The 57,671-nt window shown below is 71.6% G+C and carries 40 protein-coding genes and 7 pseudogenes (1 of these 47 running past the window's edge); 30 read left to right on the forward strand and 17 right to left on the reverse strand.

Annotated elements, in window-relative coordinates:
* The 11 genes and pseudogenes from ACFW22_RS06260 to ACFW22_RS06310 form a co-directional block, all read left to right on the forward strand.
* Positions 1 to 14,684: the 3' portion of a hypothetical protein gene (locus ACFW22_RS06260; protein WP_386399685.1), read on the forward strand. It extends 2,695 nt beyond the left edge of the window; 14,684 of the gene's 17,379 nt are visible here — the last part of the coding sequence; the start codon falls outside the window, past its left edge; its stop codon occupies positions 14,682 to 14,684.
* Between the two features lie 116 nt (positions 14,685 to 14,800).
* A complete protein-coding gene (locus tag ACFW22_RS06265) occupies positions 14,801 to 15,235 on the forward strand; it encodes a hypothetical protein (protein ID WP_386399688.1) in 435 nt (144 codons plus the stop codon).
* A 79-nt stretch (positions 15,236 to 15,314) separates the two neighbouring features.
* Entirely contained in the window at positions 15,315 to 16,685 is a 1,371-nt protein-coding gene (locus ACFW22_RS06270) for a hypothetical protein (RefSeq protein WP_386399691.1), read from the forward strand.
* A gap of 36 nt (positions 16,686 to 16,721) precedes the next feature.
* Positions 16,722 to 20,153 (forward strand): right-handed parallel beta-helix repeat-containing protein, encoded by a 3,432-nt coding sequence (locus ACFW22_RS06275; RefSeq protein WP_386399695.1) that lies wholly within the window; start codon positions 16,722 to 16,724, stop codon positions 20,151 to 20,153.
* Between the two features lie 11 nt (positions 20,154 to 20,164).
* Positions 20,165 to 21,439, forward strand: coding sequence for a S8 family serine peptidase (locus ACFW22_RS06280; RefSeq protein ID WP_386399698.1), 1,275 nt, complete (start codon positions 20,165 to 20,167; stop codon positions 21,437 to 21,439).
* 329 nt (positions 21,440 to 21,768) lie between these two features.
* Entirely contained in the window at positions 21,769 to 22,386 is a 618-nt protein-coding gene (locus ACFW22_RS06285; RefSeq protein ID WP_386399701.1) for a sigma-70 family RNA polymerase sigma factor, read from the forward strand.
* A 54-nt stretch (positions 22,387 to 22,440) separates the two neighbouring features.
* Complete coding sequence (locus ACFW22_RS06290; protein WP_386399704.1) at positions 22,441 to 23,664, forward strand: MinD/ParA family protein; 1,224 nt, start codon at positions 22,441 to 22,443, stop codon at positions 23,662 to 23,664.
* A 60-nt stretch (positions 23,665 to 23,724) separates the two neighbouring features.
* Positions 23,725 to 24,273, forward strand: a complete 549-nt coding sequence (locus tag ACFW22_RS06295; protein WP_386399707.1) for a hypothetical protein — start codon at positions 23,725 to 23,727, stop codon at positions 24,271 to 24,273.
* A gap of 179 nt (positions 24,274 to 24,452) precedes the next feature.
* Positions 24,453 to 24,845, forward strand: a pseudogene (locus ACFW22_RS06300) (PLP-dependent transferase).
* The gene (locus ACFW22_RS06305) at positions 24,842 to 26,164 is read left to right on the forward strand and encodes a benzoate/H(+) symporter BenE family transporter (protein ID WP_386399710.1); all 1,323 of its coding nucleotides are present in this window, start codon (positions 24,842 to 24,844) and stop codon (positions 26,162 to 26,164) included. The pseudogene ACFW22_RS06300 and the gene ACFW22_RS06305 overlap by 4 nt, the downstream one beginning before the upstream one ends.
* Positions 26,165 to 26,253: 89 nt before the next feature.
* Positions 26,254 to 26,487, forward strand: a pseudogene (locus ACFW22_RS06310) (NAD(P)-dependent oxidoreductase); the annotation flags it as partial.
* Between the two features lie 750 nt (positions 26,488 to 27,237).
* Here ACFW22_RS06310 and ACFW22_RS06315 read toward each other — a convergent pair.
* Together ACFW22_RS06315 and ACFW22_RS06320 are read right to left on the reverse strand one after the other, a co-directional pair.
* Positions 27,238 to 27,655, reverse strand: a pseudogene (locus ACFW22_RS06315) (hypothetical protein); the annotation flags it as partial.
* Between the two features lie 8 nt (positions 27,656 to 27,663).
* A pseudogene (locus ACFW22_RS06320) lies at positions 27,664 to 27,822 on the reverse strand (integrase core domain-containing protein); the annotation flags it as partial.
* A 3-nt stretch (positions 27,823 to 27,825) separates the two neighbouring features.
* On the opposite strand from ACFW22_RS06320, the pseudogene ACFW22_RS06325 reads away from it, so the two are divergent.
* Positions 27,826 to 28,014, forward strand: a pseudogene (locus ACFW22_RS06325) (short-chain dehydrogenase); the annotation flags it as partial.
* Between the two features lie 5 nt (positions 28,015 to 28,019).
* Here the strand turns inward: ACFW22_RS06325 and ACFW22_RS06330 are convergent.
* Both ACFW22_RS06330 and ACFW22_RS06335 read right to left on the reverse strand, forming a co-directional pair.
* Positions 28,020 to 28,631 (reverse strand): TetR/AcrR family transcriptional regulator, encoded by a 612-nt coding sequence (locus ACFW22_RS06330; RefSeq protein ID WP_386399713.1) that lies wholly within the window; start codon positions 28,629 to 28,631, stop codon positions 28,020 to 28,022.
* Positions 28,632 to 28,674: 43 nt separating this feature from the next.
* Positions 28,675 to 29,355, reverse strand: coding sequence for an SAM-dependent methyltransferase (locus tag ACFW22_RS06335; RefSeq protein WP_386399715.1), 681 nt, complete (start codon positions 29,353 to 29,355; stop codon positions 28,675 to 28,677).
* A gap of 96 nt (positions 29,356 to 29,451) precedes the next feature.
* On the opposite strand from ACFW22_RS06335, the gene ACFW22_RS06340 reads away from it, so the two are divergent.
* The gene (locus tag ACFW22_RS06340) at positions 29,452 to 30,375 is read left to right on the forward strand and encodes an NAD(P)/FAD-dependent oxidoreductase (RefSeq protein ID WP_386399718.1); all 924 of its coding nucleotides are present in this window, start codon (positions 29,452 to 29,454) and stop codon (positions 30,373 to 30,375) included.
* A gap of 205 nt (positions 30,376 to 30,580) precedes the next feature.
* Here ACFW22_RS06340 and icmF read toward each other — a convergent pair whose 3' ends face one another.
* The 3 genes from icmF to ACFW22_RS06355 all read right to left on the reverse strand — a co-directional run bounded on the left by icmF (position 30,581) and on the right by ACFW22_RS06355 (position 35,119).
* Entirely contained in the window at positions 30,581 to 33,811 is a 3,231-nt protein-coding gene (icmF, locus tag ACFW22_RS06345; RefSeq protein ID WP_386399720.1) for a fused isobutyryl-CoA mutase/GTPase IcmF, read from the reverse strand.
* Positions 33,812 to 34,193: 382 nt separating this feature from the next.
* The gene (locus ACFW22_RS06350; RefSeq protein ID WP_386399723.1) at positions 34,194 to 34,760 is read right to left on the reverse strand and encodes a TetR/AcrR family transcriptional regulator; all 567 of its coding nucleotides are present in this window, start codon (positions 34,758 to 34,760) and stop codon (positions 34,194 to 34,196) included.
* Positions 34,757 to 35,119, reverse strand: coding sequence for a DUF1304 domain-containing protein (locus ACFW22_RS06355; protein WP_386399728.1), 363 nt, complete (start codon positions 35,117 to 35,119; stop codon positions 34,757 to 34,759). Before ACFW22_RS06355 ends, ACFW22_RS06350 begins: the two co-directional genes overlap by 4 nt.
* A 289-nt stretch (positions 35,120 to 35,408) precedes the next feature.
* On the opposite strand from ACFW22_RS06355, the gene ACFW22_RS06360 reads away from it, so the two are divergent.
* From ACFW22_RS06360 to ACFW22_RS06380, 5 genes are all read left to right on the forward strand, one after another.
* The gene (locus ACFW22_RS06360; protein ID WP_386399731.1) at positions 35,409 to 36,383 is read left to right on the forward strand and encodes a GlxA family transcriptional regulator; all 975 of its coding nucleotides are present in this window, start codon (positions 35,409 to 35,411) and stop codon (positions 36,381 to 36,383) included.
* A 99-nt stretch (positions 36,384 to 36,482) separates the two neighbouring features.
* On the forward strand, positions 36,483 to 37,229 hold the full coding sequence (locus ACFW22_RS06365) for an MBL fold metallo-hydrolase (protein ID WP_386399735.1): 747 nt from the start codon (positions 36,483 to 36,485) through the stop codon (positions 37,227 to 37,229).
* A 458-nt stretch (positions 37,230 to 37,687) separates the two neighbouring features.
* On the forward strand, positions 37,688 to 39,187 hold the full coding sequence (locus ACFW22_RS06370; RefSeq protein WP_386399971.1) for an amino acid adenylation domain-containing protein: 1,500 nt from the start codon (positions 37,688 to 37,690) through the stop codon (positions 39,185 to 39,187).
* The gene (locus ACFW22_RS06375; RefSeq protein ID WP_386399738.1) at positions 39,184 to 40,512 is read left to right on the forward strand and encodes a hypothetical protein; all 1,329 of its coding nucleotides are present in this window, start codon (positions 39,184 to 39,186) and stop codon (positions 40,510 to 40,512) included. Before ACFW22_RS06370 ends, ACFW22_RS06375 begins: the two co-directional genes overlap by 4 nt.
* A gap of 22 nt (positions 40,513 to 40,534) precedes the next feature.
* Positions 40,535 to 41,317, forward strand: coding sequence for an enoyl-CoA hydratase-related protein (locus tag ACFW22_RS06380; protein ID WP_386399740.1), 783 nt, complete (start codon positions 40,535 to 40,537; stop codon positions 41,315 to 41,317).
* Between the two features lie 164 nt (positions 41,318 to 41,481).
* On the opposite strand, the gene ACFW22_RS06385 is transcribed toward ACFW22_RS06380, so the two are convergent.
* Positions 41,482 to 41,631 (reverse strand): hypothetical protein, encoded by a 150-nt coding sequence (locus tag ACFW22_RS06385; protein ID WP_386399743.1) that lies wholly within the window; start codon positions 41,629 to 41,631, stop codon positions 41,482 to 41,484.
* A complete protein-coding gene (locus tag ACFW22_RS06390; RefSeq protein WP_386399746.1) occupies positions 41,624 to 41,764 on the reverse strand; it encodes a hypothetical protein in 141 nt (46 codons plus the stop codon). Before ACFW22_RS06390 ends, ACFW22_RS06385 begins: the two co-directional genes overlap by 8 nt.
* Positions 41,765 to 42,562: 798 nt before the next feature.
* Here ACFW22_RS06390 and ACFW22_RS06395 point away from each other — a divergent pair.
* Positions 42,563 to 43,252 carry a hypothetical protein gene (locus tag ACFW22_RS06395; protein ID WP_386399748.1) on the forward strand — a complete coding sequence of 230 codons (690 nt, stop codon included), beginning with the start codon at positions 42,563 to 42,565 and terminating at the stop codon, positions 43,250 to 43,252.
* Between the two features lie 615 nt (positions 43,253 to 43,867).
* Here ACFW22_RS06395 and ACFW22_RS06400 read toward each other — a convergent pair.
* The 3 genes from ACFW22_RS06400 to ACFW22_RS06410 form a co-directional block, all read right to left on the reverse strand.
* Positions 43,868 to 44,065 carry an antitoxin gene (locus ACFW22_RS06400; protein WP_386399750.1) on the reverse strand — a complete coding sequence of 66 codons (198 nt, stop codon included), beginning with the start codon at positions 44,063 to 44,065 and terminating at the stop codon, positions 43,868 to 43,870.
* 781 nt (positions 44,066 to 44,846) lie between these two features.
* Positions 44,847 to 45,014 carry a hypothetical protein gene (locus ACFW22_RS06405; RefSeq protein ID WP_386399753.1) on the reverse strand — a complete coding sequence of 56 codons (168 nt, stop codon included), beginning with the start codon at positions 45,012 to 45,014 and terminating at the stop codon, positions 44,847 to 44,849.
* Positions 45,015 to 45,803: 789 nt separating this feature from the next.
* Positions 45,804 to 46,706, reverse strand: coding sequence for an SDR family NAD(P)-dependent oxidoreductase (locus ACFW22_RS06410; protein ID WP_386399756.1), 903 nt, complete (start codon positions 46,704 to 46,706; stop codon positions 45,804 to 45,806).
* 119 nt (positions 46,707 to 46,825) lie between these two features.
* On the opposite strand from ACFW22_RS06410, the gene ACFW22_RS06415 reads away from it, so the two are divergent.
* Positions 46,826 to 47,440, forward strand: a complete 615-nt coding sequence (locus ACFW22_RS06415; RefSeq protein WP_386399759.1) for a TetR/AcrR family transcriptional regulator — start codon at positions 46,826 to 46,828, stop codon at positions 47,438 to 47,440.
* Between the two features lie 15 nt (positions 47,441 to 47,455).
* Entirely contained in the window at positions 47,456 to 47,608 is a 153-nt protein-coding gene (locus ACFW22_RS06420; protein WP_386399973.1) for a histone-like nucleoid-structuring protein Lsr2, read from the forward strand.
* Between the two features lie 350 nt (positions 47,609 to 47,958).
* On the opposite strand, the gene ACFW22_RS06425 is transcribed toward ACFW22_RS06420, so the two are convergent.
* Positions 47,959 to 48,288, reverse strand: coding sequence for a branched-chain amino acid transporter permease (locus tag ACFW22_RS06425; protein WP_386399762.1), 330 nt, complete (start codon positions 48,286 to 48,288; stop codon positions 47,959 to 47,961).
* Positions 48,281 to 48,925, reverse strand: coding sequence for an AzlC family ABC transporter permease (locus ACFW22_RS06430; RefSeq protein WP_386399976.1), 645 nt, complete (start codon positions 48,923 to 48,925; stop codon positions 48,281 to 48,283). The genes ACFW22_RS06425 and ACFW22_RS06430 overlap by 8 nt, the downstream gene beginning before the upstream one ends.
* Positions 48,926 to 49,089: 164 nt before the next feature.
* On the opposite strand from ACFW22_RS06430, the gene ACFW22_RS06435 reads away from it, so the two are divergent.
* The 3 genes from ACFW22_RS06435 to ACFW22_RS06445 all read left to right on the forward strand — a co-directional run bounded on the left by ACFW22_RS06435 (position 49,090) and on the right by ACFW22_RS06445 (position 51,226).
* Complete coding sequence (locus tag ACFW22_RS06435) at positions 49,090 to 49,548, forward strand: Lrp/AsnC family transcriptional regulator (protein WP_386399765.1); 459 nt, start codon at positions 49,090 to 49,092, stop codon at positions 49,546 to 49,548.
* Positions 49,549 to 49,768: 220 nt separating this feature from the next.
* Positions 49,769 to 50,563, forward strand: a complete 795-nt coding sequence (locus ACFW22_RS06440) for a hypothetical protein (RefSeq protein WP_386399767.1) — start codon at positions 49,769 to 49,771, stop codon at positions 50,561 to 50,563.
* A 351-nt stretch (positions 50,564 to 50,914) separates the two neighbouring features.
* Entirely contained in the window at positions 50,915 to 51,226 is a 312-nt protein-coding gene (locus ACFW22_RS06445; RefSeq protein WP_386399769.1) for an NIPSNAP family protein, read from the forward strand.
* 297 nt (positions 51,227 to 51,523) lie between these two features.
* Here the strand turns inward: ACFW22_RS06445 and ACFW22_RS06450 are convergent, their stop codons facing one another.
* Both ACFW22_RS06450 and ACFW22_RS06455 read right to left on the reverse strand, forming a co-directional pair.
* A complete protein-coding gene (locus ACFW22_RS06450) occupies positions 51,524 to 52,459 on the reverse strand; it encodes a M56 family metallopeptidase (RefSeq protein ID WP_386399771.1) in 936 nt (311 codons plus the stop codon).
* A gap of 16 nt (positions 52,460 to 52,475) precedes the next feature.
* Positions 52,476 to 52,862 carry a BlaI/MecI/CopY family transcriptional regulator gene (locus tag ACFW22_RS06455; RefSeq protein WP_386399775.1) on the reverse strand — a complete coding sequence of 129 codons (387 nt, stop codon included), beginning with the start codon at positions 52,860 to 52,862 and terminating at the stop codon, positions 52,476 to 52,478.
* Between the two features lie 140 nt (positions 52,863 to 53,002).
* Between ACFW22_RS06455 and ACFW22_RS06460 the strand changes: the two genes are divergently transcribed.
* The 6 genes and pseudogenes from ACFW22_RS06460 to ACFW22_RS06485 all read left to right on the forward strand — a co-directional run bounded on the left by ACFW22_RS06460 (position 53,003) and on the right by ACFW22_RS06485 (position 57,236).
* Positions 53,003 to 53,704 (forward strand): phosphatase PAP2 family protein, encoded by a 702-nt coding sequence (locus ACFW22_RS06460; protein WP_386399778.1) that lies wholly within the window; start codon positions 53,003 to 53,005, stop codon positions 53,702 to 53,704.
* The gene (locus ACFW22_RS06465) at positions 53,701 to 54,537 is read left to right on the forward strand and encodes an undecaprenyl-diphosphate phosphatase (RefSeq protein WP_386399781.1); all 837 of its coding nucleotides are present in this window, start codon (positions 53,701 to 53,703) and stop codon (positions 54,535 to 54,537) included. Before ACFW22_RS06460 ends, ACFW22_RS06465 begins: the two co-directional genes overlap by 4 nt.
* A gap of 56 nt (positions 54,538 to 54,593) precedes the next feature.
* On the forward strand, positions 54,594 to 55,229 hold the full coding sequence (locus ACFW22_RS06470) for a DedA family protein (protein WP_386399785.1): 636 nt from the start codon (positions 54,594 to 54,596) through the stop codon (positions 55,227 to 55,229).
* A 520-nt stretch (positions 55,230 to 55,749) separates the two neighbouring features.
* Positions 55,750 to 55,947 (forward strand): annotated as a pseudogene (locus ACFW22_RS06475) (2OG-Fe dioxygenase family protein); the annotation flags it as partial.
* Between the two features lie 76 nt (positions 55,948 to 56,023).
* Positions 56,024 to 56,353 (forward strand): annotated as a pseudogene (locus ACFW22_RS06480) (2OG-Fe dioxygenase family protein); the annotation flags it as partial.
* Positions 56,346 to 57,236, forward strand: a complete 891-nt coding sequence (locus tag ACFW22_RS06485; RefSeq protein WP_386399786.1) for a RimK family alpha-L-glutamate ligase — start codon at positions 56,346 to 56,348, stop codon at positions 57,234 to 57,236. The pseudogene ACFW22_RS06480 and the gene ACFW22_RS06485, both read left to right, overlap by 8 nt.
* Before the next feature lie 82 nt (positions 57,237 to 57,318).
* On the opposite strand, the gene ACFW22_RS06490 is transcribed toward ACFW22_RS06485, so the two are convergent.
* Entirely contained in the window at positions 57,319 to 57,639 is a 321-nt protein-coding gene (locus ACFW22_RS06490; RefSeq protein WP_386399789.1) for a hypothetical protein, read from the reverse strand.
* Positions 57,640 to 57,671 lie beyond the last annotated feature (32 nt).

The following is a 57,671-nucleotide window of genomic DNA, read 5'->3' on the forward strand; positions in this document are numbered from 1 at the left end:
CCGAGGCCTCCTCCCCCTACGACTGGGACCACCTCGAAATGCCGAGCGCCGACGAGCTCATGTACCTCGACGTCGGCGACGGCGACGGCGCCAAGATCAAGGACACGGACCGCACGGACACCCGCGCCGACGACGGCGACACCCGTACGCCCTCCGACGGCAAGTCCGACAACGGCGACGGCAGCGGCGAGAGCAAGAACGAGAACGTCGCCGAGGACGAGAACACCGTCAAGAACGACGACGGCAACAGCGACAACGACGACCCCCCGTCCGACCCGCCCGTCCGGGACATCCCCTCCGGCATCTCCCTGGGCGTCCTCAGCCCCGCCCAGACCACCGCCCTCCAGGCGATCCCGAAGCGCCCCGGCGTCTTCGTCGTCGGCATGCACACCGACCCGGACGCCCCGAACGACCCGGACGCCGTCCTCACGGCGCTCACCGACGCCCACGACGAGGGCCGCCTCGACGACGTCACCGAGATCCAGTTCACCGCCTGCAACCTCGCCGCGCCCGTGCACGAGAGCACGGTCAGGACCGTGATGAGCGGCCTGTGGAAGCACCGTGCCGCGACCGGCACCACCTCCCCCGACCCGCTCACCGCTCGCGCCGCCGACGCCCCCGTCTGGTACGTGCCCACCACCGGCGGCGACACGGAGGGCGGCGGCCACCTGCTCACCGCCCAGCACATCGGCCTCACCCCCGACGGGAAGATCGCCGTCGTGGACCGGGGCGCCTGGCACGTGTACGGCGACAGCGGCAACCAGGACCACACCCCCGTCCGTACGACCCCCGACCCGGACGCGCTGCCCGACGACGCGGTCGCCTTCCTCTTCCGCACCCCCAAGGTCGACGCGGTGCACCCGGACGCGGTCAAGTTCGGGGACGGCGACGACCGCCCCCCGGTCGACAAGGACAAGGGCAGGGCCGAGGACGAGGACGACAACCCCCCGCTGACCGGCAACGACGAAGGTCCCCGCACCCGTCGGCCCCGGCGCACCGACCATGCCCAGGAGGACCCGCCCGCCTGGGCCCCGGACGTCTCGCTCGACGACATGGACCGCATCTACTACGCGGACGCCTCGGTCCAGTACGAGAAGAAACTCGCCGCCTACCTGGCCCGGCGGGAGGACGTCAAGGACCTCGCCAAGGAGCTGTCCGGCGTCCTCTGGGACAGGCTCCAGCAGGTGGAGGGCATCCACAAGCTGCTGGGCACGGACAGCAAGGAGTCGTCCGGTGCCGTGGGAGCCGACCGGGCGGCCCTGGAGAAGGTCGTGAAGGAAGGGAACCTGCGGGAACGCATGGCCCTGTTCTTCAACGCCATCTCCTCGAAAACCCTCGGCAACGAGATCGGCTCCACCCCGCGCCCGCCGTCCTCCATCACCGATGAGCGCGCGTACCGGAAGGACAACCCCCGGTTCGTCACGTACCGCAAGCTCACCCGTGAGTTGCCCGACCTGTGGAAGAAGGTCTCCGCCATGCCGGAGGGGACCACGACGGAGAAGGAGGCCAAGAAGAAGCAGCAGGAGGGATTCAAGAAGCTCGACCGCTCGTGGAGGCAGCTGGCCGCCGATCTGAAGAGCTTCAAGGAAGCGGACATCGTGCCCCGTCTGAGCGAGCGGGAGAAGCCGCTCGCCCTGAACGCGGAGAAGAAGGTGCGGTGGATCCCCGGCGGAGCCCGCTACCGCCTGACGACGGACTTCCTGTACACGAAGCAGACCCAGGGGCACCTGGCCACGGCCGGCACGTCGGGTTCGGGCTTCATGTTCCACCGGTACCTCCAGCTGATGATCGACCGGGGATGGTTCCGCGATGCCGCCGACCGGCCCAACCCGAAGGTCAACCACAAGACGCTGCGGCTCGCCACCATCGCCGCCTTCCTCAACCAGGGTCACCACTCCCTGCCCGAGGTCATGGCGGGCTCCGCCGCCTTCGCCGAGTCCTACCGGGCTGAGCACCCCGACCAGCAGCTGCCGGACGACATCGCGACCCTTCAGGCACCGTCCTCGCCGCCCGGCCGGGACTACTACCGCAGCATGCGCATCGTGCACGAGGAGGACCTGCGCAGGCACGTCGCGGACGAGGGGAAGTTCCCCGACGAGATCGCCGACGAGAAGATGGCGGAACTGCGGCGGAAGTACGCGGCACAGGAGGAGGCCGAGTCCGCCGAGAGCACCTCCATGAACATGGACGTCGACGAGTCGGTGTCCCCGTCCCAGCCCGGTTCCTCCCGCAGGAAGAGGGACGCGGACGGCGACGTCGTCATGCAGGACCCCACCAAGCGTCCCCGCCGCGGCGGCGACGACAGCGACGACGACGGCCACACGTCCGCGAACGTCCCCGAGAACTCCTCCCACACCCTGCCGGGGCAGGTGCGGCCTGAAGAGGTCTCCCCGGTCGAGCGGCCGGTCACGGTCGACCGGTGGGCGTCGTGGCGTTGGGCACCGGGCCGGGAGGACGTGCCGCCGCCCGCCCGGGTCCGTACCGAACGCTTCGACCCGGCGGCGGACCCGGACGCCACCGACCCCTTCCCGGGCACGGCGGACCGGCGGAACGAGGACGGGACGCTCGCGGGCCGGCGGACGCTGATCCGCGCCGACGTCGAGCGGTTCCTCGTGCCCGAGGGCGGGGACGGCGCGCCGGGCGGGTCCGTCCGGCTGGTGAGGGTGACGCTGCCGGTGGCCGTCGGTGACTCCTTCTCGGCGGCCGACGCCGCCGCACTGCGCGACCGGATGCAGGGGCTGCTGGACGGCCACGTCAACCTGGGCTTCCGGCTGCCCCGCACCGGCGACCAGCTGCACCTGGAGGTGGACCTGGTCCCGACCCCCGAGGGGGGCGCGGACCTGGTGCGGGTGACCCGGGACGGCGGGCCCGACACCCGGTCCGACCAGTTGCACCTGCGGCTGCACGCGGACGACGCGGCTCCGGACGTCCGGAGCCGCGACGACGCCATGCTGCTGCACGAGCTGCTGCACTACGCGGGGCTGCCGGACCGCTACCACGACGCGGAGACGCTGTTCCGGCACACGCCCGACCGGGCCGACGCGTCCGGGGTCATGGCGACGTCCGTCCTGCCCGACGGAACCCTGCCCCGCCGCTACCTGGAGGCCGTCGAGGACGCCACGGAGTCCGGATCCGTCCTCCACGACAACGCGGGTCCGGGCTCCCGGGCCGTGCCGTCGCCCTCCCCCGTACGGGACGTCCCGGCCGGGATCGCCGTCGGCCCGCTCTCCCCCGCCCGGACCGCCGCGCTCCACGCGCTCCCCCCGCGCCCCGGCGTCTTCGTCGTCGGCACCCACACCGACCCGAACACCCCGCACGACCCGGCCGTCCTCCTCAAGGCGCTCACCGACGCCCACGACGAGGGCCGCCTCGACGGCGTCACCGAGATCCGGTTCACCGGCTGCGACCTGGCCTCCCCCGTCCACGGGTCGACCGTGAAGACCGTCATGAGCGGCCTGTGGAAGCACCGCGCCGAGAAGGGCGAGAAGGGCCCGCTCACCGCGCTCGCGGCCGACGCCCCGGTCTGGTACGTGCCCGGCGGCGACGGCCTGTTCACGGCCCGCCGCGTGGGCCTCACCCCCGACGGCCGGATCAGCGTCCTCGGCGGCGGCGCGGACTGGCACCGCTACACCGACACCGGCGCCCCCGACCACACCGCCGAGACCCTCCCCGTCGGGGACGACGGCGCGCCCGCCGACGCGCTGCGCCTCGCGGACGGCGACGAGACCGGCCAGGAACACGAGGACGCGGTGCGGTTCGGCGACACCCCCGGTACTCCCGGTACTCCCGGTACTCCCGGTACTCCCGGTACTCCCGGTACTCCCGGTACTCCCGGTACTCCCGGTACTCCCGGTACTCCCGGTACTCCCGACAACACCAACGACACTGCGCATACCGATAACACCGACGCCACCGGCACCGACGACGAGGGCGTGGCCGGGGACGGAGACACGTACGGGGACGGCGAGGACGAGGCCGTCTCGGTCAGCATGTTGGTGGACGGCCTGCCCGACCTCAAGAAGCGGACCGTCTCCTTCGGTCAGGGGAAGAAGACCCTCGGCCGAGAGGACGAGGCGGAGGTGCGGAACCTCGCGGCGGAGCTCTTCCCCGAGCTGCTCCAGCGCGTCGACGACCCCACCCTGGGCGAGCTGCGCGTCAAGGTCGTCGCAGCGGACGACAACCTGTCGCCGGCCGTCGCGAAGAAGACCGGCTGGCAGCACGCCCAGGCCGTCTCCCTCTTGCTGCGGGAGGAGATCAACCGGCTGGCGAAGGGCCTGGAGGAGGCGGAGGCGATCAGCAGGAGCCGGGCGGGCGCGGCGCCCAGCATGGTGTCCTTCGACCTCCGCTCCCACGGCCTCGTCGGTCTCGACGGGATCGACGCGTCGGACGACGGGTCCCGGGCGGACCGGGGTCGCCGGGCCACTCCTTCTGCGGAGGTCACGTACGAGAGCGCTTACCGTCCCCGGCTCACGCTGTCCGTGGAGACGACCGCCCACGCGGTGGACATGTTCCGACGGATGGCGGACCGGCCCGTGGCCGAGCGCACGGCGGTCCCCCTCGACGAGCTGACCGGTCCGCGGATCTTCTGGAAGTCCTCGTCCCACCTGCCGGACGACCACAACCTGGTCATCCAGGTGCAGACGGCGCGGGGAGGTGGCCAGCGCCACCTGACGGGCACCATGTCGCTCTTCGTCCCCGGCACGCGCGTCCACGTGGTCTCCTTCGAGCGGACGGACTCCGGCCGCTCCCTGGTGACCCTGCTGGAGGACGGCCCGGGCATCAAGTGGCCGCCCAAGGAACCGGAGCGGGTCAAGCCGCCGGTCATCGGCCTGCCCGGTGTCGGCTACCCGGGCCCGAACCGGCCCTTCGACTCCACCCTGAAGTACGTCAAGGAGGACGTGAAGCCGAACGAGGGCGAGGAGAAGGCCGAAGAGAAGGCCCCGGAGACGACGGCCGAGGAGCGGCAGAAGGCCGGTACGGAAGCGGAATCGAGCACGAGCACGCGGCCGCACCCGAACCCGAATCCTGACGCGAACCCGGATGAGGACGCGAACCCGGACCAGGCGCCCGCCCCGGCCCCGCCCCGGACTTCGGGCCGCTACGAGTTCCAACAGGCGTACTACATCCACCGCGGAGAGGTGGATGTGGAGATGGAGGACGGCGAGCCGTACGTCCGCTTCTACACCGCGGTGGTCAGCCGGGACACGGTGCAGGCCCACGAGAAGCCCCACGAGTTCACCGCCGAGCACAAGGACGTCCAGCAGCACAAGGACACCGGCGAGGTCGTCATCGCCACGGGGAAGACGCCGGGCGGAACCCTGTGGGTCGGCATGGGCACCCCCGCGCGGGCCATCGGCTGGGCCATGAAGTACCAGGCGCAGTTCCCGGACAAGCAGCCGCTCGTCCGCTCCTTCCTCGTGCCCCTGCACGTCTATCAGCAGATCACGTCGGCCTCGGTTCCGGAGCACGACGCCGGTTCGCTCGGGCACCCCTACCGGGGCAGCGCGTCCCTCACGCCGCAGGGGCTGCGCGACCCCGAGGGGAACCCGGAGGGCGAGGTCGAGAAGATCTACCGGGACCGGTGGAACAGCCGGGCGCCGGGCTCGGCTCCCGTCCCGATCCCCGACCACAAGGAGGCCGACAAGTCGAAGGGGGACGACGAGGACCCCACGCCCACCGTCGACCGGCCCCTCGCCGGACGGCCCGTCAACACCGACCAGTCCGGCGAGCGCAACCAGTTCGGCGTGCGGGGCGAGAACCTCCTCCTGCTGCGCAGGAGCATCCGGCCGAATTCCCTGATCACGTACTACGGCAACGAGGAGAAGTCCGGCCTGGCCCCCGCCGACGACACGGGGGACTACCGGGACGGCAAGGCGGTCCACGTCGACGAGCTGCGCGACCGCCTCGGCATCCCGCCCGTCGACGCGCCGCAGCTGAAGGAGCGGTACAACCCCTGGGTCCAGGGCGCGGGGCACGTCAACTCCCCCGACGTCCTCAGGGGGATCTCCACCCAGCTCCGGCAGTTCCACGAGACGTGGAAGCAGTCCCGGCAGCAGCCGGTCGACCGCAGGGTGGGGTACCTCCTGGAGCCCGACATGCCTCCGGAGCCCTACGGGAACCGGCCCAACCTGGCCTTCGGCAAGCGGCTCGACGGCCTCAAGAAGTTCTTGGGCGACTACCCGCAGTACCTGACGGACCAGCAGGGCCGGCCGGTCTCGCTCGACTTCCTCAACACGCCCGACCGGGACCTGAAGTCCCCCGCCGACCTCCACGCCCGTGACGTCGTGGAGGGGTTCATGAAGAACACGGTCCTGCCCTGGGCCTCCCACGCCGAGATCGGGCTCGTCCTCTCCCTCCAGAGCCAGGAGGTCAAGGCCGACCTCAACGTCACCGACTCGCCGGTCGTCCACGACTTCGACGACATGCGGCGGCTGCGGCCGGAAGAGGTCCACCTCCAGCGCCAGGTGGGCAAGGAACTCACCGAACTCTGGCAGCGGGGCGTCCCCCCGCACCAGGTGATCGACCGCCTGGTCCGGGACTATCCCGAACTCGGCCTCCTCTACAAGGAGATCTGCGCCACGAGCGAGGGGTACACCTTCTTCCAGCACGCCCAGATGGTCCTGGGCCAGTACCTCAAGCTCGCCCACCGCGACCGGGACGACGCGGACCGGCTGGTGCCCGTGGACGCGGTCGTCAAGGCGATCCTCTTCCACGACGTCGAGAAGGCCAACTCGAAGCTGATGTACGGGGGCGAAGGGAAGTCCAGGGCCAAGAAGGCGGAGCTCCACGACCACGAGGCCGAGCACCGGGGGGCCGTCAAAGTCATGAACCGGTACCGCCACCTGTGGGGCGACATCGGCGAGACCCCGGCCCACAGGTTCGCGTACCGGGCGGCCGTCATGATGGTGGACTCCGACCCCTTCGGCTTCTACTACCGGGACAAGCACCACTTCCTCCGGCCGAAGGGCTCCGACGACGAGGCCAAGGCCGAAGCCGGCAGGCTCAACCGCGACGTGACCTTCCACTGGATCGTGGAGTCGTACATGAGGCTGCGGGGGCGGGACCTGGTGACGTCCGACGGCGACGTGCGCCGCCTGGCCGAGCTGACCACGGAGGACACCGAGGACATCCGCCGACTGTTCCACGAGTTCCACCAGTACTACCAGGCGGACTTCTCCTCTTACACGACCTACAGCACGTACGTCAGCTACAAGGAACCGCAGGCCACCCCGGAGGAGAGGGCACGGGCCGCGGAGAACGCCAGGATCACCCGGAAGCGGGCCGAGGAGAACGCGAGACGCAAGGAGCAGGGGCTCGCCCCCCTGCCGAAGCTCACTCCCGAGCCCTCCTTCAGGCTCTCGGCCGCCGAGCTCGACGTGGTGAAGCCCGGCAAGGAGACCTTCAGCGAGCTCTTCGCCCGCGTGCCGGAGAAGCAGAAGCTGGTGCTGAACCCGGACAACCCCTACGGGACCGGCCCCAAGACGACCGAGACGTCTCCGGTGCGGGGGAAGTCCTTGCTGCGGTTCGTCTTCGCCGACCTGGAGAAGCACTACGGCGTCGCGACCATGTTCGACGAACCGGAGGGCTTCTCCCCCCACAGGGACTACGAGGGCATGTACCACGAGCTCGCAACCATGTTCGAGAGCGAGGAGAAGTTCCGGGAGCACTACCAGCGCGTCGGTGGGGAGCGGATGCGCCAGGAGGCGAAGTACCTCGGCGACGAGAAGAACGCGAAGAAGGGCGACTCCGAGGCACCCGCTCCGAAGAAGGAGAAGAAGGCCACCAACCTGCTGGACCAGGAGGATGCGGGAGACCTCTTCATCGAGTTCGGGAACGACCGGTCCTCCGCCCCCACCACCGTCCGGACGTCCGACGAGCGGGCTTCGGACGAGCGGGCTTCGGACGAGCGGGCTCCCGAGGAGCGGATCGGTGAACTCGTCGAGGCCCTCGTCCGCTCCCATCAGGACAACAACACCCACCACCTCGTGAACCCCGACGCCGGCGACGCCGAGGCGGAACGGATCGGCGGTGTCGTCGGGCGCTTCCCCCGGGACGACCGGTTCTTCACGCTCGCCGGTCACATCACGGGGAACGACGGGGCGCCCGTCTGGCGCGGGCGGCGGGTCACGCCCGGCGAGCTGGCCGTCGTGCTCTCCCGGCTCGCCGACGACGGGGTGTGGGACACCGCGAAGCCGCTGCGGTTCGCCGCCTGCGGGCTGGGCGGGGACGTGGAGCACTCCTACGCCGCCGACACACTGCGGGAGCTGCGGAAGCTGCGGCCCGATCTGCCGCTCACCGCGTACGCCCCCCGGTCCACGCTGTGGTTCGTCCCTTCGGTGACCGGTACCGACCCCTCGGGCACCGGGCACACGGTCGTGGCCCAGAAGGTCGCCTGGGGTGCCGACGGCAAGCCACGGCTGGTCCCCGACCACTGGGTCAAGCTGTCCCTGCCGGCGGACGGGAACGGGGACGGCGCGGTCGAGGCCACCCTCCTCGGCGCCCACATGCCGCCGAACGGCGTCCTGCCCGACGCCGCGCTCCCCCCCGACGACGTGCCGGTGACGACTCCGGCGCCGGAGGGCTACCTCGTCGACGACGGCCCCGTGGGCGAGGACTCCTCCCGCGCCGTGCCGTTCGGCCCGGTCTCGCACGCCGACGACGGTCAGCCGGAGAGCAGCGCCGCGGCCCGACGCCGCGCCGACGCAGAAGCCGAGGCCCGACGCCGCGACGACGCAGAAGCCGAGGCCCGACGCCGCGCCGACGCCCAGCGCCGCGACGAAACCCGGCGCCGCACCGGCACCGACCGTCGTACCGACGCCCAGCGCCGGGCCGACGCAGAAGCCGCGGCCCGACGCCGCGACGAAGCCCGGCGCCGCACCCTCGCCGAACGCGTCGTCGCCGGGCTCCTCGCCGCCCCGCGCCCTACCGCCGACGGCTCCCCCCTCACGCCCGAAAGCACGGCCGAAAGCACGGCCGACGCCCTCGCCACCGCCTCCTCCTCCTCGGAGGGCTCCCCGCCCCCGAAGGCCCCCTGGTACACCGCCCGGCAGGCTCTCGGCGACGGGCGGGTCACGACCGTGACCGGGCAGGCCCCGAACCGGACGGACCTGGAGAACGCCCTGGGGCCGCAGGCGGAGAGCCTGGGCGGGCGGGAGGCGGTCGGCCGGATCGCGCGGAAGCTGGCCCCGCTGCTCGGCGGGAACACGACCGCCGACTGGGACGGGTTCCTGCGCAGGGGTGCGTCCTTCCCCCTCGGCGACAAGGTCGTGGTCGTGACCGCCGGGCCGAGCGGCCTCGTCCACCATGCCGCCCAGTCGAAGGACCATCTGCGCCCGTACGCCTCGCGCAACCAGCCCGTCGCCGGCCACGTCCGGTCCTCCGGCGGCAACCTCGGGTTCTCCGGCGGCCTGGACGCCGTGACGAAGCTGGCGGGCCTGGGAGCCCCGACCGGAGTGACCCCAACCGTCAAGATCCAGGCCGGCGGTACGTACGGCTCGGCCCGCACCGCCACGGCGGAGACCCAGGCCGCCGGACGGACCGTGCTCAAGGAGATGAACGAGTTCACCGGCGGCGTGGCCCTCCGGGTGCACGTCGTCGAGAAGAACGGCGACGCCCGCACGGCGGAGGCGTCCCTCCCGGTGCGGCTGCGGTTCGCCTTCCCAGCGGACGTCACCTCCGACACGCCGAAGGACGATTGGGAGGTCGTCCGGCCCGAGGCGCTGAAGACCGTGCTGTCCACGGTCAACGCGGTCACGCCGGGACCGCTCCTGGTCGACCTCGCCGCCACCCTGCGGAAGGCCGGGTTCGCCCCGGACTCCGTCTCCCGCTTCGTCGCCGACGTCGCCGACGGCTTCTTCAACGAGAAGTCGCTCAAGGACGGCAACCAGTGGTGGAGCACCGGGAGCCTGGCCTCCCGGGCGTTCAGCGGCGGCGGGCTGACGAAGTCACTCGGCGGCCACTTCGTCGTCGGCGCCACGCTGACCGGCCTGCGGCACAAGGGCGACACGGCGGGCGCGCTGCGGGTGCGGGAGGACTTCTCCGGCACGTTCGGCGTGAAGTCGAGCGGCAAGCACGCCGACAAGACGGGCATCACGTTCGGCGCGTCCGTGCCGATGAGCACCTCGAAGCTGGCCTTCGCCCCGAACGGAGAACTGGGCTTCAGCGCGTCCCGCGCGCACAACTTCGACGTCGGCGGCTCCGACAAGAGCAAGGTGAAGATCAAGCACAAGGAGGAGGTCCAGGCCGAGTACCAGGCCACCGCGCGGTTCCACGTGGAGTTCCTCTCGACGTCCAAGCGCCCGCCGCTGACGTTCACCTCGACGGTGGAGCTGGCCGTGGGCGTGCCCGCTTCCCGGTCCGCCGAGTTCGAGGCCCTGCTGCTCGGCCCGGAGACGGAGCGGACCCCGGCGAAGGAGCAGCCGGTCCGGGACACCTCCGAGGTGACCCCGTACCCCTCGCGCTTCCAGGTCGCGGGAGCGGCCGTGCTCGCCGCGCTGCGACTGGCCCACAAGGAGCCGTCCACCCTCCTCGACCACACCACGGCGCCGCCGTTCCCCAAGACGCCGGTGACCGGCCCGGCCGGGCTGCTGAAGGCATCCCGGCGGCACCCGATCGAGATCGCGGCGGCCGAAGGCCGGCTCCCGGCCGGCGCCGCCTGGGCGGAACTGGACGGCAACCCGCGGGTGAAGCCGGTCGGCCGGAACCAGCTCCACACGCCGGTCCCTCCGGGCGCCTCCGGTCCGGCCTTCCGCTACGAGGTGGACGCCCTCGGGCAGATCACCGGTGTGCAGCGGCTGCGCGCCTCCACCTTCGCCGAGGTGTTCGGCGATCTGACGGCGGAGAACCACGCGGACCGGCTCGCCGCACTCCACGCCGCCCACCCCCAGCTCGCCTTCGACGTGCGGACCGCCGCGGACGGCCCGTCGGTCCTCGTCCCGCCCGGCCCCGCCGGCATCCCGCGGCTGCGGGTCCGCCCCGGCCCGGACGGGACGCCGACCGTGCTCGGCACCGTGCACCACCCGATCGAGCACGCGGCCCGCCCCGACGAGACGGCACCGACGCCGCCGGTGCGCCCCCGGGACGTCGAGGCGGTGGTCACCGAGCTGCGCGGCCTCCGCTCCCTCGACCAGCCGGTCGCGGTACGGATCCATCCGGGATACGCGCACGCCGCCGGCCTCGCCGACGCCCTCGGCGCCGATCGCCCGGACGGCCTCGGGCTGACCGTCCTCCAGGACGACGACACCCCCCGGGCCGTCCGGAACGGGCGGCCGAGCGGCTACCTGGTCGAGGTGGCGGCGGACGGCACCGTCACCGGCCCCGTCCGCCGGCGGGACTTCGCCGAGGACCCGCAGGAGCCGGCCGTCCTCGCCTCGCGCACCGGCCTCGGCGCCGGAGTGGCCGCCGAACTCCCCGGCGGGGACAAGGTGCTGCGGGCCGCACGGAACTGGCTCGACAGCCACCTGGAGCAGAACGGCCTGAAGGGCGGGCTGGACGAGGAGCAGTACGCTCAGTTCCACCGGGAGCTGGAGGCGTCCTTCGGCACGCCCGCCCTGCGGGCCCGCTTCGCCGACCTCCTCGGCTCGGGCGTCCCCCTCGTCCTGCGCGTCGGCGGCCGGGAGATCCGGCTGCACCTGCGCAGCGAGCTCCTGGACCTGTGGGGCAAGTCCACCGAGGACGGCCTGTCGACGACCCGCGCGGTGACCCGCAACACCAACCAGGCCGTCGGCGTCGGCGACCAGTACGGCGGCTCGCTCTCCCTCGGCTTCACGCCGCGGTTCGAGCGTGCGGAGACCCACCGGGTCGAGATGCCCTCCGTCAAGATCAGCGGCGGCGTCACGTTCTCCCACATCAAGGAGTCGGTGGCCGCCACCGTCAAGACCTCCCGCGAGCAGGAGACCAGCGGCGGCCACACCGTCTTCTCCTACGAGGTCGTCCACCACCTGACGGCGACGGTCCACGAGGGCGGGGGCAGCATGCTCTCCGGCGCCGCCCTGACCGTCGAGGGCCCCGACGTGTCCGCGAAGGTCCGCGTCGGCGACGACCACCTGGCGGCCCCCGGCGCCTCCCGCTCCCCCGGCTTCGGCACCGTGCGGGACCACGAGGAGGACGGCACCGCTTGGGAGGCCGCGGGGGAGAACGACCCCGAGCGGCAGGTCCTCACGGCCCTCCGGCAAGGCACCGGGACCATCCACCCCGAGTTCCTCGGCACCGCCGACCTCACCCTCGTCACCGCCCGGATGGTCACCGGGAACAACGGCGAGAACCCGTCCCCAGGCCTGGCGGGCAGGTTCGCACAGCACTCCGGGGACGCCGTCGGCGCCCTGCGCCACGACCTCACCGAGGAGATCGAGAAGGTCTTCACCCCGACCTTCCTCCAGTCCCAGTTCGAGCAGCTCATCGGGGCGGACGGCGCGGTGTTCCCGCTGCCGGACGCCCCGTCAGGCCTCTCGCAGGCCCTCGTGGTCCGGCTGCGCCCGGGCCCGCTCCGGCACGAGGGGAGCGGCGGCAGCACCCATCTGGGATACGTGGCGGAGACCGGCACCAAGTCCAGCAAGGCCACGACCCGTTCGCACAACATCGGCGCCGGTGGCGGCCTCGGCGGCTTCGCCGGCCTCAACGACGAGGGCGTCTCGGTCGCCGGGGCCGCGACCCTGGACCACAGCCGGACGAGCACCACGGTGCGGACGGTGGCCGCGGCCAACACCCTGTCCTCGACCCTGACGCACAAGGGCGCCACCCACCGCTACCGCGCCGACGCCCACTACGAGATCACCCACCACGCCTGGAAGCCCGCGGACCGCCTCACGACCGGCCCGTCGAACCACACCACGACGACGCGGTACGTGCGGGCGAACGGCGGCCTGGAGCTGTCCGTGCCCGAACCCGAGGCCCGTGCTCTGGGCCTCGGCGGCCTTCCCCCCGCCTCCCCGCCCTCCGCCTCGGAGAGCCGCGCGTACCTCGACGCCGATCTGGCGAAGGCCGTCGCGCACGTGGGGAAGCTCGACGCACAGGACGTGCTGCCCACCGTCAGGAGGCTGCTCTCCACGCTGCCGGACATGCCGGCGGACGTCGACGGCAGCATCCCCACCGACCTGTCCCGGGGCCTGAGTTCGGTCTTCTCCTCGGAATCGCTGCGCGCCGACTTCACCGCGCTCAGCACCACCTCGGTACGCCAGCTGGTCAAGCTGCGGCAGGCGACCGGCGGCACCCGGCTGATCGGCATCCGGGTCAGGGCCGCCCTCGGCGACCCGGTCTACAGCGGCTCCCGCGACAACGCCACCCTCGCCACCAGCGACACCACCACGGCGTCGGTCGCGAAGGCCACCGGAGCGTCGCACAAGACGAGCCTGCAGGGGTCCCTCACCGTGAAGGGGCTCGACGCGGCGGGCAAGGCCGTCGGCGGGGGCAGGGCCGGCGGCGGCCTGGAGAGGACCACCGGCTCGACCCGGACCGACACCTCCTCGGAACGCGACCAGCACACCGTGGAGGTCACCGGTACGGCCCGGCGGTTCACCCATCCGGTCGCCTACGACGTGGAGGTCTTCGACGCCTCCGAACCCCACCGGCTGACCCAGCTGGCGGGAAACGCGCTCAAGGCCCCCGCGAAGCTCGTCGACTGGGCCACGGACGGCCGGACCGAACGCTGGTTCGCCGAGCGGTGGGGCGAGCAGTGGGACCGGTTCTTCCCGTCCGGCCACGCGCCGCGGCGGAAGGAGAGGATCACCGGCAAGGAGGCCGAGCTGCTGGTCCCCGACCACCTGACCGGGGAGACCGCCCCGACGCCCCCCGAGCGGACCGAACCGACGGTCGCGGTCCGCCCGCAGGGCCCCTCGGACGTGCCGTCGGACGTCGAGCAGCTCGGCGCCGCCCTGTCCACCAAGATCCAGGCCCTGTCCCTGCCGAAGCTCGACGCGGTCGCGAAGTGGCTGCCCACCGCCGCCGCCCGGCCGCACCGCGTCGCGGCCGGGGACACCGACGCCCTGACCCGCGAGGACCTCGCCCCGACGACCCTGGCGGGCCTGCGGACCGACCTGCTGACCACCGAGCGGAACCTGCGCGCCAACATCCGGCAGCTGCTCGGCGAGGGGTACGAGGTCCCGGTGGCGGGTGGCGAGAAGGTCACCGTACGGCTCCTCGTCGATGGCACCACGCACATCGCCTCGGAGACCCTCGACACGAACGTGGAGACGGGCGCCCGGGAGCGGGAGACGGAACGCGAGCGGGAGAAGGGCACGACCGCCTGGTCCGCCTCGGTCGCCCCCGACTTCCGGCTCCACTCCACGGGCCTCGGGCAGCCGGGGGAACCGGGCGCCTCCGAGCTCGCCGTGAACATGAACCTGCAGCCCCTGAGCATCGGCGGCGAGTCCGGGAACAACCTCAGCGCCAACCGGAGCGAGACGGTCGACGAGCAGGACAAGAAGAAGGGCCTGCACCACTACTACAGGTTCGACGTCACCTGGGTCCTCACCGGCAGCCGGAACACCACCGTCGAGATCAAGGTGCCCGGCGGCCTGATCGGCCTCCTGTCCGACACCGCGGTCGGCACCCTGCCGAACAACCAGCGGGCCGACTTCGGTCCGAAGCCGACGCCGCCCCCGGAGACGACCCCGGAGACGACGCAGCCGACGCAGACGGCCAGGCCCCCGAAGCGCGTCGCCTTCGTCCTGCCCACCATGGACTGGTAGGTCCGGCCCGTCCGCGGCGGATCTGAACCGGTGCCGGCGTTCCGTACGTTCCCCCGGGAGCGTACGGAACGCCGGGCTGCCCCGGCCCACCCCGAACCCCAGGACAGGAACCCGCCATGAACGACCCCGAGCCCCGGCCGGAGTTCCGGCTCGCCTCCGTCTTCGACCACGCGGACCCGGTGACGGGTCCGGGCTTCGCCGCGGACCACCCGGTGGTCGAGGACCCCGAGCTGCACGCCCTGCTGCTGGAGCGGCTGGCGGCCGGGACACCCGTGCTGGCGACACCGGTCCTGATGGACGACGTGCTGGACGCCTCCCGGGTCGCGGAAGTGCCGCTCACCTTCCGCACCGACGGCCGGTGGGTGTGGACGGACACCGTCACCTACTACCTGGAGCACTACGCGCTCGCCCCCGAACCCGAGCTGCTGGCTCACCTGGGCGACCCCGGCTACGCGGCGCCAGGCCCCCTCGGGCGGGACGTCGTGGAGCGGGCCGCCGCCTTCGTCCTGACACCGGCGCCGGAGGGCACGGAGGTCCATCCGCTGGGCTGACCGGGTCCGGTGAACCCCCGGGAGCCGCCGGTCCGTTCGTACGTGCGCGGAGGATTCGCGACGACCGAGGGGAATGACCGTGGACGACAACGAGATGCGGGCCGAGAACGCCGCCGGGCGGAACGGGGCCGCCATCAGCCTGCCCGCGGTCGCCTGGCAGCAGGCGGACGGGGAGCCCGAGGAGGAGACCGGCGGCGCGCCGGTGACGGGCGCCGTGGCGCCGGAGCCGAAGGCGGAGCCGGAGCCGGAGCCGGAAGCCGAGCAGAAGGCCACCGCGCCCACCGGCGCCGTCCCGGCCCTCCCCTCCGAGGCGAAGACAGACGGCACCGGAACCGGCACCGAAACCGACACCGATGCCGGCACCGACGCCGACTCCGAGGGGGCCCCGCAGGTCGAGGTCCCCGCCGCCGTTCCCATCGCGCGGGCCGGAGCACGGCCCGCGCGGCGGCTCTCGAAGCCGATGATCGCGGCGGCGGCCACCTCGGGCGTGGTCCTATTGGGCGTGCCGCTGCTGCTCTCGCAACTCGGCGGTGGTGGTTCCGGTCCGGGTCCGGTGCCTCCGCACCCCACCGGGTACGACCAGGCCGACGGCGCTCCGAACGGTTTCGTGCCGCGGGCGGACGCGCCGGAGAAGGGCTCCTCGGTGCCGGGTGCCGCCCTACCAGGGGCGACGGGCACGCCGGGGAAGGCGTCGCCGGTCATCGGGAAGGTGCCCCTGGCCACCGGGATCGCAGGGGTCGGCGTCGGCGCGGGCGTGCCGGGTGCTCCTGCGCCCACCGGGTCGGGGGCGCCCACCACCGGCGGGGGGAGCGGCGCGAAGCCGACCGCCACGGCCGGCGGCGGTTCGCCCAGCGCGGTCCCCGCGATGCCCCGGGAGACGACGGACACTCCGCAGCAGCCGGCCACCCAGGCTCCTCCGGCGAAGCAGCAGTACTCGGCGGTGTTGGGGCCGAACTGCGGCGGCACCGGGGCGAGTTTCACGTACAGCGGCTGGTATGCGGACGGCAAGGAGGGCTGGCAGAAGTACGGCTCCGGCGGCTACTCCGGCGGCGGCTGCAACGGCTCCTTCTTCTCGCTGCCGATGTCCGGGAAAACGGGTTCGGACGCCGGGAACGCGCTGCGCTGGACCTTCCGCACCGGCTCCTTCGCCTCCGGCACCTGCCAGGTATCGGTGCACATCCCGAACAACAGCGACATCAAGGCGGTCGGCGGGAAGCCGGCGTACTACACGGTGCACGCGGGAGCCACGGGAAACGACCCGATCCTGCGGTCCTTCAACGTCGACCAGCCGTCCCTGCGGGGCCAATGGGTGAGCGCGGGCAGCGTCCGCATCACCGGCGGCGTGCTGACGGTGAAGCTGCACGACCGGGGCTTGAACTGGTCCGGTTCACAGAAGACCTACGCGCATCACGCGGGCGACGCCGCCCGCGTCCAGTGCACCTCGGCCTGAGAACATCCGACACCGCCTGAAAGGGAACCACCACGCATGTCGCGCCATGTGCTGACCGTGAGCGCCGAGGCGCAGAGCGACCGCCCGTCTCCCGGCGGCCCCTACCGCACGATCGGGGCGGCCCTGGAGGCCGCTCGCGGCGGCGCGGTGATCTCGGTGCGCCCGGGACGGTACGAGGAGAACCTGGTCATCACCAAGATGGTGACGATCACCGCCGAGGACCCGAACGGGACCGTGCGGATCGTGCCGCCCCGGGGGACGGTGGTGCAGGTGGTGGCGGAGGCGGTGCAGCTGACGGGTCTGGTGCTCCAGGGCCGGGACGACGAGCTGCCCGCCGTGGACGTGCCGCGCGGACAGGCCGCGCTCCAGGACTGCGAGGTGGTGGGCAACGCCTGGACGGCCGTGCTGACCCGGCAGCAGGGTTCGCTGGCGATGCGGGGCTGCCGGGTGACCAACCCGGGCGGCGCGGGGATCGTGGAGACGTCCACCGGCACCAGCGTGATCGACGGCTGCGTGGTGGAGCACCTGGGCACGTCGGCGGTGGTGATCGGCGAGCGGGCCAATCCGACCTTTCGCAACTGCGTGCTGCGCGACGCCCGGGGCAACGGAGTGTGCGCGAACGGCGAGGGCCGGGGGCTGATCGAGGACTGCGAGATCTCTGCCACCGACAAGCCGGCCATCGCCCTGGAGCAGAACAGCACGACCCGGGTGGTGCGGGCCTCGGTGCGGGACTGCCTGCTGGGGGTGTACGTCAGCTCCACGGAGCGGGTGGTCCTGGAGGAGTGCTCGGTGTCCTCGACGAAGGTGCACGGCATCGCGCTCGCCGAGGGCACGGACCCGTTGCTGAGCCGCTGCCGGGTGTCCCGGACGAAGGGCAACGGCATTCACGTGACGGGGCGTTCGCGCGGTGCGTTCGAGGACTGCGAGGTGACCGCGGCCGAGGGCGTCGGCATCTGGGTGGAGGAGTCCTCGGGCCCCTCGTTCAAGCGGTGCGCGGTGCGGGACGCGAAGGAGGCCGGGGTCCAGCTGACCGGTGACAGCGCACCGGACTTCGACCGGCTGGAGGTGCGCGGCGGGGCAGCGGCGGGGGTGCGCGTCCTGGAGGGCGCCAACCCGATGCTGCGGCGGCTGGACGTGTCGGACGTGGCCGGGGCCGGGGTGGAGGTGACCCGGGGCGGCCGGGGTCGTCTGGAGGCGTCGGAGGTGTCGGCCACCGGGCAGTCCGGGGTGCGGATCGCGGACGGCGGGGACGTGTACGTGGGCACCACGGTGGTCCGGGAGACCGGCGCAGCCGGGGTGTCGGTCGGCCGGGAGGGCGTGGCGACGCTGCGGGACTGCGAGGTGTCCGGCTCGCCGCAGGAGGGCGTCCTCGTGGAGGACGGAGGGGAGCTGACGGCGGCGCGCACTCGTGTGCGGTCCTGCCGGCGGTACGGCTTCCGGGTCGCGGAGGGCGGCCGGGCCTCGCTGAGCCGGTGCGAGGCGATGGACAACACCGGCGACGGCATCCGCGTGGACTCGACGGAGGCGGTGCGGGTGCACGACTGCTCGGTGTCGGGGAACGGGGGCTCGGGGCTGCGGCAGCTCAAGTCGTCGGCGCGGCTCGCGGTGGAGAACCTGACGAGCACGGAGAACGAGCTGCCGGACGCGTACGGGGAGGCCGCGGCGACGTCCGGCGGGACGGGCGCGGCGATGGACGGTCCGCGCGGGGAGGACGGCCCCGGGAACGCGGCCGGTTCCCCGGATGGTTTCCCGGGCGGGGGCGGGGGCGGGGAGGCGGCGCCGGCCGCGTCGCGCCGCCCGGACGGTCCGCTGGAGGCGCTGAACGCGCTGGTGGGCCTCGACGGGGTGAAGGGGCAGGTCGCCACCCTGGTCAACCTCAACAAGCTGGCGCGGCGACGGGAGCTGGCGGGGATGCCCGCGCTGCCCATGAGCCGGCACCTGATCTTCGCGGGGCCGCCCGGCACCGGCAAGACGACGGTGGCCCGGCTGTACGGCTCGATCCTGGCCGAGCTGGACGTGCTGCCGTCGGGCCACCTGGTGGAGGTGGCGCGGGCGGACCTGGTGGCGTCGGTGATCGGCGGGACGGCGATCAAGACGACGGAGGTGTTCCAGCAGGCCCTGGGCGGCGTGCTGTTCGTCGACGAGGCGTACACCCTGTCACAGGGGACCGGGGGCAGCGGGCCGGACTTCGGCCGGGAGGCCATCGACACGCTGGTGAAGCTGATGGAGGACCACCGCGACGAGGTCGTGGTGATCGTCGCCGGGTACTCGGAGGAGATGCGGGGCTTCCTGGACTCCAACCCGGGCCTGGCGTCCCGCTTCAGCCGTACGGTGGAGTTCGGGAACTACACGGACGACGAGCTGACGACGATCGTGGCGATGTCCGCCGCCTCACACGGCTACCAGCTCGCCGACGGCACCCGCGACGCGCTGACCCGGCACTTCGGGGCGATGGCGAAGGGTGCCGACTTCGGCAACGGCCGTGCGGCGCGCAAGGCGTTCGAGGAGATGGTGGACCGCCAGGCGTCCCGGCTGGCAGCGCTGGCCGACATCGGCAACACCGATCTGGCACTGCTCAAGCCGGAGGACGTGGGCGTGGAGGCCGCGGCGGCGGTCGCGGCGGACGGCGCGCCGGTGGAGCGCCGGACAGAACTCCTCGACGAGCTGCGGGCGATGATCGGCCTGCCCGCCGCGAAGGAGCAGGTCGAGGACCTGGTCAATCTGATCAAGCAGGTCAACCGGCGCAAGGAGGCCGGGCTGCCGACGGCGACGATCAGTCACCACGTGGTCTTCTCGGGGCCGCCCGGCACCGGCAAGACGACGGTGGCCCGGCTGTACGGGCAGTTGCTCGCCGAGCTGGGCGTGCTGTCGGGCGGCCAGCTGGTGGAGACGGCGCGGGCGGATCTGGTGGGCCGGTTCGTGGGCCACACCGCGCAGTTGACGAAGGAGGCGTTCGACCGGGCGCGCGGCGGCGTGCTGTTCGTCGACGAGGCGTACACGCTGACGCCGCGCGGTGGTTCGGGCAACGACTTCGGGCAGGAGGCGGTGGACACCCTCATGAAGCTGATGGAGGACCACCGCGACGAGGTCGTGGTGATCGTCGCCGGCTACGCCGACGAGATGCGGGGCTTCCTGGACTCCAACCCGGGCCTGGCGTCCCGCTTCTCCCGTTCCGTCGTCTTCGAGCACTACACGGACGACGAACTGGTGCGGATCGTGGAGGCGTTGTCCGACAAGGCGGGGTACGTGTGCCCGCCGGAGACGCTGGCGGCGCTGGGCGAGCTGTTCGCGGCGGTGCCGCGTGACCGGAACTTCGGCAACGGCCGGTTCGCCCGCCAGGTCCTGGAGTCGATGATCACCCGGCAGGCGGGCCGGCTCAGCCGGCTCGACGTCGAGGGCGTGGCCGAGCTCAGCCTGCTGTTGCCGCAGGACGTGCCCTGGGACCGGGTGCCGGACGGTGTCGCGTGAGGCGGGGCGGGGTGGCGGCCCTCTCGACGGCCCTGCTGTGCGGGACCCTGGCCCTGCTGCCGGGAAGCGCGGCGGCCGTACCGGGCCCGGGCGGGGGGACAGACACCGGGGCGGATGCCGGCACGGCGGGCGCCGATCCCGCCTCGCTGCCCGCCGTCACCCAGCGGCTCTCCGGCGACGCCTGCCGCAGGGCATCGGACCGGAAGGTCACCGGTCTCCCCTGGCCCCAGGCGCTGCTGCGCCCGGACGCGGTGTGGCCGCTGTCCGAAGGGGCCGGGGTGACGGTGGCCGTGGTGGGATCGGGGGTGGACGACACCGCCGGGCTGCTGGGCAGCCGCCTGAAGCGGACGCCGCGCCTCTTCGCGGCCGGCGGCCCGGCCGCGGACTGCGTCGGGCACGGCACCTTCACGGCCGGTCTGATCGCGGCGGCCCGCACCCCGGACGCCGGGTTCGCGGGGATCGCACCCGAGACGCGGATCCTCGACGTGCCGGTCACCGACCGGCGGGGGAACACCACTCCCGAGCTCCTGGCACGGGGCATCCGAGCGGCGGTCGGCAGCGGCGCCCGGGTGATCGCCGTGGTGGCGGTGGCGGGCACGGACAGCCCGGCGCTGCGGAGCGCCGTGCGGTACGCGGTCGCCGAGGGCTCGGTCGTGATCGCCCCGGCCGCCCCGGACGGGGCGAAGGGCCCGGCGTACCCCGCGGCCCACCCACAGGTGGTGGCGGTGGCGGCGACCGGCCCCGACGGCAAGGCGTCCGAGCAGGCCCTCGAAGGCCGGGTGGACCTGATGGCCCCCGGCGAGGCGGTGACGGGCCCCGGGCCGGGCGGCCGGGGCAGTTTCACGGCCTCCGGGCCGAGTTACGCGACCGCGCTGGTGGCCGGGACGGCGGCCCTCGTCCTGGACCGCCGACCGGAGCTGACCGCCGAGGCCCTGGTTCACCGGCTCCGTGCCACCACGACGGGCCCGGGCGGGCAGGTGCCGGACCGGACGCGGGGGTACGGATCGGTCGACCCGATCGCCGCCGTCACGGCCGTGCTCCCCGAGGAGCGGGGCGGGACGACGGTCCGGGCGACGGCCCCCGGAGCGGTGCTGCCGCCCGCACCAGGACCGTCCGCCGCCGGATCCGCCTGGTGGGTGGCGGCCGGTTCTCTGGCGGGGATGACGGGGGTGGCAGCAGCCTCCGCCGTACTGCCGCGGGGCCGCCGTCGGGGGTGGCGGCCGGGTGGCTACCGTGCCCCGCAGGCCACGAGGAGCAGCGGATCGGAGGCGTCCCCGTCCGCCTAGGGGGTGCGTCGGGGGTTCCGTTCGGACGCGCGGGCGTGGTCTGTGGTCTGTGGTCTGTGGTCTGTGGTCTGTGGTCTGTGGTCTGTGGTCTGTGGAGCGTACGGAGCGGTCGAGGGTCGCCTCGTCCCTGTCTCGCCTGCACCGGACACCATCGAAAATTAGGGGTACGTTACCGGGCGACCTTCGATCACACCTGAACATTAGTCATGCATTAGCCAGGATTGCCAAGGTCGTTCCCAACAGTCCGACGCGCCCGGAGCCGTCGGCAGATCGATGCCGCCGGCCGCCGCCCCAGAGTCGCCGACGCGCGGCGAGGGAGGAACGACCGGGTGGTAACGCACGAAGACGGGGCCGACGACGCGGTCCGCGCGGAGTCGGGGACGGGCGTCCATCCGGAGGCGCGACCCCGCCCCACCATGGACCGCGACACCCTGGCGGAACTCCACCGGCTGCACGCCTCCGCCCTGTTGCGCGCCCTGCTCCGCCTCACCAGCGGGGACCGGGGCAGGGCCGAGGACATGCTTCAGGAGACCTTCCTGCGCGCTTGGCAGAACCCCCAGGCACTGGTCCGGGGTCCGGAGCACGGCCGGCCCTGGCTGTTCACCGTCGCCCGCCGGATCGCCATCGACCAATTCCGGGCGCAGTCCGCCCGGGTGAAGGAGTTGGGCGACGAGACGCCGGAGGACCGTGTGGCCCCCGACGACCCGTACGAGGAGATCGTGACCGCGCACGCCGTCGGCGGCGCGCTCGCCGAACTGCCCCCGCACCAGCGGGAGGTGCTGGTGGAGCTGCACCTCAACGACCGGTCCACCACGGACGCGGCCGCCGTGCTCGGCATCCCGCCGGGCACCGTCAAGTCCCGCAACTTCTACGCGGTGCGGGCGCTGCGTCCCGTCCTCGAACGGCACGGCCTCGCCCCGGCGGACCGCCCGCTCCGCCCCGTCTGAACCGGCCGTGCCCGTTGGGCCGTTCCTCCGGGCGACCGACGAGAGGGGGCCGAGGTGGTCACCGTCGTAGCCAGGAACGACATGGACGCGCCCGAGCACTGGACGGACGCACCCGACTACAGCCCCGAGCACTGGCGCACGGGGCGGAACGAGGCCCCACCGGAAGCACCGCCGACGGAGGCCCCGGAGACGGCCGCGTCCGTATCGGAGGAGGCCGTGGAGGCAGAACCCGAACCGACGGCCGTGCCCGTACCGGCGGAGGCCGTAGCGGCAGAGCCCGAACCGACGGAAGCCGTGCCCGCGAAGGTCCCGAAGCCCCTGAGGGAACACCCGCCTGCGGCGGAGCGGCCCGCCGCTCCCGCCGCGTCGGAACCAGTCGTGTCGGAACCAGTCGCACCGGCCCCGGTCGTCCCCGCCGAGCCCGTGGCAGGGACGCGGCCGGTGCGGCGCGTGTCCCGTCCCCTCTTCCGCATCGGGCGGCGCGGAGGGCCGGACAATGCCGCCGATGTCCTCCGGGCCCCGCTGCTGCGCAGCCACCACGTCGCGGTGATCGGTCTGAGCGGCGGGGCCGGGAAGACGACCACCGCCCTGGCACTCGGCGCGATCCTGGCGCGGGAGCGGGCCGACCGGGTGGTCGCCGTGGACGCGAGCCCGGACTCGGGAGCCCTGGGCCGCCGTGTCCGGCGGCAGTCGGATGCCACCGTGCTCGACCTGGTGGGAGCCCTGCCCCGGCTTCGTACCTACATGGACATCCGGGCCTTCACCTCGCAGACACCCAGTGGTCTGGAGGTCGTGGCGCACGACCCGGATCCGACGGACCCCCGGGCCTTCGGCGCGCAGGAATACCGGCAGGTCGTGGAGGTGCTCGCCGGCCAGTACCCGCTGGTCCTCACCGATTCCGGGACCGGCATGCCGCACGACACCCTGTGTGCGGTCCTGGACCTGTCGGACCAGCTGGTCGTCGCAGCCGCACCGGGCGAGGACGGCATGAGCGGCGCCGGTCTGGTCTTCGACCGGCTGGCCGCCCTCGGCCACGGGGAGAAGGCACGGGAGGCGGTGACCGTCGTCTCCGGCGCGCGGTCGCCCTCGGGACGGACGGCCCTGATGGACGAGGCCGCCGCCCGCCTCCGGCAGCGCTGCCGAGCCGTGGTGACCGTCCCGTACGACCCCCGTCTGGCCGGGGGCGGCGAGGTCGACCCGGAGGCGATGCGGGGCCGGACCCGGGCCGCCTACCACGAGCTCGCGACGCTCGTCGCCCAGAGCTTCCCCCAGGGCTGACACCGCCCCTCCCCCGTCCTCTTCTTCCCCACCCGTCCCCGAGAACACTGGAGAGCACCCATGGCCTGGTACGAGGGCCCCTGCCGGATCACCGTCATCGGCGTGGACGCCGACTGGCCGCAGCGCGCGGTGGTCACCGTGGCCGGTGCGCGCGGAGCACGGATCGAGATCCCCGGTGAGGTGGGGACGGTCCGGCACGTGGAGGCGCCGAGCTGGCACCTGGAGGTGGAGCACCTGTACGAGGGCCGGTGGCGGCCCAACATCCGCGCGGTCAGGACCCGCTGGGAGGCGGTGGACGGCGTCCGCACGCAGACGATCACCAGCAAGGACGTGGACTGGCCGGGCCACGTCCAGCACGAGCGGAACCTGGTGCTGCGCCTGGAGCGGATCGGCACGGAGGACGAGCGCCCGCGCGAGGCGATCCGGGAGGCGCCGGCCCGGTCGGTGACCCAGTCCACGGCGAGCACCCCGGTCCGCCGGGTGACGGCCGGCCCCGCCTCCGTACCCACCGGGTCCGTCTCGGGCGGTTCCGTCTTCGGTACCCCGTCGACGACCTCCGGCGGCGCTTCCGGGGACGCGACATCGACGAGCAGCAGCAGCCCCTGGTAGACGCAGGAGTCGGGCGATCAGCCCGAGATGCTCCAGTAGGGCTGCGCTGGCCATGAACACGAGCGCCGAACCCGAGCAGACCCGGAGCAACGCGATCACTTCCGGTCCGCCGATCCGACAGCTCTTCCGGGACGTCGTCGCCGACCACCCAACGAGTCCCAGGCCGTTCCAGGCCGCGAATGCGTCAGCTATCGGCCACGGCCATGACACTGGCTCCGCCCTTCGACGGACATCCGCTGGTCAGCCGGGTCGCCCATCCCGGACTGCCCGGCGACCCGAGGCACCACATCGCCGCCCGGCAGACGACCGGTGGCTTCAGCGGGATGCCGTAACTGCACGTCGCCGGTGAGTGGCAACGGTCCCTGCGCGGGGCCGAGCACTGCGAACTGTTCATTCGTGCAACGTCCTTGGGCGGGGTGGAAAGCTTGATCGAACACCGCTACACCTTTGAGGGACCGGGCAGCACCTCTCCGCTGGACATGCTGCGCCTGTCCAGCGGCCTGGAGGACCCGACCGATCTCGTGGCCGACCTGGAGCAGGCACTGGAACGCGCCCCTAAGGACGAATCTTGAGCACTCCCACCAGCAACGCCGACAGCAACGGTGAGGCCGGCAACCACGACGTCGGCGGCACCGGCACCACCGCCACGGCGCCGCCCCAGGCCGGCCCCGGGAGGCCGCCGGAACGATCCGGCCACCAAGAAGACCGGCGCAGACTGCTGCGCGACATGTCGCTGTCCGCGGTCCTCGCCGGGTTCGTGGCCGTGGTCGTCTCGTACTCCGGACCGCTGGTCATCGTCCTCGCCGCAGCCTCGGCCGGACATTTGGACACCGCACGGACCGGCTCCTGGGTATGGGCCGTCTCCATCGGCAGCGGCCTGACCTGCATCGTGCTCAGCCTGCGGACCAGGATGCCGGTCATCACCGCCTTCTCCACACCGGGCGCGGCACTGCTGGTCACCAGCCTGGGCGCCTACTCCTACGCGGAGGCCATCGGGGCGTTCCTCGTCACCGGCGTCGTGATCACCCTGGTCGGGCTGACCGGGGTGTTCGGTCGACTGATGCGGCAGGTGCCGACCGCCGTGGTCGCGGCGATGCTCGCAGGCATCCTGTTCTCCTTCGGCACCGGTGTGTTCACCTCGCTCAAGACCGCACCCTGGATCGCGGGCGGGGTCCTGGCCTCCTACCTGCTCGGCAAGCGGTTCCTGCCCCGCTACGCGGTGCTGATCGCGCTGGCAGTGGGAGTGGTGTGCAGCGCGGCCACCTCACAGCTGGACATCCGTCTGGACCACATCGAGCTGGCCCGCCCCGTGCTGACGACGCCGCACTTCTCCGTCTCCTCCCTCATGGGCATCGCGGTGCCGATGATCCTGGCGACCCTGGCCTCGCAGAACGCCCCCGGAATGGCCGTGCTCACCGCGTCCGGCTACCAGCCCAAGGACCGGCTGCTGATCGGCTCGACGGGCTTGGCGTCCACCGCCCTCGCGCCCTTCGGGTCCCACGCCATCAACCTCGCGGCGATCACCGCGGCCATCTGCACCGGGCCGGAATCGCACCGCGACCCCAGGCGCCGCTACGTCGCCGGTGTCGCCTGTGGTGCCTTCTACCTCCTCATCGGATCCTTCGGTACGACCCTCGTGGTCTTCTTCGCGGGTCTGCCGAAAGAACTGGTCGCCGCCATCGCCGGTGTCGCCCTGTTCGGCGCACTGGCCGGCGGACTCAACGGAGCGGTCGCGGAGGAGAAGGACCGGGAGGCGGCGCTGATCACCTTCCTGGCCACCGCTTCCGGCATGACCCTGTTCGGCATCGGATCGGCCTTCTGGGGCCTGGTGTTCGGTGTCACGGCCCATCTCGTACTGACCCGCTGGCGGGGCCGCTCCGCCACCGGCTGATCCCGCGCCGGGCCGGCTGCCACCGGAACGTCCGCCGGCCCGCGTCCTGTCACGATCGGACGTTCCCCTTGAGCAAGCACTGCGCCCCCTTGCACAAGCCCCTGCTCCTCATCGCCGACCGCCTCTCCCCCACTGCCGTCGAGACGGTCTGCCCGGACGCGCTGCTCACCCGCGCCGACTTCCTCACCGTGCATCTGCCCGGGACTTCGGAAACCCTCGGCCTGATCGGAGCCGAAGAGCTCCGGGAGGTCAAGTCGTCGGGTGCGTGTCCCAAGGTGGCGCGCGGCGGCATCGTGGACGGAGCAGTGCTGTACGAGGCCTTCACAGAGAGGCGGGGGCGGGGACCTCACTCGACGTCGTCGCCACCCCGCACCTCGGCACCGGCACCCACGAGGCCCGGGAGAAGGCCGGGCTGTTCGCCACCCGCTCCCTCCTCCTGGCCCTGGCGGGCGAGTTGGTACCGCATGTGGTCAACACACTCAGGTGAGCAGTGCAGTTGCCTGCGTAGTCCATACCCGCAAAGGCTTCTCGACCCGCTTCTTCCAGTTCAGGCGGCCTTCTCATGGATCGACCGGGGACGGACTCGACGAGTTCACGCGGACCCGCCGGGTGTGCGCACCATCGCCACCACTGCCGCGGGACTGCCTGCGCCGCGGAAACTGCATAGGCTTTCGGAACACCCCAAGCATGCCCACCGATCACGCCGACGCATCGGACGACTCCAAGATCCCCCGGCCTCACCGGGCAATACACCTCGTGCCCTGGCGATCAGGGTGAGAAATCCTGCCGACGAGGCACGCTGGCTATCCTTACGTCGTGAATAGTCACGCGTTCGAGCTGATGTGGGGAGGCGTCGCTCTCGTGGGCGGGGGGCTCCTGGCCGCTAACGTCCGAGGGGCCGCCGACCGGTTCCAGGCAATGTCCTACGCCTATCGGTCATGGCCTGGCAGCGTCACCACGTGCAGAGTGATCGGAGGCGTCTTCGCCTTCGTGGGGGCGGGGATCCTTATTGCCGCCGGACTCTGAACCACGCGTGGCGCGATGACGCCCGTGCTGGGCCCTGACCTTGACGGTCAGAGCCCAAGCCAGAGTCGAATCGCCGCGGCCGCGATGCTGCCATGGAAGATGTAGGCCCTCTTGTCGTAGCGAGTGGCGACGGCCCGGGAGTTCTTGAGCCGGTTGATCGTCCGCTCGACCTCGTTGCGGCGTTTGTGGATCTCACTGTCGAAACCGGTGGGCCGGCCGCCCTTGATGCCGCGCCGTTTGCGGTTGGCCCACTGGCCCTTCGGCTCGGGAATGGTGTGCTTGATCTGGCGTCTTCGCGGACAGCGGCGGTTGAGGCGTGAGCCGTACGCCTTGCCGCCGACCAGGCGGTGGCGCCGGGGCGTCGACCTTTTTCGGGACGCGTGGCTTCTTCTTGCGGGCTCCGGCCGCAAGCTGACGGGCACGGCGTGATGTCGAGTCGACGCTGACCATGTTCCAGTCGATCCGGACACGCCCTAGGTGTATGGCCCGGTGAGGTGGGGGACGCGGCTGGCGGGTGGTTGACCTTTGAGTGCGGTGTGTCCGCGGTGGTGATTGTAGGTGTGGAGCCATTCGGGGAAGGCGTCGCGTCGTTCTTGTTCTGAGCGGTAGGGGCGGGCGTAGGCCCATTCGTCGAGCTGTTCTTCGGCCGCATCGGCAACCCGTTGCTCGCGCAGCGCCCCGAGCGGGGCGCGCTCCCGCAGTTGTACGCGGCGACCGAACCGGGAGTGGAGGGCGGCGCGTTCATCGGGCCCGATGGCCCGGGCGAGCTGTGGGAGCTCTCGGAGCGCCTGACCGGAGTGAGCTTCCCCGACACCGCCAGATGAGGTGATCAGGCGGTTGGGTCGCTCGGGGAGCGGGCGGCGACGACGCGGCGGAAGAGGGCTTGGACGGCGACGGTGACGTCGGTGTCGGTCCGGGTGTGGTGGCAGGGTCCGGTATAGGCATGGGTGAGGAAGTCGGCGGTGAGCTCGGGCTCGGGCACGTCGAACTCACCTGCGGCGTGGCCCTGCACGAGGAGGGTGACGAGCAGGTCGCGGGCGGCGGTCATGGGTTCCTCGCCGGCCGCGCCGCCGGATTCGTGGAAGAGCCGGTGGTAGAGCTCGTGGTGGTCCTGCTCGGCTGCGATCCAGGCGGCGACGAGTCCGTCGAGGCGTTCGGTCCAGGTCAGGCCGGGCCGCTCCAGGAGGGCGGCGGGCTGCTGGAGCATGCGGTCCCACATCTCGGCCTGGAGGGCGGCCAGGAGCTCCTGCTTGGAGTCGAAGTAGAGGTAGACCGTGCCCTTGGCGACCCCGGCGCGGGCGGCGACCTTGCTGACGGTCAGCGCCTCGTAGCCATCGTCCAGGAGCAGCGCGGCGGTGGCGTCGAGGATCTGGCGGCGGCGGACGTCCGGGGGCTGGAAGCGGCCGGTGGGCTGGGCGGGGGCGGACTCGTCCGCGGGCACGGTCCCTCCTTCGTGGTCAGGCGGCTGCCTGACCGGTGGTCGGTCAGTGGGCGGACTCCAGGGTGTCATGCGGCGCGCGGGCGATGACGATGACCGCGTGGTCCTCGCTGGGGTGCTGGATCCTCGGCACGACCTGTCGTTCCGCGCGGACGATGTCCAGACCGAGGCCGGTGAGGGCTTCGGTGAGCTCGGTGAGGGTGGCCAGGTCACCGGGCTCGCCCCCGTCGCAGGCTTCCTCGTCCCATTCGCCGAGGGCCAGGATCCCGCCCGGGGCGAGGGCCGCCGCGAGGGTGGCGAAGGTGGCCGTGCGGGCAGGGCCGCGGGGTGGCAGCGCATAGGAGCTGAGGGCGAAGTCGTAGGCGGTCTCGGGCTGCCAGGTGGCACTGTCGGCGACGGCGAGTTCGACCCGGTCGTCCAGGCCGCGGGCGCAGGCACTGGCTCGCGTGGAGGCGATGGCGCGGGGGGCGAGGTCCACTCCGGTGACGCGCCAGCCGCGTTCGGCGAGCGCGAGGGCGTTGCCGCCGGCGCCGCAGCCCAGGTCCAGGGCCCTGCCCGGGGAAAGGCCGTCGACGGGGGCCAGGAGCACGGGGTCGGGACCAGGGGTGTCGCTGCCGTCGCCGGTGTAGAGGTCGTCCCACGCGAAGTCCGGGCACGAGGCGGCCCCGGGGCCATGGGGGTGGTCGCCGTCCTGCGGGCCGCGAGCACGGCCGGTGGTGTGGGTCACATTTCCTCCAGCGGGAATGGGATCGAGCGAATGACCGTTGGTCAGTAATATGACCGCCGGTCATTCGTTTTCGTCAAGTCCCTTCGGAGGCATCCCATGGACCGCACCGCCCCGTACGACACCGTGATCATCGGCGGCGGGCCCGCCGGCCTGACCGCCGCGCTGACCTTGACCCGCTACCGCTGCCGCACCCTGGTCATCGAGTCCCCCGCCCCGCCCCGCAATGCCGCCTCCCGCGGTGTGCACGGCCTGATCGGCCTGGAGGGCGCCACCCCCGAGGAACTGCGTACTCGCGCCTGGGCGGAACTGGACCGCTACGGACTGGCCCAGCGGCTCGACGCCACGGTCGGCGAGATCACCCCGCTGCCCGGCGGCGGCTTCACCGTGCACGCGGACGACGGGACCACCGCCCGGGCCCGGAACGTCATCCTGGCCACCGGCGTCATCGACCGGCATCCCGACGGCGTGGAGGGCTTCGCCGCGTGCTGGGGCCGCACGGTGATCCACTGCCCCTTCTGCATCGGCGAGGAGAACGCCGATCGCACCTGGGCCCTGGTCTCCGACGAACCCGGCTACCTCGGCATGACTGCCACCGCCTTCCGCGCCTGGACCGGTGACACCCTCGCCATCGCACCGGCCTCGCTGCCCGGTGCCGACGAACTGCGTCGGAGCCTGCGCGAGCAGGGCAGCGACCTCGTCCAGGGCGAGATCACCCGCCTGCACCACACCGACGGCGACCTGCACACCGTGGAGCTCGCCGACGGCACCCTCCTGGAACGCCAGACCCTGCTGTGGCCCCGGCCCCAGCGCCAGGTCCCGCTCGTCGAACGCCTGGTCACGGAGCACGGCCTCGCCCTGGGCGACGGCCACGTCACCGTGGACGACAGCCGCCAGACCAGCATTCCCGGCCTCTACGCCGCGGGTGACCTGACCGGCCGGACCTGGGAACAGGGCGCCGTTCCCGCCGTCACCGCCGGAGCCGCAGCCGCCGACGCCATCCACTTCGCCTACCTGGCCTGACGGCCCCGACACCCCACCGGCCCCTTCCGCGCCCGGCAGGGCTCCAGCGGCCGCATCGACCGCACCCCCCACCGGGCTTTCGCCCCCGTCCTCGGCGAGCTCGCGCGTCTCCTCCACGACCCCCGTGGTGCCGATCCACCCGGCCCGCGCCGGCTCCCGAGCGGCGAACGCGGCGCCGCCCGGCCCTCGCCTCCTTCCTGGCCCGTCAGACGTTGCGGCGGTACTGGCCACCCACTTCGAAGAAGGCGTCGGTGACCTGCTGCAGGGAGCAGACCCGGGCGGCGTCCATGAGGACGGCGAAGACGTTGCGTCCTTCCATGGCCGCGCTCTTGAGCTCTGCCAGGGCCGCTTCGGCGGGCTCCCGGTGCGAGGTCTGGTAGGCGTGGACGCGGTCGAGCTGCGACTGCTTCTCCTCCTGGGTGGCGCGCGCCAGCTCGATGACGGGCGGCTCGGCGTCCGCGGCGTGCGGGTTGCGGAAGGTGTTGACGCCGATGAGGGGCAGCGTGCCGTCGTGCTTGCGCTGCTCGTAGAGCATCGACTCGTCCTGGATCCGGCCGCGCTGGTAGCCGGTCTCCATCGCACCGAGGACTCCGCCGCGCTCGCTGATCCGCTCGAACTCGGTGAGGACGGCCTGCTCGACGAGGTCGGTGAGTTCGTCGATGACGAAGGAGCCCTGGAGGGGGTTCTCGTTCATCGCGAGGCCCCACTCCCTGTTGATGATGAGCTGGATGGCCAAGGCCCGGCGGACGGACTCCTCCGTGGGGGTGGTGACCGCCTCGTCGTAGGCGTTGGTGTGCAGGCTGTTGCAGTTGTCGTAGATGGCGATCAGGGCCTGCAGCGTGGTGCGGATGTCGTTGAAGTCCATCTCCTGCGCGTGCAGGGACCGCCCGGACGTCTGGACGTGGTACTTCAGCTTCTGGGAGCGCTCGTTGGCGCCGTACTTCTCCTTCATCGCGACGGCCCAGACGCGGCGGGCGACACGGCCGAGAACGGAGTACTCCGGGTCCATTCCGTTGGAGAAGAAGAACGAGAGGTTGGGCGCGAAGTCGTCGATGTGCATGCCGCGGGCGAGGTACGCCTCGACGTAGGTGAATCCGTTGGCCAGGGTGAAGGCGAGCTGGCTGATCGGGTTCGCACCCGCTTCGGCGATGTGATAGCCGGAGATGGACACGGAGTAGAAGTTGCGGACCTGGTTCTCGATGAACCACTCCTGCACGTCCGCCATCATGCGCAGCGAGAACTCGGTGGAGAACAGGCAGGTGTTCTGCCCCTGGTCCTCCTTGAGGATGTCGGCCTGCACCGTGCCGCGGACGTTGGCGAGTGCCTTGGCGCGCAGCTCGGCCGCCTCTTCGGCGTCGGGCTCGCGATCGTTGGCCGTGCGGAATCCGTCCATCTGCTGGTCGATCGCGGTGTTGAGGAAGAAGGCCAGGATGGTGGGGGCGGGCCCGTTGATCGTCATGGAGACCGATGTGGTCGGCGCGACCAGGTCGAAGCCGTCGAAGAGGGCCTTCATGTCGTCCAGGGTGGCGACCGAGACTCCGGAGGTGCCGACCTTGCCGTAGATGTCGGGACGCTCGTCGGGGTCGCGGCCGTAGAGGGTGACGGAGTCGAAGGCGGTGGACAGGCGGGTGGCGGGCTGCCCCTCGGAGAGCAGCCGGAAGCGGCGGTTGGTGCGGAAGGGGTCGCCTTCGCCGGCGAACATGCGCGCGGGGTCCTCGCCGTCCCGCTTGAAGGGGAAGACCCCTGCGGTGAAGGGGAAGTACCCGGGGAGGTTCTCGCCGCGCCAGAACCGCACCAGCTCGCCGTGGTCCGCGTACCGGGGCAGGGCGACCCGGGGGATCTTGTTGCCGGAGAGGGACTCGCGCATCAGCTTGGTCCGGATCTCCCGGTCGCGCACCTTCACCACCAGCTCGTCCTGTGCATAGGACGCGACGACGGCCGGCCAGCCCTCGATCTGCTCGAGCAGGTCGTGCGGCAGTTGCTTGCGTGCGCCCTGGAGCAGGGACTGCACTCCGGAGTCGTCGGAGCCGGCCCCGACGAGCTCCTCCTGGACGGCGGCCAGTCGCTGGAACCGGCGGGCCGCCTCGGACAGCACGAGCGTCTCGGAGTGATAGGCGCGGACGGTTTCGGTGATCTCGGCGAGGTAACGCACCCGGTCGGAGGGCACGACCTGCCGGATTCCCGAGGAGTGGCGCCGGTCGACCGCGGGCAGAGTGCCCTCGGACAGCCGCAGGCCCTCCTCGGCGAGCAGGGCCTTGAGGTGCTGGTAGAGCGCGGTGACGCCGTCGTCGTTGAAGGTGGCCGCCGAGGTGCCGTAGACCGGCATCTCCTCGGGGCGCTTCCCGAACGCCTCCCGGTTGCGGATCAGCTGTCGGGCGACGTCCCGCATCGCGTCGAGGGCACCGCGGCGCTCGAACTTGTTGATCGCGACGACGTCGGCGAAGTCGAGCATGTCGATCTTCTCGAGCTGGGAAGCGGCGCCGAACTCGGGCGTCATCACATAGAGCGAGGTGTCGACGAACGGCACGATGGCCGCGTCTCCCTGGCCGATGCCGGGGGTCTCGACGATCACCAGGTCGAACCCGGCGGCCTTGACGACGTCGATGACGTCGGCGAGGTGCTCGGGCACCTCTCGGCTGCCTCGGGTGGCCAGACTCCGGAAGAGGATCCGGTCGCCGTCGAGGGAGTTCATGCGGATGCGGTCGCCGAGCAGGGCGCCGCCGCCCCGGCGGCGCGTGGGGTCGACCGCGATGACGGCGACCCGCAGCTTGTCCTGCTGGTCGACGCGGAGCCGCCGGACCAGTTCGTCGGTGAGCGAGGACTTTCCGGATCCACCAGTTCCGGTGATGCCGAGGACGGGAACGGTCCGCGTCGAAGAGGCAGCGCGCAGCTCGCTCAGGAAGGAGTCGGGCAGGGCGCCCAGTTCGGCACCGGTGATGGCGCGGGCCACGGCGAAGCGGTCGCCGGCCAGTACGGCGGCCACTTCGGCGGGCTTGGTCTCCCACAGGTCGAAGTCGCAGTCGGCCACGACCGAGTTGACCATCCCGGCAAGGCCCATCCGCTGCCCGTCCTCCGGAGAGAAGATCGTCACTCCGCTCGCCCTGAGCCGAGTGATCTCCTCGGGGACGATCACCCCCCCACCGCCGCCCACGACCCGGACGTGGTCGGCCCCCCGGGCCCGTAGGGATTCCACCAGGTACTCGAAGTACTCCACGTGCCCGCCCTGGTAGGACGAGACCGCCACGCCGTGCGCGTCCTCTTCGAGCGCCGCGTCGACGACTTCGCTGACCGACCGGTTGTGACCGAGGTGGATCACTTCGACGCCTTGGGACTGGAAGATCCTCCGCATGATGTTGATCGAGGCGTCGTGACCGTCGAACAGGGCGGATGCCGTGACCAGACGCACGGGGTGCACGGGACGGTGCAGATCACTCATGGGGGACCCTCCGGACCAGACGGGAAGCTGCTACTACAAGAGATACTAGGACGTCCTAGTAAACTACGGGAAGTAATCATCGTGTGACCAGAGGCACAGTGAGTCACGGCCGCATGCTCTGGGGCGCGGCACGGCCTGCTCCGTGGCTCGGCGCCCCTGGAACGCGCGGGCGTGCCGGAAGCACCACGTCACCGAGGGCCGGCCGGACGCCGTGACGGGGCCGCCCGGGCCTTCGGGTACGGCTCGGCGAGGCGGCCAGGACGACCGCGCGCTCCGTCCCTTCTCGCCAGGAGAACCCGTGGGGCGTGTCGCGACGTTCAGGAGCGTGCCGCTGGCGGGTGAGCACCGCAGCGGGAAGAAGCCGTTGCGGCAGTGCGGCAGGTCAGCGCAGCGGGGTGCGGTGCAGATGGACGAGCAGGCGCCAGACCCATTGCGCGATCTGGGCAGGTGTCGCCTCGATGAGGCCGTGGAGCCAGTCGGCGAGGACCCCGACGAAGGTCGCGGCCACGGCGGAGGCGAACAGGTCCGGGGCCGGCGCACCGGCCAGGGCGCGCTCGGTGCGACTGCGGGCGCGCAGGTCCCGGTGGAGCACGTGGCCGAGGGGACCGCTGCCGCCCGGACTCAGCAGTTCCCGATAGGGGGCGGCCTGCGAAGCGAGGCCGTCGAAGAAGGTCAGCAGTGCGGGCGGAGGCATCCCCGGATCGGGTGTGCCGCGCCAGGCGTGCAGCGCCTCGACGGCTTCGCGGACGATGTCGGCGCACGCGTCGACGGCGAGCGCTTCCAGGTCGCCGTAGTGGAGGTAGAACGTGGCGCGGCCGACTCCCGCCCGGCGCACCACGGCGGTGACGCTGACCTCCGCCAACGGACTGTGGGTGCACTCCTCCAACAGCGCGCGGCGCAGTGTGGCCCGGGTCCGTGCCGTACGGGGATCTGTCGGCACGGCGGTCACCGGGCGAGCAGGACGGCGGTGAGCGCCAGGGCCCCGGGCGCGGCCTGGGCGATGAGGATCCGCCGGTTGGTGGTGAGCCCGCCGTACAGGCCGGCGATGAGCACGCAGGCGAGGAAGAAGACCTGGACTCGGAACCCGGTCGGATCCTCCGCGATCAGTCCCCAGATCAGCCCGGCGGCCAGGAAGCCGTTGTAGAGGCCCTGGTTCGCGGCGAGCGGCGCGGTGGCACGGGCCATGGCCGCGTCGAAGCCGGAGAGCTTGCGGCCCGGCCCCTTCTCCCACAGGAACATCTCCAGAACCAGGAAGTAGGCGTGCAACGCGCCCACCAGTCCCACCAGCACGTTCGCGGTCGTCTCCATCGGGGTCTCCCCACCCTCAGACATCATGGACAGTTGACCAGCATACATGGACATCTGTCCATGAAGAGGGAAGTACCGACGAGAACACCCGCCACCACCCAGCGCCCGTCCCGTCGTCAAGCCCCGAAGGGCTTCCGAAGCTGACCGCTGAGCGCTTTGCTCCGCTTGGACGGAGGAGACCCCGCTCGCCCCCGGGCTCGACGGAGGGCGTGGGGACGCTCCCCCGATGGCCCGATGTGACAGATCCTGGTCATTGCAGCCACTCCCGACCGGGCGGAATCATCGAGGCATGTCCCCACCGCACCGCGTCGTGATCGTCGCCTTCCCCGGCACCGAGCTGCTGGACGCCACCGGACCGGCAGAGGTCTTCTCCGTGGCCTCCAGGGTCGCCGGAGCCGACCGGCCCGGGTACCTCGTACGGATCGCTACGGCCGACGGCGGCCCCGTGACCACCTCCAGCGGTGTCCGACTGATGGCCGACCTGGCTCTCGACGACGTGCCGGACCCGATCGACACCCTGCTGGTGTCGGGGGCGATCGACATCGTCGACGGTCGGGTGGAGCCGGTGATCGACCACGAGGTCACCGACTGGTTGCGCCGCGCGGCACCCCGGCCGCGGCGGACCGGATCGGTCTGCGCGGGAGCGCACGTACTGGCCGCCGCCGGACTGCTCGACGGCCGGCCCGCCACGACCCACTGGCTCACCGCAGAACGTCTCGCCGCCGAGCACCCCGAAGTCAGGGTCGATCCCGACCCGATCTTCATCCGGGACGGGCGGGTGTGGACGTGCGCCGGCGTCACCTCGGGCATGGACATGGCGCTGGCCATGGTTGCCGAGGACCACGGCCAGGAACTCGCGCTCGCGACCGCCAGGATGATGGTGATGTACGTCAAGCGCTCCGGCGGACAGAGCCAGTTCAGTGTGCCGCTCTCCGTCCAGAGCTCCTCGGACAACCGCATCGACGAGCTGCGCCGGTGGATCGTGGAACACCTCACCGAGGACCTGTCCCTGGAAGCCCTCGCAGCCCGCGCACACCTGAGCACACGCCACTTCACCAGGCTGTTCCACCAGCACACCGCCACGACACCGGCCGCCTACGTGGAGGCCACCCGGCTGGAGGCCGCGCGACAGCTGCTGGAGGAGGGCGAGCGCAGCCTGCCCGAGGTCGCCGCCGCCAGCGGCCTCGGCTCCGTGGAGACGCTGCACCGGGTCTTCCGCCGACGGCTGGGCACCACCCCGGCCGAGTACCGCCGCCGCTTCTGACCCCACCGTCAGCACCACCGGCCGGACGCGCCCGTGCACCGGTCGGACCCCGCCATGCCCGCACGGGCGGCACCACCCCACATCCTTCGGAGGAGAATCGTGTCCCGCACGAAAGTCGTCCCGATCCCGGTCATGGGACGGCACGGCATCAACGCCTACCTGCTCCTCGGCCGTCGACCGATCGTCGTCGACGCCGGAACCCCCGGCAGTGGCCAGAAGATCTACGATCGGATCACCGCCCACGGCGTCGACCCCACCGACGTCGCGCTGATCGTCATCACCCACGGCCACATCGACCACTTCGGCTCCGCCGCCGAACTCCACCGGCTCACCGGTGCGCCCCTGGCGGGCCACATCGCCGACCTCGGGCCGTACGGCTCCGGCCGGGCACGCGAACCCTACCTGCCCAACGGCCCCATGGGGCGCCTCATGGCCCGCAGTCGCAATCTCCACATCCGGGTCGAACCCTTCGAGCCCACCGTGCTCGTCCGTGGCGAGACGAGTCTCGAGGACTTCGGCCTTGCCGGACGCATCGTGCCCACCCCCGGCCACACCGCCGGATCGATCTCCGTCCTCACTGACGACGGTGACCTCGTCGCCGGTGACCTCGTCGCCAATTCCTTCATGGGCCTCATCCCCGGTAGGCCCGCCAACCCTCCCTTCCACGACGACCCACGGCAGAACCTCGCCAGCCTCCGCGAGATGCTCGCCCTCGGTCCCACCGCCCTGCACGTCGGGCACGGCACGGCGCTGGATCCCGACCGGGTACGGCGATGGGCCGACCGGGAGCACGACCGCCTCGCCCGGCTCGACGCCGCCGGTCGCCTCACCACGCGCAGCGAGTGAGGCACCGTCAGGCGGCCATCGGCACCGGGGACGCCCCCGGTGCCGAAGGCCGCCGGTCTGCCGTCCCGGGCCACGCCGGCTTCGAGCGCGAGGGCGCTCACGAGGCCACTGCCGAGAACGGCTCGGAGGCCACTGCCGAGAACGACCCGGTCGCGTGCGCGCCGTCCGCCACGGACCTTACGAAAGTCTGACGCGGCGTCCGTCTCGGCTTCCGAGGAGTGTTCGAACTGGTGCTCTTGGTATAGACCTCACGGTCACCACCCGCCGCATTCTCTGACCGCCCCACCCTTCGGGAGTTTGAGATGACCGAGCAACTGTTCCTGAACACCGCGATGCCGTCGCAGGCGCACCGCACCGTCGATGCCTCTTTCCGCAGTCACCGTTTCCCCGACCTGCGTGCCCGGCAGCCCGCGTGGGATCCGGCCCCCCTCGCCCATCTGCCGGGGGACCAACGGTGGATGCTCCACCAATTCGGCCAGGGGCCCGCCGCGACGCCGTCACATTCCTGCATCCACCATCCGATCGAGGAATTCGCCGCAGCCCGACCCCACGCGACGGCCGCCGAACACGAAGGTCAGACGCTGACCTACGGCGAACTGGACGCACGGGCGAACCGCCTCGCCGCGCTGCTCGTCGAGCAGGGCGTGCGTCCCGGCGACCGGGTCGGACTGTTCATGCGACGGTCACTGCCCTTGCTGATCGGTGTCGTCGCCGTACTCAAGACCGGCGCCGCGTACGTGCCGCAGGACGCGGAACAGGCCCCCGCCGCGCAGTTGGAGCACGTGATGCACACCGCCGGGATCAGGGTGGTGCTGACGACGTCGACCTACGCGGACAAGCTCCCCGTGCCGGCGGGAACCCGTCTGGTGGCGGTGGACAGGATGGTGGAGGAGCCCCTGACCCCGTACGCCTCCGGGTTCCGGCCGCTGCGTCCCGTCCAGCCCGATGACGTCTGCTACGTCCTGTTCACCTCCGGAACGACCGGCCGCCCCAATGGGGTTGCCGTCACCCATCGCAACGTCTGCAACCTGCTGCTCACCGCACCGGGAGACCTCGGGATCCGGCCCGGCTGGCGGGTCGGCCAGATCCTCAACATCGCCTTCGACATGGCCGCATGGGAGATCCTCGGAGCCCTCACCCACGGGGCCACCCTGATCGTGCGCGGGAGCGATGCCGCAGCGGCGGTGCGCGACGCAGACGTGATCATCGCAACGCCCAGTGTGCTCGCGACGATCGACCCCGATGGCTGCACGCGGGTGCGCGTGGTTGCGGTGGCCGGCGAGCCGTGTCCGCGTGCACTGGCCGACACGTGGTCGCGTCGCTGCGCCTTCTACAACGGCTGCGGTCCGACGGAGACGACCATCGTGAACACCCTCCAACGGCACTGCCCCACTGCCCCGTCGTTGACGATCGGGCGGCCCACGCCCAACAACACCGTCTACGTCCTGGACCCCCAGAGGCGGCTCTGCGCCCCCGGAGAGGTCGGCGAGATGTGGGCGGGCGGTGACGGCGTGTCCGCCGGGTACCTCGGCGACCCGATCCTCAACAGCGAGCGGTACGCGCCCGATCCGTTCCTCGGCGGCCCACGGCTCATGTTCCGCACCCGCGACCTCGGACGCTGGACGGCCGAGGGCGAGCTGGAACACCTGGGACGCACCGACGACCAGGTCAAGGTACGGGGATTCCGGGTAGAACTCGATGCGGTCTCCAGCGTGCTGGAATCGGTGCCCGGCTGCGAACGGGCCGTGACCCTCAAGACCGACGACCGCACCCTGACCTCCTTCGTCACGCCCGCCCTGGTGGACGCGGAGGCGGCCCGCGCGGCCGTCGCCGACGCCTTGCCCTACTACTGCATGCCCGCCGCCGTACACCCCTTGTCGCACCTGCCGCAAACCGACCGGGGCAAGGTCGACAAGGCCGCGCTGCGCCGACTCGCGGAAGAGGGCCGCACCGCATGACGTCCTCCGTCTCGCCCACGCAGACACGCGGCCCGCAACACGGCCCGACCCCCGCGGAGTCCGCCGCCGGTCTGCCGGATCCGCTGCCACTGCTGCGCCGTGCGTTCAAGCATCCGCGCCTGATGCACTACAACCGACTGATCGCCCTGGTCCTCCTGGTCAACCTGGTCGTCGCCGGAGCCGCCACGCCCGGCGGGATCGACCCACGGACCTCTGCCGATGCCGTACTGGTGAACATGGCCCTCGCCATCCTGATCCGGCAGCAGTACGTCATCAACGCACTGTTCCGGGTGGCCACCGCAGCCCCCACCTCCTGGCCGCTGCGACTGCGCTGGACGCTCGGCAAGGTCTACCACTTCGGAGGCCTGCACGTGGGCGGTGCGGTGTGCGGCACCGCGTGGTTCATGACGCTACTGGTCCAGTTGGTCGTGACGGGCTCGGCCCCGGCGCTGCTGGGCGTCTCCTCCGCCCTGGCGGTCCTGCTGGGCGTCTTGGTGGTCACCGCACTGCCGCCGGTACGCGGTCGATTCCACGACCTCTTCGAGCGGACCCACCGCTTCGGCGGCTGGGCGGCTCTCGTGCTGTTCTGGTGGCACACGCTGATCCTCGTGCACGGGGACGGCCGCTCCGCGCTCACCGCTCCACAGACCTGGTTGCTCGTGCTCGTGACGTTCAGCGTCGCCCTGCCGTGGCTGCGCCTGCGCAAGGTGCCGGTGTCGCTGGAACGTCCCTCCTCCCACGTGGCGTTGGTGAATTTCGACCACGGGCACACCCCTTTCGCGGGCTCGTCGACGGCGATCAGCCGCCGTCCGCTGTGGGAGTGGCATTCGTTCGCGAACGTGCCCGCTCCCGGACGCAGCGGTTTTCGGCTGACCGTGTCACGAGCCGGTGACTGGACCGGGTCGTTCATCGACGACGCCCCGGAAGAGGTCTGGGTCAAGGGCATCACCACGGCCGGAGTCGCGAACATCGAGACGCTGTTCACCAAGGTCGTGTACGTGGCGACGGGCAGCGGAATCGGTCCGTGCCTGCCGCACCTGCTCGCTGCCGAAGTGCCCGCCCGTCTGGTGTGGGTCACACGATCTCCGCGGGAGACCTACGGCGACGCCCTGGTCGAGGAGATCCTCGCCGCACAGCCGGACGCCACCGTCTGGGACACCTCCGTCCACGGCAAGCCCGACATGGTGCGGCTCGCCCACCAGGCACGCCAGGAATCCGGGGCCGAGGCCGTGATCTGCATCTCCAACAAACGCGTGACCTGGAAGGTGGTCCACGGTCTGGAACGCCTGGGCATCCCCGCCTACGGCGCGATCTGGGACTCCTGACCGAATGAAGGGAAAGCACACCGTGAACGCATCGAACCTGCACCACATCGTCGTACGGCGAGACCGGGCGGTGGTCACCGTCCAGCTGCACCGTCCGGCCGTTCGCAATGCACTGAACGGCGCACTGTTGGACGAACTCCTCGGCACGCTGTCCCCGTTGGACGAAGATCCGGAGGTCGGTTGCTTCGTCGTCACCGGATCCGACGGCGTGTTCGCCGCGGGCGCGGACATCGCGGAGATGGCCGATCGATCGGCACCCGAAATGGCGGAGGAGGACTACTTCGCCCGATGGGAGGATTTCGCCGCCCTGCGGACACCGAAGGTTGCCGCAGTCGACGGCTACGCCTTGGGGGGCGGCTGCGAACTGGCGATGATGTGCGACATCGTCGTCGCATCCGACCGGGCCGTGTTCGGGCAGCCCGAAGTCCTGCTGGGCGTCATGCCCGGCATCGGCGGGACCCAGCGGCTCACGCGTCTGGTGGGCCGGGCCAAGGCCATGGACCTCATCCTCACGGGGCGTCGGATGAGCGCCGAAGAAGCCGAACGCGCAGGTCTCGTCTCCCGGGTGGTGCCGGTGGCCGACCTCGCGGGAGAGGCCGCCGACATCGCTGCGACCGTGGCCGGTCTCGGCCGTGCCGCGGTGCGTGCCGCCCGCGAAGCGGTGGACCAATCCCTGGAGGTGGGGCTCAGCCACGGGCTCCGGTTCGAGCGCCGCTCCTTCCACGCGCTGTTCGCGACCGAGGACCAGAAGGAAGGCATGCGGGCCTTCCTCCAGAAGCGCCCGCCCACGTTCACCGGACGCTGACGACGCTCCCCCGCTCGGTGTGGCCGAGACGGCCACACCGAGCGACCCCGCGGCCGGCAGGGCCGACCACTCGATCTACTTGACCAGCCCCGACGACGCGATCCGCAACCTCACCGCCACCGAAGCAGCAGGGTGCCTGACCGGTGCACTCGGCAGCTGCCCACCTACGCCCGGCCGTCCTCGTTCTGCAGGAGATCCTCGGGGGTGCTGGTGACGTACGAGGCTGCGACTTCGGCATCGGTGTGCCCGTCAGCGATACGGCAGTCCGCCCACCCGTGTCCGTTCGGATTCCGGACGAGCTGCAGATCAGCCACGGCCGCCGTCCTGCTGTGCGAGGAAGCATCGGACGTCGACCGCGAGGGCAGACATCTGCTCGCCGGCGTCGAGCCAGCCGCGGAAGTCGACCGCCAGTCCCTCCAGGAAGGGGTTCCGCCGGGCGAACCCCATCCTTCCGTGACTCTCCAGTCGGTTGGCGCAGAGGTGGCCGCAGGCCCCGTTGACGTCATCGCCGCTTCCGCGCCGGCCCGGTTCCCGGACCGAACCCGCCCCGCGAGTCGGTCACACCAGCCCTTTGCCCCGAGACTTCAAGCCGACTGAGGCTCCAGGTGATCCAGGCGCCCATGGCGCACACCGCGCTTGAACGTGTTCAATTAGGATGTCAAAGTGCACCCGTCGCGGTTCTTCGGCACTCTAGCCCCGCCCGCGACGCCACGGAGAGGAGCGCCGGTGAGCGGCGCGGTGAAGATCGGGGCGTTGATCCGGCGGGACGTCCATGGGTACCTAGCGGTCTTCTGCGGCGTGTGGGTGACCTTCTGTGGCGCGCTCATGGCCCTGGAAGGGGGACGCATAGAAGAATGGGCCCGTTTCTTTGCAGGCCTCCTCGCAATCGAGGGACTCCCCTCGCTGTCCCTGGTGGTCATCGCCCGCCTCCTGGCCCGGAATGGAGGTGCCGGGTTGTTCCCTGCCACGTGCGGAACGCTATTGCTTCTCCCTGCACTGTTCGCCGTCTTGGCGGGAGTGTGGACCGTGTGCCTCGTTCAGGTGGTTGTCCTGATCGGCTTTCTGGCGTGGAGGGAACTGCCGCGTGATGCGGCACCGGCTTGGGTACACCGACGCCCTCCCCGATTCCGCCCCCACACGGCTCCCACTCGAGGCACACGACCACCACGGCGACCTCCCCCATGAGGAGGACCTCACCAACCCAGCCCACGACCAGCAACGCCGCCACCGGCCAGGACCGCTCCCATGAACAGCATCGACCGTCTCACCGACCTTTGCCCCCCGCCGTCCACCGCCCCGCCGACGGACTGGTCCTCGACCGAGCAAGCACTCGACACGAGACTGCCGACGGACTACCGGCAGATCGCTGACGCTTATGGACCGGGCAGCTTCTGCGACTTCCTGCACCTCTACCACCCCCATGCGCCAACCCGGTGGACGAACCTCACCGGCCCCATGCCGGCCACGATCCGCACTCAGCTCCAACACGACCGCGACAACGGCAGCCACCCGGTCCCCCATGACCCGGGGCACCTCTTCGCGATGGGCGTGACGGACAACGGCGAGTACCTCTTCTGGATTGCCGAACCCGCCGACGCCCCGGAGAAGTGGACCATCGCCGCGAACCAGGCCCGGGGGCCACGGTGGTACACCTACGGTGGTGGCCTCGCGGACTTCCTCGTCGCAGCCCTCCCAGGCCGCGAAACCGTCCCTCTCTTCCCCGACGACCTCCTCGCCCAAGGGGTCTTCTTCACCCCCACCACACCCGCCCCGACACCCGCACCGGTCGACACGGCGCCGCAGCCACTGGCAGGCATGACGGCAAACTCGAGCGACGTCCGCACGTGGGCACGGGCCAACGGCCATGACGTTCCCGACCACGGCCGCATCCCTGTCGCGATCCTCGAAGCCTGGGGCAAGACCAGAAACAGATAGCCGCGACGCGAGAACCGCCATGAGCGGCACTCTCACCGAACTGCACGATCACGGGCCGGCTGGGCGGCATGCGGTGGCAGCCCCGGACCGGCGCCCCTGCGTGACGTGCCCGAACGTCACGGATCGCGGGGCCGGGGCAGAAGTCCTTGCCCGTCACGGTCACGGCCGGGCAGCGGGTTGATTCACCGCAGTTCGAGCCGGTCCTCGAAGCGATCCGGGTGCCGTGGGGGTCTCGCCGTGGACAAGCGGCTGAAGAAGTCGGTGTGAGTCGAATCGTCTGTGGACCGGTCCATGACCACGTCGTGCGGCCCCGGCCCCGGCCCCGTCGGCGCAGCGCCCGTCTCCGGCATCCGGGTGACGAAGGACTTCCCAGCGGGCTGGTGGCTCTGCTCCTCTCGGCGGTCCACGGGCACCTCCGGCCCGGTGCCACCCCCGGATCATGCGAACCACGGCACGGGGCTTCGAAACCTGCACAGGTCAAGGCGCACGCTCCGCCGCGCTCCGTCCGTGATGCCGGCGACCGTTGTCGTCGGCCTTTCGATCGCCGGTTCCAAGACCCCGCGCGGTCCGGGTGCCTGGAGGCGGCGGCCCGGACCGTGTTGGACGGGTGTGACCTCAGGTGTTCTTCTCGCCGAGCTTTTCGACGTACTCCTGGGCCTTGTCGACGGCGGTGTCGATCTTGTCGCTGTGCTTGCCGTCGGTCTTGTCGTCGACGAAGTCGCCGACCTTGTCGAGCGCGCCGGAGATCGTGTCCCCGTGGGTCCCGGCGAGATCCTCAGCCTTGTCCTTGAGGTTCTTCAGGGCGTCGAACATGCGGAAGCCTCGTCTCCTTCACTCAAACTGCCAGGCGGAAGTAATGATTCCACAGCGGACCGGTCGTACGGGACAGCTGTGGCGGACATGGTCAGCTCCGAGGTCAAGCGGTGTACGACGGTTCGCGGTCGGCCCGTGTAGCGCCCCGTCCTCGAAGGTGCCCGCCCACAACAGTTCGGCGGGAAGGGGAGTTGACACGCTGATCGGCACGCTGACGCCAACGGGCTCCCCCAGCTCGGTCACCACGGTGTCCCCGTCCCTCCGGTGTTGTCCAGTACCCCCCGACCGGGCCCCACGACGTGCTGCTCGTTGATCGGCTTCATGCACCTTTGCTACAGCGGCGCGGAGCCGAGCGGTTCTCCGCCGTCTCCGGCAACATCACCCGTATGAGGGAGCGTCCGTTCGGGCCCACGTGGCCCGCCGCCCGTCCCTCCAGCGGACGCGACCTCGGGGACGGGGCCTGACCACATCACGGCAGCGGCCCTTGCCCCCAGGACGGGGCGCTGCGAAGGGCTGCGACGCACTCGAGAAGGATCGGCCGCCGAACTCACCGCCCCACGCAGGACGACGGGGAGCCCGTAGGGCGGCTCCGGGCTCGGTGCTGAGCAGGGGCGGCGCCGCATGACAACCGACCGGGCCGTCTCCGTCGAAGCTCGTAGCACCATCCGGATGCCGGAAGACGGCGCTGCCGGCGCCTCGTCCGTCCAGCCGTTGCCCCACTCCGTTCTTCCTCCTGGTCGGGCGTCGTCTTCAAGTGGTCAGGGATCGGCCGCCGTTGCCCTCACTGGAGCACGACGGTGACGCCGCCCTTGCGCAGGAGGTTCGCGGTCTCCTCGAAGTAGAACAGGCCGCCGAGGTGGGCCAGGACGTGCCCGGCGAGGGCGTGGCGGGCGCTGTCGGCGTGGTGCCAGACGAGAGTGAACGGGGGGCGACGGAAGGCCCGCCGCACAGGCAGTCCTGCACCGAGTCCAGGTCTCTGCAGTAGTTGGCACCAGGGCCGAGCAGGGCTTCGCCGAGCGCCAGGAGCAAGCCGGCCCCGTCGGTGACGTACTGCCCGTCCAGGTGGTACGTCCCGCCCGATGGGCCGTCCCCCGGACCGAGGGGAACCACAGGTCGAACCGGGGACTCGAAGGCAGCCGCTTCCTGCCCCCGTAGTCGTCCTCCAGCAGCCGCACCGGTTCGGCGCTGTCCGCCACGGCCTGGACCAGCAAGCTCTCGCGCGGGCAGCCGCGCAACGTCAGGACCTCTCGCGGCAGCGGAGGCGGGTCCTCGAAGAGGCCCTCGACCTCCGCGCACCGACCCCACCGCACGCCCTCCTCCCCACCGCTCAGGCCGTCCCGCACCAGGAGGTACCGGACCGGGAAGTCCCGCCCCCACCCCACATGCTCCTCAGACCGCACACTTCCCCCCTGCCACCAGCACCTCTTGGCGCGCCACGCCTACGGTTCGCCGATGCCGAAGCCCTCCGAACATCGCGTGCTCGGAATGACGCCCCTCCGCCGACCGGCGCAGGCACCCGGAACGCGCAGCGGCGTGAGGCCTCCGCGAACGACCGGGGCAACGACCTCGTTGGCGGCATTCTCCGCACGGCGAAACCGTCAGGAGGCCGACCAGGCGCCAGGAAAGTGGATGCCACCCGCCACGGAAGCGACGTACCGTTACGCGTCGGAGCGGGTCGCGGGAACTGCCGTGGGACCCGTTCGCGGACCAGGGCGGCACGTTCCGGGGTCCGGTGCGACTACGCGGGCGGAGGCACGGCACGCTCGGCCGCCCGGCTGATCTGCTCCCAGCCGGCCCAGGTCGCCTTGCGGCGCTCCACCATGTCGAAGGCGAGGTCGTACACCATGCTACCGAGGAGCAGTCGCAGCGGCGGCTCCTCGGCGTCGACCAGGGCGAGCAACGCCTCGGCCGCCAGCCGCGGCTCGCTGTCGACGGAGCCCTCGGCCCACTGCTTCTCGCATGCGGCCCGGAGCGGGGCGTAGGCCGCCAGCGGCGTGGTCGCGCGCATCGAGGCGTAGAGGTCGGTCCAGTAGCCGCCCGGCTGCACGATGCTGACCTTGACGCCGAACGCGGCCCCCTCCATGGCGAGCGCCTCGCTCATGCCTTCGAGGGCGAACTTGCTCGCACTGTAGAGGCCGGTGGAGGGGAAGCCCGCCAGGCCGCCGATGCTCGAAATCTGCACGAGATGCCCGCCGCCCTGCGCGCGCAGCACCGGCATCACCGCCTGGCTGACCCAGAGCGCGCCGAAGAAGTTGACCTCCATCTGCGCGCGGGCCTCGGCCTCGGTGAACTCTTCGACCATGCCCGACGACAGGGTGCCGGCGTTGTTGACCACGATGTCGAGCCGCCCGAAGTGCTCGGCGGCAGCGGTGACCGCCGCGATCACTGCGGCACGGTCGGTGACGTCCACGGTCAGCGGCAGGACCCGGCCGGGATGGGCCTCGGCCAGTTCATCGAGTGCCCCGGTGGTCCGGGCCACGGCCGCGACCCGGTCGCCGGCGGCCAGCGCGGCCTCCGCGAACGCGCGCCCCAGGCCCCGGCTGGCCCCGGTGACGAGCCAGGTGCGCGCCACGCTCACGTCGGTGGCGGTGCCCTCGGTGGCAGTGGTGGCAGTGGTGGCCGACGGCGCGGTGACGGTCATGGGGCCTCCTTCAAATAAGACGAGACGAATCGTCTCGCTTTGCTGACGCCACGATGCCACGGCCACCCCCGCCAGGCAAGACGGATCGTCTCGTCTCTGTCCGTTGATAGGGTCGCTCCATGACGACCCCGCGCTCCAAGGTCCCGAACGCCGCCCGGCGCAGCCAGTCCTCCCGCCGGGCGATCCTCACGGCCGCCTTCGACCTCGCGGGTGAGCTCGGCTACGGCAGGCTCAGCATCGAGGCCATCGCCGCCCGCGCCGGAGTGGGCAAGCAGACCATCTACCGTTGGTGGCCCAGCAAGGGTGCCGTGCTCTTCGACGCGTTCCTCATGCTGAGCGAAGGACCGGAAGGAGAGGCGGAACCGGCCGCCCTCCCGGACACCGGTGACCTGGCGGCCGACCTCAAGGCGGTCCTGCGTGCGACGCTCACCGAGCTCACGGACCCCCGCATCTCGGAGCCCATGCGCGCGCTGACCATCGAAGTGGCCGGTGACCCCGAGCTCGCCGCCCTGTACGCGGAGCGCCTCGACGGGCCCGTGCGCGAGATCAAGCGCCGCCGTCTGCGGGTCGCCCGGGAATCCGGCCAGCTTTCCCCCGACGTCGACCTCGACGTCGCCATCGACAGCATCTGGGGCCCCCTCCTGAACCGTTGGCTGCTGCGCACCGGCCCCCTGACCCCCGAGTACGCCGACGCCCTGGTCGATACCGCACTCCGCGGCCTGCGTCCCACCTGAGACGTGCCCGCACGCATGCGAGAGGCGCGCGGTGATCACACACGACACGCTCGATGGGCCACGCGCGCCATCCGCCGCTGGGCCAACGCCCATGGATACGACCTGCCCGAACGCGGACGCATCCCGATCGAAATCATCGAGGCGTGGAAACGGAAAGATTCCGGCTGACGCACGCCAACCGCCCGCCTTGCCGCGGCAACCACCCCCTGCACGCCCGGACCGATCGCGCGGGAACGTGACCCCGGCGACGATCGGATCGGCCCCGGTACGCCCACGACCATCGTCCACGCCCACACCAGCGACGGCGGTCCGTACGGGATCATCTTCGACCCGGCCCTGTTCGACCGCCTGGTGCTGGACCCTCACGAGCGCCCCTCCACCTGGGACGTGCCCTACGGGCCGCTCGAGGAGAAAAGGGAGCTCCAGGCCACCGGGGCACGAAACGGACCGACCAGGACCGGGCGCACGGGGCCGGTTCCCGCTGGCCGCATTCCTTCCGGACGGGGTGCGGCGGGGGCTCAGCCGGCGAAGAGGGTACTGGTCAGCAGGACGTGGACGGCGGTGCCGACGGCGATGCTGAGCAGGACGTTGCGTCGCCACAGGTGGAGGCCGACGGTGACGGCCAGCCCTGCGAGCGGGAGCAGGGAACGCACCTCGGTCACCGACAGGTCGCGCAGGCAGTAGACGATCAGGATGATCATGACACCGGCCGGCATGCGCGTGCTCAGGTACTGGACCGTGCCGCTGGAGCGCAGCGGGGCGAGGGCTGCGAACGGCAGGACCCGCAGCGCCCAGGTGACCGCGGCGGCGACGAGGACGGCAGCGATGGCATGGGTGGTGTCAGGCACGGTTGGCCCTCCTGTCGGTCATCAGGTGCCGGGCCAACAAACCAGTGGTGAACAGTGCGAAGGCGACCAGCAGCATTCGGTCCGGAAAAGCGATCCGGGCCAGGAGGGCACTGCCCAGAGCGAGCAGCGGAGTGGGCAGATCACCGCGCAGGTCACGCAGCGCGTCCAGCGCCAGCACGGTGAACAGGGCGGTCAAGGCGAAGTCCAGGCCGGTGACGCCCTCGGGGATGAGTGAGCCCAGCAGCGCCCCGACGGTCGCGCTCCCCGCCCAGTAGGCGTGCAGACAGAACTGCGTCCACACGATGCGTGCGCCGGGCCAGGAGCGTGCCTGCTCGGCCGAGGCCAGGGCGTACGCCTCGTCGCACAGGGCGAACGTGCTGTACGCCTTGCCGAACCGGCCGGGCACGCGGTGCAAGGGGAAGGACAGCGCGTAGAAGACGTGCCGCACGTTGACCAGGAAGGCGGCGGCGGCCACCGACGCCAGCGGCGCCGTGGCGACGACGAGACCGATCAGCAGGAACTCGAACGAGCCGCCGAAGGCGACCGCGGCCGACAGTGACGCCCACCACCAGGCCAGACCCGACTGGGCGGCGAGGACCCCGAAGGCAAGGCCCAGCGGAACGAAACCCAGTCCCACCGGCAGGGACCCGCGGAACGCCGCCCGAGCTTCGGACGGGGCCCGGCCTGCCGGACCGGCCTCGGGCCGCGCCGGATCCGCAGCAACAGAACGTATTGGCATGGAGACATTTTAGAAAAGTTCTGCCCTCATATGGTTGCGCATCATGGCTCTACGATCGAGCCATGGGCAAGGAAACTGCACTCGATGCCATTGATCGCGAAATTTTGTTTCACCTGAGCGAAGACGGTCGTCTGGCCAACGTCGAACTCGCCAAACGGGTCGGTCTCACCCCGCCACCGTGCCTGCGCCGCGTCAGACGACTGGAAGAAGCCGGCATCATCACCGGCTACCGCGCCGTCATCGACCCGGCCGTCCTTGGCCGCGGCCTCGAAGTGCTCATCGATGTCGAGATCTACGCCAACGACCGCAAGAGCTTCGAAGAGTTCGAGAAGATCGTCGCCTCCTACGAGGAGGTCATCGAGTTCCGCCGCATGTACGGCCGCCCCGACTACTTCGTCCGAGCCGCCGTCGCCGACCACGCCGCCTGCGAGGCCTTCCTCACCGGCAAGCTCAGCGGACTTCCCGGGGTCCTGCGCTTCACCTCCCACCTCACCATGAAAACGATCAAGTCCGTCGATTGATCCTCGACGGGATGCGACGTCGGCGGCGACGAACCCGGTCCCGACGGTCCGGACCGCAGAGGGACGGCCGAGCCCGACGGGGCACCGGGTCGATTCACGGATTTCCGCCGGCGGCATCCCGTCCCTGCCGAACCGTTACCGCTCACCGCTTCGAGGTCGGCCCGGTCCGGACTATCGTCGTGGACGCGTACGACCGTTCCACCCCGGGGGGATTTCCACCATGCGCATCCAGCGCCCGCTGCTGCCCGCCCTGCTCGCCACCGCCCTGCTCGGTACCGGTGCCACCGCCTGCGACAGCGGGACGACGGCCCGGGGCGACGCTCCGCCGGCCAGTGCCGCGGCGGAGTCCCCGGCGACCACCGTCAGTGCCTCCTCCTCGATCCCGAGCCCCGCCGGCCCCTCCTCGACCCCGAGCACCTCCGCTGCCCCGTCCGTCAGCGCCTCCAGGCCGAACTCGGCCACCCCGTCCCCCTCGGCCACCCGCACCAGCAGCACGCCCCACCCGGTGGCCGAGACGAAGGCCAGCACGGCGGCTCCGGTCCAGCGGACCGCCCTGCGGATGACGGTCAGCACCAGCGGTGGCCGGCTGACCCTGCCCAGGGGTGGCGCCGCCCAGGAGTTCACCGTCACGCTGCGCAACGGCAACACCAAGGCGTACTCCCGCATCCGACTGGGCTTCCAGATGGAGTTCATGGTCGCCGAACCCGGGCAGCCGGTCGGCACCGGCGACGGCGGCTTCCTGCTGGAGCGCCGGAACCCGACGACCGGAGCCTGGCAGCCGGCCACACTGCGGATCGCCAACGACGTGATGGTGCCCTCGCTCTACCAGGACGGTGCTCCCCTGGCCAGGAACGAGGTGCGCACCGAGCGCTACCGACTGCGGGCCAATGCCGGCGGCCCGGTCGGCAGCAATCCGCTGATGATCCACGCCCTGGACACCTCCCTCCCCAGCGTGCCGCTGCCCGAGGGCCGGCCTGCCACCCACTACCTGCCCGCCCTGATCACCGCGGGCTGAGGGTCCCCCGACCGTCGGAAGCCGCCCCCGCCGCGGCAGGGACGAGCAGGTGGGCGGACCCGCTGATCAGCACGTCACGGATGCACGAGCGGGCCCTTCCCACGCTGCTGCGGCACTCCGTCATCGCGCTCCGCGCGGGGTTCGTCGGGAACGCACTGCACCGTGCCGGGGGAAAGAAGGGGAAAGAAGTGGACGGAATCGGGGCATCCCTCGTTGCGGGGCGCAGCGCGGCGAAGTCGGGCCGCGAGGCGCTCGTCCTCCGGGTGGGGCGGACGCGTCGTCGGCACGGTCCGAGATCCGCTTCCGGCACACGGCTGGGGGGGCCGAACAGGCCTGCAGGATGATGGGGGCGTGATCACCATTCATCTGAAGTACGAGATCGACGCCGACAAGCTCGAGGACTTCGAGGAGTACGGCCGTCGCTGGGTCGGGCTCGTCAACCGGTTCGGCGGGACGCACCACGGCTACTTCCTGCCGAGTGAAGGCGACAGCGACATCGCCTACGCCCTCTTCTCGTTTCCCAGCCTCGCCGCGTACGAGCAGTACCGCACGGACAGCATGACGGACCCGGAGTGCCAGGACGCCTTCGCGCTGGCCCGCAACACCCGCTGCATCAAGCGGTACGAGCGCCGCTTCCTGCGGCCGCTCGACGTCGTGTCCTGACGGTCCCGGGGATGCGGACCTGCCGGACGTCAGCAGGCGGCCGGCGGGCACCCCCGGTCGTGCCTGGACGAGGCGGTCCCGGAGCACGTCGGTGCGGCCGAGCCGGGCGATCAGCCCAACGAGGGCCGCGCCACTGGGCCCCGTGGAATGGGCGATCCCCCCAGTCGACAACAGCGCGATCCGCGGGTCGGATTCCGAACGCAGCACCGGAGCCGGTGTTCCCCGGAGCGCGCGGAGGACGGGTCGTGGCACGTCGGGCTGCGGCCGTGGGGGATCGCCTCCGGGCAGCGTGGTGCTTCAGCGCGTACGGGCGAGCTCCAGGAACTGGTGGAGGTCACGGGCGGCTTCCAGGGCGCTCAAGGCAGTGGCCGCCAGCAAGGCTGCGGACACGACCAGCAGCAGGGGTGGGTTCTGGGGCGGGGGCGCGAGGAGGGCCGCGACACGGCGGGGGACGACACCGGGGCCGGGTCTCCGGCGGCCGAGGATGCCGAGGGCTGCGGCGGGAACGGGGCCGGCGGTTCGGCTGCGCTTGGCCGCGACGGCGGCACGGGCGACGGTCTCGGCGACGGCGCGGCGGTCGCCGGTGTGCCGGGCGGCATGCTCGTCGGCCCAGCGTTCGACGGTGTAGGCGACCGCGGTGGCCAGGGGGCGCAGCAGGGGGTTGGCGGCGGCGGCCACTTGCGCGAGGGAGACGAAGGCGTAGTGGTGGTTGTCCAGGTGGGCCCGTTCGTGGGCGAGCAGGATCTCGTGTTCGGCGGGGTCGAGGGCGTCGAGCATGCCGTGGGAGACGACGATGCGGCCGGGCAACCCGGGCATGGTGTAAGCCTGGGCGCCGGGGTCGTCGGTCACGACGACCGGGTCGGTACCGGGCAGGCAGGCGGCCTCCAGTGCTGCGGACCACAGGGCCCCGGCGCGGCGGGCGGCCAGCCGAACGGCGGCGAGGACGGCGAGGGCCAGCAGAACGGCGCCCGCGAGGGCGGCCGGCCATCCGGTGGGGTCCTGGCGCGCCACGGCCTCGGGCGAGTAGCCCTTGAGCGCGGCCACCAGCGGAACGCGGACGAGCCCGGCCAAGGCCAGCAGGCCGAGGACGCACGTGCTGGCGACGGCCAGTGTCAGACCTGAGACGGTCAGCAGCCAGGTCGCCAGGCGCGGCTCCAGGCGGCGGGAGAGGGGCCCCGCACCAAGGGCGGCGAGGACGGGGAGGAGGAGCGGCAGGTAGACGGCGAGGTGCATCTCTGGGGAGGCCCTCCTATTCGTCGCCGGCCAGGAGGCGGCGCAGGAGGTCCTCGTCGTTGTCGGACAGTTCGTCGACGAAGCGGGTGAGGACCGAGGCACGGTCGCTACCGCTCTCCATGACGCGGTGCATCTGCCGGGCGGTGAGTCCGGGCTCGTCGGTGACCGGGACGTAGGCGTAACTGCGTCCGCGCGGAGTGCGCTCCAGTACGCCTCGGGTGTACAGGCGCCCCAGCGTGGTGGCCACCGTGGTGTGGGCCAGGCCGGTCGCGAGCCGTTCGGCCACCTCGCCGGGGGTCAGGGCCCGGCCGACGGTGTGCAGCAGGGCCAGGATCTCACTCTCCAGGGCCCCGTTCGCCCGGCGTCCGCCGGTGGTGCCCGACGGCTGTTCGTGCGTGCCCACGGTCCTCGCCCTTCGCTTCGTCGTCTACAGTCCACGGTAACTTCTATTCACGAATAGAAGCTATCGTGTTCGTCCGTACCCGCTCCGAGCCCGTGCTCCTGCACGTGCCGGTCATGCGGCCTGCCCAGACAGGATGCCCGATGCCCCGCTCCCAGACCGCCGCCCCCCGTGCCGGCGGCGTGCGGTGGCGGCTGCCCGTCGCGACGGCGCTGGTGTGCTCGGCGCTGCTCGGCGCGCTCGTGGTGGCCACCGTCGCGGCGCACGGGGCGCCGTTCGGAGCGGACCGTGCACTGCACGGCTGGGCAGTGGGGCACCGACCCTCCTGGGCGGTCGGGGCGGCGGTTGCGGTCACGGTGACCGGCAGCGGAGTGCCGGCCTACCTGCTGGCGGCGTTCGCCGGAGCCCTTGCCCGGCCCGGCGTCCGGTGGCTCGGGGCACTGGCGGGCGCCCTGGCCCTGGTGTCGGTGCAGGTCCCCCGCATCGCGCTGGCGTCCTGGTTGGCCCGGCCGCGCCCGCCGGCCGCCGACTGGGCGTGGACGGCGAGCGGCTACGCCCTGCCCTCGGGGCACACCACGACCTCCGCCGCCGTCGCGGCCCTGCTCACCGCCGGGGCGTACCGCGCGGTGCGGGGCCGGGCCCGGCGAACGGTCCTGGTGGTGCCCGCGCTGTGGGCCGTCGCCGTCGGCGCCAGCCGCGTCTACCTCGGGATGCACTGGCCCACCGACGTCCTGGCGGGTTGGCTGCTGACCGCCTCCTGGGTCGGGACGTCGGGGATGTTCCTCGTTCTCCTGTGGCGTCGGAAGACCGCCGCCGCGCCATCCGTCGAAGGTGAGGGTCCATGAGTGTGATCAGTGTGGGACAGGCCGTGCTCCTGGGGGTCGTGGAAGGGGTGACGGAGTTCCTGCCGATTTCCTCCACCGGGCACCTCAAGATCGCCGAAGGGCTGATGGGCATCCCCGTCGACGACGCCTCCGTCGTCGCGTTCACAGCGGTGATCCAGGTGGGAGCGATCGCGGCGGTCCTCGTGTACTTCTTCAAGGACATCGTGCGGATCGTCTCGGCCTGGGGAAGGGGCCTGGCGAACAAGGAGGAGCGCTACCACCACGACTACAAGTTCGCCTGGTGGGTCATCTACGCCACCCTCCCGATCGTCGCCGTGGGGCTCGCGGCGAAACCGTTGATCGACGGCCCGCTGGCCTCCCTGTGGGTGGTGGCCGGCTCCCTGATCGTGGGCAGCGGCCTGATGTGGGCGGCCGACCAGAGGGGACGCCACAAGCGCGGCGAGGACGACACCTCCCTCAAGGACGCCATGCTGGTCGGCTCCTCCCAGATCCTCGCCCTGCTCTTCCCCGGCTTCTCCCGATCCGGCGCCACCATGTCCACCGGCCTCATCCTCGACCTGGAACGCGTCGCCGCCACCCGCCTCTCCTTCTTCCTCGGCATCCCCGCCCTGACCGGCGCCGGCCTGTACGAACTCAAGGACGCCCTCGGCACCGGCATCGACGCCCTCCCCCTGGTCGTCGGCACCGCGGTCTCCTTCGTCGTCGCCTACGCCTCGATCTCCTGGCTGCTGAAGTTCGTCGCAAAGCACTCCTTCAACGCCTTCGTCACCTACCGCATCGCCGTCGGCGTCCTCCTGCTCGGACTGCTGGGCATCGGCGCCCTGCACGCCTGACAGGCGTCGCGCCTGACAGGCGCCGCACACCCCGCCCGGACAGGAGCCCCGCAACCATGACCGTCCTCGCCCTCGGCCCGCAGTGGCTCGAACCCGACCACCTGATCTCCGTCTTCGGCCTGATCGGCATCCTCGCCGTCGTCTTCGCCGAATCCGGCCTGCTCATCGGCTTCTTCCTGCCCGGCGACTCCCTGCTGTTCACCGCCGGACTCCTCACCGCCTCCCACCGTCACCTCACCCAGCCCCTGTGGCTGGTGTGTCTGCTCGTCGTGGTCGCAGCCGCAGCGGGTGACCAGGCCGGATACCTCTTCGGCCGCAAGGTCGGCCCCGCCCTCTTCCGGCGCCCGGACTCCCGTTTCTTCACACAGCAGAACGTCGTCAAAGCAGCCGCGTTCTTCGCCGACCACGGCCCGCGTTCCCTGGTCCTGGCCCGCTTCGTGCCCGTCGTGCGCACCTTCACCCCGATCGTGGCCGGCGTCAGCGCCATGCACTACCGCACCTTCGTGGGGTTCAACCTGATCGGGGCCGCGCTGTGGGGCACCGGCGTGATCCTCCTCGGCCACTTCCTCGGGCAGGTGCCCTTCGTCACCGCCCACATCGAGCTCATCCTGATCGCCCTGGTCGTGGCCTCCACCGTCCCCCTGGCGGTGGAGTACGTACGGACCCGCCGGAGGCCCGGACCGGCCTCCTGAGCGCACCTCGACCGGGGACCACGAGCGGCTCCGGACCGCGGACGAGGACGGGGCGCGCGGGGGCACCGACTTCGCGGAGCGGAACCTCTCGACATCGTCCCCGTCGCCCTGTCGGCGGTGGGGACGAAGACCGGCTCGGAGTTGCCGTCGACTCCGTGGAGTCGGTCGAACGGCGAGCGGTCCCTGCGCTCCTCCGCAGACGAGTCCGCCGGCCCGCGCACACCGTGCCTCGCCCCCCGTAACCAGACCCGGCCGCCGTCGTTGGCCACGCAGGTGATCCGCTGGCCAGCGGCTCGTCGCACCCCACTCGTGTGGGCAGGTCGACTACACCGGGTGCGCTGGTGGTTCCTCGGGGGGAAGACACGACAGCGCAGCCGGAACGACCTTCACCCGGCGCCCGTGACCCGCCGGGTGCCGCAGGCACCCGACCCTGCCCCGACCCCAAGGCAGCGATGCGACACGAGGAGAACTCTTGCCCGTCCACACACTCGCCTGCCCCGACCTGGTCACCAGCAGTCTGGTGGCGAGCCACGAGGACCTTCCGGAGCACCGGTACCTCGCCGGCGAACACGTCTACCGGTACCGGGCCTTCGGCCAGACGGTCCTGGCCCCGAACCGGTCGCGTTGGAGCCTCGGGGTTCCGTTCTTCCAGGGCAAGCGCCTCAACAGCCACGCCGGGGGCGTCAGTCGGACGTTCGCCCCGCTGGCCGAGGCCACCCAGGAGTTCGCCCGGGCCCTGGCCCTGCGCGCACAGGAACACGGCACCGTCCCGCGGGGGGGAGTTCGCCCTCGGCTGCCACCAGATCCGGGTCGTGGCCACGGACGGTCACGCGGGACCGCCCACCCCGGAGGGCTGCCACCGGGACGGTTTCGCCTGGGTCCTCATCGCCTGCGTCGCGCGGCACAACACCGACGGGGCGATCACCACCGTCCGGCGTCCGGATGCCGTGTCGGAACCGCTGTACGAAGGCCCGTTGGCGGTCGGCGAGACCCTGCTGCTGGAGGATTCCCTGGTGGAGCACCGCGTCAGCCCCTTGACCCCGCGGCGCCCCGGACGCGCCCACCGCGACGTCGTCGTGGTCACCCTCGCGCCCGTCACCGCACAGGAGGGCCACGATGCGTGACCCGGGCGACTCGATCGACGTGGCGTACGTGACCTTCGACGGGTTCGACCCCGAACTCAAGACCGCCACCGGAGCGTTGGAGGCCCTCGGTCTGAGCGTGACGGCCGTGCCCTGGGACGCTCCGAACGTCGACTGGAGCCGGTACCGGTCGGCGATCGTGCGCAGCACCTGGGACTACACGGCCCGCCACGCCGAGTTCCTGACGACCGTCCAGCACATCGGGGACCTCACCGTGTTGGCCAACCCGGCGCCCGTGATCGCCTGGAACAGTCGGAAGCACTATCTGCGAGACCTGGCCGAACGGGGCTGCCCGGTGGTTCCCACGGTGTGGACGACGCCCGGGGAGCGGCTGACCCCCGTCGAGCTGCCCGGAGACTGGAGGGAGGTCGTCGTCAAGCCCGCCGTCGGAATCGGCGGCCAGCACGTCCTGCGGACCACCGATCTCGATGCCGCGTGCGCATACGCCACCTCCGGCGCACCCATGCTGGTGCAGCCCTATCTCAGCGGTGTGGACCGGGCGGGCGAGATCTCCCTGGTGTACCTCGGCGGCACCTTCAGCCACGCCGTCCGCAAGCACGGCTACCTGGCGCCCGAGGCTCTGCGCGACGGAATCCTGGCGCCGGAACCGGGCAGCGACTGGTCCGCCCGGTCCTGCCGTCCCGACCCCGATCACTTCGCGGCGGCCCGGCACGTCCTGAACAGCGTGCCCGGCGCCGGGAGCCTGCTCCACGCCCGCATCGACATGATTCGGGATCACTCCGGGCAACCCCGCATCGTCGAGGTGGAACTCATCGAACCCTTCCTCTACCTGGAGTACGACGACGCGGCCGCAGACCGCCTGGCCCGGGCGGTGAGCAGCCTCCTCACCCGATGCCGCGACTGATCCGGCGGGCACGGCAGGAACCCCGGGGAGCGACCTCGTCCGATCACGCGGACGCCGTCGTGGAGGAGCCGCGGGCGAACGGTCAGGCCGTGGTGCCGGCGGCTTCCCGGAGGGCCTGTCGGAGCTGGTCGACGCTGGGCGCCCCGGCCGGGCCGAGGGAGGTGCGATAGATCCGGCACGACAGGGAGGGAACCGCGTCGGGTTCGGCGAAGGGGTCGCGCCCGTCGATGAGGATCGTCGGGGAACCGGCGAACCCGGAGCGCTCGGCCTCGTCCTGGCCGGTGATCAACCGCGTGGTGAAGTCCAGGCCGGGCAGGCCGGCGACGGCCAGGGCCTGTCGCAGCCGCTCCTCGGCGAGCTGTTGGTGGGGGCAGTCGGGCACGACCAGGACTTCGATCTCCATGCCTCCATCATCGCGCGGGTGCGTAGGGCCGT

Origin of the sequence: Streptomyces sp. NPDC058872 (assembly GCF_042743065.1) — a bacterium.
Taxonomy (GTDB): Bacteria; Actinomycetota; Actinomycetes; order Streptomycetales; family Streptomycetaceae; genus Streptomyces.

What these genes read in the sequence shown, in the direction of transcription:
- ACFW22_RS06265 (WP_386399688.1), top strand. Translation starts at nt 14,801, where the DNA reads ATGAACGACCCCGAGCCCCGGCCGGAGTTCCGGCTCGCCTCCGTCTTC.
- ACFW22_RS06275 (WP_386399695.1), top strand. Translation starts at nt 16,722, where the DNA reads ATGTCGCGCCATGTGCTGACCGTGAGCGCCGAGGCGCAGAGCGACCGC.
- ACFW22_RS06295 (WP_386399707.1), top strand. Translation starts at nt 23,725, where the DNA reads ATGGCCTGGTACGAGGGCCCCTGCCGGATCACCGTCATCGGCGTGGAC.
- ACFW22_RS06340 (WP_386399718.1), top strand. Translation starts at nt 29,452, where the DNA reads ATGGACCGCACCGCCCCGTACGACACCGTGATCATCGGCGGCGGGCCC.
- icmF (WP_386399720.1), bottom strand. Translation starts at nt 33,811, where the DNA reads ATGAGTGATCTGCACCGTCCCGTGCACCCCGTGCGTCTGGTCACGGCA.
- ACFW22_RS06355 (WP_386399728.1), bottom strand. Translation starts at nt 35,119, where the DNA reads ATGGAGACGACCGCGAACGTGCTGGTGGGACTGGTGGGCGCGTTGCAC.
- ACFW22_RS06360 (WP_386399731.1), top strand. Translation starts at nt 35,409, where the DNA reads ATGTCCCCACCGCACCGCGTCGTGATCGTCGCCTTCCCCGGCACCGAG.
- ACFW22_RS06370 (WP_386399971.1), top strand. Translation starts at nt 37,688, where the DNA reads ATGCTCCACCAATTCGGCCAGGGGCCCGCCGCGACGCCGTCACATTCC.
- ACFW22_RS06375 (WP_386399738.1), top strand. Translation starts at nt 39,184, where the DNA reads ATGACGTCCTCCGTCTCGCCCACGCAGACACGCGGCCCGCAACACGGC.
- ACFW22_RS06390 (WP_386399746.1), bottom strand. Translation starts at nt 41,764, where the DNA reads ATGGGGTTCGCCCGGCGGAACCCCTTCCTGGAGGGACTGGCGGTCGAC.
- ACFW22_RS06395 (WP_386399748.1), top strand. Translation starts at nt 42,563, where the DNA reads ATGAACAGCATCGACCGTCTCACCGACCTTTGCCCCCCGCCGTCCACC.
- ACFW22_RS06400 (WP_386399750.1), bottom strand. Translation starts at nt 44,065, where the DNA reads ATGTTCGACGCCCTGAAGAACCTCAAGGACAAGGCTGAGGATCTCGCC.
- ACFW22_RS06410 (WP_386399756.1), bottom strand. Translation starts at nt 46,706, where the DNA reads ATGACCGTCACCGCGCCGTCGGCCACCACTGCCACCACTGCCACCGAG.
- ACFW22_RS06415 (WP_386399759.1), top strand. Translation starts at nt 46,826, where the DNA reads ATGACGACCCCGCGCTCCAAGGTCCCGAACGCCGCCCGGCGCAGCCAG.
- ACFW22_RS06420 (WP_386399973.1), top strand. Translation starts at nt 47,456, where the DNA reads ATGCGAGAGGCGCGCGGTGATCACACACGACACGCTCGATGGGCCACG.
- ACFW22_RS06435 (WP_386399765.1), top strand. Translation starts at nt 49,090, where the DNA reads ATGGGCAAGGAAACTGCACTCGATGCCATTGATCGCGAAATTTTGTTT.
- ACFW22_RS06440 (WP_386399767.1), top strand. Translation starts at nt 49,769, where the DNA reads ATGCGCATCCAGCGCCCGCTGCTGCCCGCCCTGCTCGCCACCGCCCTG.
- ACFW22_RS06450 (WP_386399771.1), bottom strand. Translation starts at nt 52,459, where the DNA reads ATGCACCTCGCCGTCTACCTGCCGCTCCTCCTCCCCGTCCTCGCCGCC.
- ACFW22_RS06460 (WP_386399778.1), top strand. Translation starts at nt 53,003, where the DNA reads ATGCCCCGCTCCCAGACCGCCGCCCCCCGTGCCGGCGGCGTGCGGTGG.
- ACFW22_RS06465 (WP_386399781.1), top strand. Translation starts at nt 53,701, where the DNA reads ATGAGTGTGATCAGTGTGGGACAGGCCGTGCTCCTGGGGGTCGTGGAA.
- ACFW22_RS06470 (WP_386399785.1), top strand. Translation starts at nt 54,594, where the DNA reads ATGACCGTCCTCGCCCTCGGCCCGCAGTGGCTCGAACCCGACCACCTG.
- ACFW22_RS06485 (WP_386399786.1), top strand. Translation starts at nt 56,346, where the DNA reads ATGCGTGACCCGGGCGACTCGATCGACGTGGCGTACGTGACCTTCGAC.
- ACFW22_RS06490 (WP_386399789.1), bottom strand. Translation starts at nt 57,639, where the DNA reads ATGGAGATCGAAGTCCTGGTCGTGCCCGACTGCCCCCACCAACAGCTC.